Origin of the sequence: Collinsella aerofaciens (assembly GCF_020709435.1) — a bacterium.
GTDB lineage: Bacteria > Actinomycetota > Coriobacteriia > Coriobacteriales > Coriobacteriaceae > Collinsella > Collinsella aerofaciens_AU.
The window spans coordinates 57,188-114,858 of sequence record NZ_JAJFDP010000006.1; the positions used below are offsets into that span (position 1 = coordinate 57,188).

The window sequence follows — 57,671 nt, forward strand, 5'->3', positions numbered from 1 at the left end:
AGTTCCTGTTCATGGACTCTGCCGAGCTTCCTTCCGAGGAGGAGCAGTTCAACGCCTACCGTAAGGTCGCAAGCGCGCTCAAGGGCGCTCCGGTCATCATCCGCACGCTCGATGTGGGTGGCGACAAGGAGATTCCGTATCTGCACATGGTCAAGGAAGATAACCCCTTCATGGGCTTCCGCGCCGTGCGTTACTGCCTGGCCAATCCCGACCAGTACAAGGTCCAGCTCCGCGCTCTGCTGCGCGCTAGCGCCTTCGGTGACGTAAAGATCATGATCCCGCTCGTCACTTGCGTCGAGGAGGTCTTGGCTGTCAAGGAGCTTGTCGAGCAGTGCAAGGCCGAGCTGACTGAAGAGGGTCGCAAGTTCAACGAGAACATCGAGGTCGGCATCATGGTTGAGACGCCTGCCGCTTCGCTGCTCGCAGACCGTCTTGCCGAGGTCGCCGACTTCTTCTCCATCGGCACCAACGACCTGATCGGCTACACCATGTGCGCCGACCGTGGCAACGACACCATCTCCAACCTGTACCAGGTTTACTATCCCGCCGTGCTCCGCTCGCTCAAGAACATCATCGAGAGCGGCGTGAAGGCCGGCATCATGGTCGGTATGTGCGGCGAGGCCGCTGCCGATCCGCTGCTCGAGCCGCTGCTGATCAGCTGGGGCCTGGAGGAGTTCTCGATGAGTGCTCCGTCGATCCTGCGCGCCCGTAAGACCATCAGCCAGTGGACCAAGGCCGAGTGCGACGAGCTCGCCGAGAAGGCGCTCGCCTGCAACACCGCCGCCGAGGTCAAGGCACTGCTCGAGTCCGCAGCTCGCTAATTTGGTATCAGAGGTAACCGCGTGGTTGGAATGGGTCGGCCACGCGGCCCTCACATATACAGGGGGTACTGTAAATGTTCTACACGCTAACCGCTAACCCGGCTGTCGACATGACGGTTTCGAGCTCTCCGCTCGAGCCCGACGAGAACGTCCGCACCGGTTCGGCCAGCTACACGGCTAACGGCAAGGGCCTCGACGTGTCCTTCGCCTTTAAGAAGATGGGCGTCGACACCGTCGCGCTCGGCTTCTTCGCCGGCTTCACGGGCAAGTTCATCGTCGAGGAGGTCATGAACCTGGGTTGCCTCTGCCGCCCGGTCTGGACCGACGGTATCACGCGCATTAACACCTACGTCAACGATGGCCAGCACGAGTACGGCATCCTGAACCCTGGTGCTCCGATCACGCCGCAGCACCAGGAGGAGCTCTATAACATCCTGGACACCGCGGGCGATCTCGAGTGCCTGATCGTTTCCGGCTCCGTGCCTCCCAAAGCTACGCCCGACTTCCTGGCTCAGGTCATGGAGCACGCTCAGGCTCGTGGCGCCGACGTCGTCCTGGACCTGTCCTCCGACAAGCTCAAGGAGCTCGCTCACAAGAAGCCGCTGCTCATCAAGCCGAACCATCACGAGATGAAGGCCATCTTCGGCGTGCCGGTCGACACCGACGACGAGGTTCGCGTTGCTATGAAGATGGCTCACGACGCTGGCGTTCAGAACGTGCTGCTCACCCGTGGTAGCCGCGGCGACGCTTACTTCTCCAACGGCGAGGACATCTGGTACGCCAAGCGTGAGTTCAACATCAAGCTGGTTTCTTCCGTCTGCGCTGGCGACTGCACCCTCGCTGCGTTCCTGCACAAGTGGTACAGGGATCGCGACAACGTCGAGGAGGCCATGAAGCTCGCTATGGCCACCGGCGCCAACGTTGCCGAGTCCGTCGGCATCGGCGACTTCGGTCACGTCGACGAGTACAGCAAGCGCGTTGCTGTCCGCAAGCTCGATCGTCAGTAATCGAAACGCGACATATTCGTGCGCATGCGGCGCCCCGGTTTCGGCTGGGGCGCCTTTTTTGTTCCGTCATTGGAGAGAGATGTTCTGCCGTACTTCATCGCTTCCACACCGTTCACCGAGTTGTCCTAGCCTTTTACCGATGGGTGGAATATACTTTCACCAACACGTTACTTCGTGAAAGGAACATTCATGATTTACACGCTCACTGCAAATCCCGCCATTGACTACAACATCTCCTGCGACGGCCTTGCTGCCAACACCGTCACGCGTACCCGTAACGCCGTCTACACGCCCAACGGCAAGGGTCTCAACGTCTCGTTCACCCTCGATCACTACGGTGTCGACACCACGATCCTGGGCTTTTTCGCCGGCTTCTCGGGCGAGTTTATCGTTAAGGGCGCCGAGGCCCTGGGCGTGCCCGTCAAGCCCGTTTGGACCGACGGCATCACGCGCGTCAATGTGTTCCTCAATGCCGGACCCGACACCGAGTACAACATGGTCAACGCCGGTGCCGCCATCAACGAGGCCAACGAGCAGGAGATGTTTGAGCTCATCGATTCGCTTGATGACATGACCTGCCTGGTCATCAGCGGCTCGCTGCCTCCCAACACTTCCGAGGGCTTCTTGGCCGAGGTCCTGCGCCGCGTCAAGGCCAAGGGGGCCGAGTTCGTCCTCGATATCTCGAGCCATCAGCTGGCAGACCTCATTGCCATGGAGCCGCTGCTGATTAAGCCCAACGACGACGAGCTGCTCGATATCTTTGGCATTAAGGTGAGCGGTGGCGACGACGAGTCCGTCAAGGGCGCGATGGCCGAGCTGCACGCCAAGGGCGCCAAGAATGTGCTGCTGACTCTTGGCGGCGCTGGTGCGTACTTCTCTAACGGCGAGCACATCTGGTTTGCCAACCGCACCTTCGACGTCAAGCTGCTGTCGACGGTGTGCGCCGGCGATTCCTCGCTCGCTGCCTTCCTGTCCGTGTGGCACGACGCCCCCGAGCGCGTCGAGGACGCCCTGCGCCTTTCGATGGCTACCGGCGCCAACGTGGTCGAGTGCCCCGGTCTGGGTGATTTTGCCAAGGTGGACGAATATAAGAAGCACATCGAGGTTCGCCAGGTCTGCTAGTTCCGGCACCTTGTCTGAATAGTTTGATTATTTCGCATCCGTCTTAGACTAGGACGGATGCGTTTTTGTTTATCGGACTTGCGTGTGCAGTGGAGGCTGTTTCTTGCTAGACTTCTTGCAGACGCAATCGATAGCCAATTTGATAGTCGCAGGAGGCCATAGGCATGTGCAATGTTTCGCTCAACGGTACTCAACCGTCCGATGCGTCCCTGCGCGTCCTGCGCGCGCTTGAGGCGGCTGGTCTTGAGGCTTGGTACGTGGGCGGTTGGGTGCGCGACGCCCTGATGGGGTACCCCAGCCACGATGTTGATATGTGCTGTAGCGGCCTGTGGCAGGAGTCCAAAGCGGCGCTCGAGGCCGCCGGCATCGCGGTTGTGGAGTCGGGCATTAAATTTGGCGGAATCACGGCTATTTCCGATGGCGAGCGTATCGAGGTCACCACGTACCGTCTGGATGGCTTTTACACCGATGGTCGCCATCCCCAGAGTGTGGAGCGTGCCGCCTCGCTCGAGGACGATCTGGCGCGCCGCGACTTTACCGTCAATGCCATGGCCTGGCATCCCGAGCGCGGGCTTGTCGACCGCTACGATGGCCAGGGTGACTTGGAGCGCAAGCTGATTCGCGCTGTCGGCGATCCCAAGCGTCGCTTTAACGAGGACGCCCTGCGCATGCTGCGTGCGGTGCGCTTTGCCTGCCGTCTGGACTTTATGATTGAGCCCGAGACCAAGCGTGCGCTTGCCGAGTGCGCGCCGCTGCTCGAAGCCGTGGCGCGTGAGCGTGTGGGTATTGAGCTCGAGGGCATTCTTTCGACCGGTCATGGGGGAGACGCGATGCTCCGCTATCCCGAGCTCATCTGCGCCGCCGTGCCCGAGTTGGCAGCGGGTCGCGGGTTTGATCAGCGCAGTGTCTATCATGCGTTTAACGTCTACGTGCATATCGCCCGTGTGCTGACGGTGGCGGGGGAGCTCGCGCTGTGTGACGGCGTCGCGCCCTCGTCGAGCCTTATGTGGGCGGCGTTTTTGCACGATGTGTCCAAGCCCGAGTGCTTCACGGTCGATCACGCCGGCAGCGGACACTTCTACGGTCATCCCGAGCTCGGCGCCAAGAAGGCGCGCGTCATTATGGATCGCCTGGCCCTCTCGCACGACTTGGTGCGCGACGTGTGCCTGCTCATCAAATACCATGACAAGCCGCTGCGCCCCGAGCGCTCCTGCCTGCTCAATATGATGCGCGCGCTTTCGGGTGAGGGCGTCGACACGGCCCGCCTGATTGACGAGCTCATGGACCTTAAGCGTGCCGACACACTTGGCAAGGCCCCCTCGTGCTTCTATTATGTTGAGACGATTGAGGAGATGCGCGCGCTGGCGCACGAGCTGCTGAAGGCAGGGGAGCCCTATACGCTCAAGATGCTCGCCATCAACGGCGGCGACCTGATCCGTGCCGGAGTCAAGCCCGGGCCGGAACTGGGTCAGCTTCTCAACTCCGCCCTCGACGCCGTGATCGAAGACGATATTCCCAACGAGCGCGAAGCTCTTTTGGTTCATCTCAACTTGAATTAGCTACCAAGTTTACCTGCGTATTCCATAACCTGCCGACAATTTTTCGGCAATTTGGAATTTCTTCTTGCGCTGACGTTTTTTGTCCCGTAATATATTTCCTCGCAGCACGGCAGTGCAGATGTCATGTGGCCCGTTCGTCTAGCGGTTTAGGACGCCGCCCTCTCAAGGCGGAGATCACCAGTTCGAATCTGGTACGGGCTACCACGCATCTGATACCCGGACTTCCTATGGAAGGCCGGGTTTTTTTATTTTCAAACAACCGTCTGCAATTCCCGTTTGAACCAGAGCTTTGCGTTCTGCCTATGGCCCTTACGGGTACAATATCCAAGATATTTTGACTGTTAGAAGGAGTCTCATGACGGAGTCCTCTCAGCATACGTCTAAGCCCCAGGTCGAGGTTGAGGCCTCGGGCGGAGATGACAATAAGAGCGCACGCCGCGGCGCCATCTTTATCGGCGTCGTGCTGGTAGGTTATATCGTCTATCTGGTGGTAACCGGGCAGATGGGGCAGTTCTGGGCCGCTATGTCGAGCGTCCAGGCGTCATGGCTCGTTGTCGCGTGTCTTTGCATGTTCATGTACCTGTTCTTTGGCATTGTGGCCTATGCGATCGCCGTCTGGCTCGATCCCAATTCGCCCGTCGGCATCCGCGACCTGATCTCGGTCGAGGCGAGTGGCATCTTCTTTGGTAACCTGACGCCCATGATGATGGGCTCCACCCCGGCTCAAATCTATCGCCTGACCAAGGCCGGCCAAAACGTGGGCGAGGCCGGCGCCACGCAATTCACGCGTTTTATCGTGTACCAGTTTGGCCTCGTTGCCTGGGGCGCTATCCTACTGCTTGCTCGCATGCCGTTTTTTGCCGAGCGCTATGGCGACATGACGTTGCTGTGCGTCTTTAGCTTTGGTGGGCACTGCTGCATCTTGCTGGGCATCTTCGCCGTCGCGCTCATGCCTAAGACCGTCACGCGCGTCGCCCATTGCATCATCAATTGGCTTGAGCGCATTGGTGTCTCGGCCACTAAGATCGAGGGATGGCGCACGTTTGTCGATGGCGAGATCTACTCCTTCTCCGAGAAGTTCAAGCTTTCAGCCGGACATTTTTCTTCCATGCTGCTCACGGTGGTCATCACCATGCTGCAACTCGCGTTTTTCTATCTGGTGCCGTATTTCCTGATGCTTGCCTTTGGCCACCACGAGGTCGACTTTTTCTCGGTCATGGCCGCGAGCGCCTTTGTCCAGCTGCTGAGCTCTGCGGTCCCCCTGCCCGGTGGAACTGGTGGCGCTGAGGGCGGCTTTGCATTGTTCTTGGGTCATTTCTTTGGGTCGGCTTCGACCGCCGGCTATCTGCTGTGGCGCCTCATTACGTTTATTGCGCCGACCATTTTGGCCGCGCCTCTGCTGGGGCTTAAGAGCGCTCACAACGAGAGCATCCACGCACGCTGGGATCGTCTGATGCGCAAGCTCGGTCGTACGCCTCAGACGCCGTCTAAGCCCGCCAAGCCCCATCCCGTGACTGCTGTTACCGTTGATCCCAATCAGCACACTCAGAAGGCTTCTGGGGCCGTCAAGCCGGCGCGCAAGGCCTATGTACGCCAGACGGGCGACGGCATTCGCGTGTCTCCGGCTGCCCTGAACAAGAAAAAACATCCTAAGGAGCAGTAGGGCAGTCGTGCGTTCTTCATGATGCGGGGCATATTTGTGCTGCATGGGGGATAATCCTCTTACGTAGATTATCTCTCATCTGTTGATGAATGCTCGCATATCGAAGGGACACGCCCATGGCAACCAGCAAACCGCGTCTTGACCGCCGCATCGTTCGCAGCCGCAATGCCATCCTTTCCGCTTTCGAGCGCCTGCTCATGGAAAAGCCGCTGGCAGACATTACGGTGAGTGCCATCGCGCGCGAGGCCAATGTCGACCGCAAGACCTTTTACGTTCACTTTGGCACGGTTGACGGCCTGCTCGATGCCATTGCCGTCGATGTGGTGGAGATGATTGTCGACTCGGTCGAGAAAACGCTTGCTTCTATGGACGGTGACACCAGCGAGCGCGCTCTTGGCGCGGCGGCGACCTTCTTTAAAACCGTTAATGAGGCACTGTGCAACAACTTAGTGCTCAATCGTCAGCTGATCGAGAATATTCCGCTCGATGATTTCATGGCTCGTCTTCGTGCGCCGCTCGAGCACGAGATTGCCGAGCGCGATCTGCTGCCCCAAGGTCTCAAGGACGAGATGTTCGACTACTATCTAGCGTTTTTGCTGTCGGGTATTATCGGTATCTATCGCACGTGGGCGCTGTCTGACGGCTCGGTTCCTATCGAGCGCGTCTCTGAGGTCGCCAACGATCTGACTCTCAATGGTCTGTCGAGTCTGGAATCTCGCTTGGATTAGGCCTAGTTGGGCTCGTCGGCGTGGAAATTCCTGTTCCTGAGGTTCTCCGGCGCCTTGGAGACCTTGCCGGCGTAGGAGCTGTAGCCTGAGGATCCTTAAAAGAAAGTCCAGTTTATCCTTCCCACTCCAATTTTGGAATCCTCCGATGCGCCTTCGCACGCTCGCATGACCTCGATACCATGCGAGCGTGCAAACTCGACGAGCTCTGCGTTGCGGGCGTTTATGGTGCCGAAGGCGGCGGGGCACACGATAAGGCGCGCGCAGTGGACGAGGAGCTCTTTGGCGCGGGCTATGGTTTTATCCCCGATCGGCTCGAAGGCGCGCTCGGCCACGCATTCCGTCGCCAGGTCGCGCGCGAGCTCGCAGTCGATGTCCCCTTCGTGCAGAACGCCCGCGTAGAACGCCTTGCCCTGCCGGATGAGCTGGCGAAACACAGCTGACCCCGTACCTGCGCCGGCGATGACGAACGTGTGCGCATCGCCGTGTGGGCGCCCAATTTCCACGCTGCCGAAGCGCTCGTTGAAGGTGCCATGTTGAAGGCCGTAGAGCTCGCCAATCGTCTCGCGCGTGAATATGTCCTCGGGTGCGCCGGCGCGGAAGACCCGACCGTCCTTCACGCAAATCACCTTGTCGGCGCTTTTCTGCGCGAGCTCGAGTTCGTGGATGGACATGATGACAGCCACATTCTGCGATTTCGCAAGGTGGCGAAGTATTCGCAGCAGGTCGATCTGGTAGCGGATATCGAGATATGATGTGGGCTCGTCGAGCACGAGCACACGCGGATCCTGCGCGATGGCGCGTGCGAGCATGACGCGCTGGCGTTGCCCGTCGCTTATCTGCATGAAGTCGCGTTCGGCGAGCTCTTCCACATGTGCGGTTTTCATGGCCTCGTCGACCCGACTATGGTCGTCAGGCGAGAGTGTTCCCATTCGCCCGGTGTAGGGATGCCTTCCCGCCTCTACGATATCGCGGCAGGTGAGGAGTTCGGTCCGGGGGCGATCTGTCAGCATAACGGCAAGGTTCCTTGCGAACTCCGCCGTCTTCCATCGGGAAATCTCCCGCCCGTCGAGCTCGACCGCGCCGGCAAGCGGTGCCAGATGGCGTGTGATGGTTTTCAAGATGGTCGACTTGCCCGAGCCGTTCGGCCCGATGAGCGCCACGACGTCGCCCGTGCGAACCTCCAGATCGACGCCTTCGACTACGACCTTCTTGTCGTAGCCCGCCGACAGGTCACTTATGCGGAAAAGCGGCGCTCCGTCAGCCTGCGTTTCGAGCGGGGTTTCGAGGTTCGACTCCGCTCGGAGCGTTTTGGGCCGCGGCACAAATTTCCCCATCTACCTCACCCGCTTCTTCAACATGAGCGCGATAACCACCGGCGCGCCGAAGATGGCGGTGACGGCGCTGATGGAAAGCTCGACGGGGGAGAACAGCGTGCGCGCGATCAAATCGCAGCCCGCGCAGAAGATGGCGCCTCCCAAGAAGCACGCAGGAATCACGCGGATGGGCTTCGACGACTTTAGCGCCGACTTAACGAGATGCGGAACCGCGATGCCTACGAACGACACCGGACCAGCGAACGCGGTCACGCAGGCGGAGAGCATGCTCGCTAGAAGGACGAGCACCACGCGGAAGCATGAGACGTTCACGCCGACGCTTTTCGCGTAGGCTTCTCCCAGCTGGAAGGCGGAAAGGGGCTTCGATATCGCGAATACGCATGCGCTCACGGTGATCACCACGACCGCGATGACCGCGACGTCGTCCCAGCTCGAACCCGAGAAGCTACCCAAGGACCAGTTGTGCAGGTTCACGATGGACTGGTCGTCGGCGAAGGCGATGAGGAAGTTCGTCGCCGCCGAGCAGATGTATCCCACCATGACGCCCGCCACGATGAGCATGGCCATAGAGCTTATGCGCCGTGCTATGAGGAGCACGAAGCCGATGGTGATAAGCGAGCCCAGAAACGCTGCGGCCACCATGGCCGGCGAGGACATGGCCTGGTTCGCGCCCAGAAGTACGATCATCGTAAGCGCGACGACGAACTTTGCGCCCGAGGAGACGCCCAAGATGAACGGGTCGGCGATGGGGTTGTTGAAAAACGTCTGCAGCAGGAACCCGGAGAGCGAAAGTGCCCCGCCGAGAAGCACGGCTGAAAGCACGCGCGGCAGACGAATCTCCCAGATGATCTGGATTTCCATGGAATTGGCCGCGCCTCCCGAAAGGATGCCGGGGATGTGGTCTGCGGGCACGAGCACGCTCCCGATGCACAGGTTGGCCCCGACGAGCACGATGAGGGCAACAGCGAGCAGCGCCGTCACGACGCGACACCGCGCGGCGCGCCCCGATTCGTCGTATGTCATGGAAAGCCGGCTTCTCATGGCGCTAGCCGAGCTTCCTCAGATAATGGAAGTTGCTCGCGTCATCGCCGGTGAACGCCCCGTGCAGCTCGTCGATAATGTCGGCGGTGGAAGTCATCTGCTGGTACATGTCGGCGCTTGTGACCCAGACGTTGCCGTTCTTCACGGCTTTGAACTGCGACAATAGCGCGTTTTTGCCTACGAAGTCGTTCAAGGTGGCAACCGATTCGTCGATGGTGCCGTTGTAGACGATAATGTCGGCATCCTTCGCCGTCGCGTAGAAGCGCTCCATTTCGAGCGTTACTGACGAACCTGACGTCGACGCCGTCTGCGCGTCATCGAGCGCGTAGTTGCCGCCTGCAAGCTCGATCATCTGCGCCACGTAGTCGCCCGCCCGCCGCGTGACGGCGGCCCCGTTCGAGTTAATGTAGAAATACGCCACGGTTTTACCTGACGACGCGAGCCTCGACGTTTGCTCGACGCGGGCCTTCTGCTCGTTGAACAGGTGCGCGGCCTCGTCTTCCTTGTCGAACAGGACGCCGAAAAGCTTAATCCACTCGACGCGCCCGAGTGCTTCGGGCTCGCTCGACGACTGTTCGGTGAGCACGACGAGCCCGAGCTTCTGCAGCTTTTCCTTCACATCGGGCGTGTGGTTGATCATGGTGTTCTCGATGGCGAGCGTGCAGCCCGAGGCCGATATTCGCTCGTAGTCGGGCGCGCTGTACTTGCCGCCGTAGGCGATCGCCCCACTTTCGAGTGCGCTTTTGAAGCCCGCGACCGAGCAATCGTCGGCCTTCGTGCCCGACATGAGGATGTTGTCGTTCGCATCGAGCGCGTCGACCAGGCACATCGTCGCCGACGACACGAGGTACACCTTGTTGGCGGGACGCCTTATGACCGCGATGTCGGAGCTCAACCCATCAGGTACCTTTGCATCTTGCGGTACCACGAGGAAGCGCTCCCCGTTCGAAATGCAGATAAGCCGCAGGCCGCCTTCGTACTCGTCGACAGTGAAGTGCTCGGCGTATTCAAGCTGAAGCGCCCCCGTCGGCTCCCAGCCGCAGCCCAAATCGGCGTTGTGGAAGTCGGCCGCGGCGCTTGAAGCCGTTCCCGCAGGGGAGCCGCCGCTTGCATCGTTGCCCGATTTCTCCTTCATGGTGGATGAGTCGAAGTGGAGCGTGTAGTCGATGGTGTGCGGCGTCGACATGGCGACGGTCTCGGCCGACACGGCGATGTCCTCGTCGAGCGTGACGGGTATCTCGAATGTGGAGTTGCCGCCGTCGTTTACGGGCGCGTAGTCCACGCCGTTGACGGTCATTTTGTCGTAGTTCGAACTCGACCAGGTGATGGTCGCGGTGTAGGTGTCGCCATCCTTCACAATTGTGGTGGGTGAGGCGATGCTTGCGCGCCCTGACCCGCCGGAGAGCGAGACGCTCACAGTGTATTCCTGAGAGCCTGCCGTGCCACCGGTCGCGTTCGGGCTCGCACTGCACCCCGCGAAGGGAAGCGCGAACAGGGCGACGAGAACGCAGGCGATCGCGCGCACCGCGATGCTGCGACGCTTCCTGCTTTCCCCCTTGGGAAGAATCGACCGCATGGCGTTACTTCAGTGCGTCGGCGCGCAGATCGACGCCGGCGGATTCGAACACGAGCGTGCGGTCGTACCACTGCTCTTTTCTAATACTCCACGCGGCGCAGGCGGTGTCCTCGTCGAGCGCTTCAACGGGCACGTCGTAGGTGTACTTGCCTTCCGCGTTTTCCACATAGGGGATGAAGTCGGCCTCGCTCGCGGCGGCAGCCTCGTCGCCCGTGCCCATGAAGAGCTTGCCGTAGCCCGTGCCGGAAAGTGTCATCACGCAGTGCATGGAGCCGTTTTCCACGATGAGCTGGGCATCCACAATCCTGAACATGTTCGAGCTGGAATCTACGGTGATCGGATAGGTGCCGTCGGCCACCTTGTCGGCGGTGATGGGGGCAGCGCTTGCGCCCTCGGGCGCATCGGCCGCCTGCTCGGTCTTTTCCTGGGAATCGGCATCGCTTGCCTTTGCGCTGTCGATTGAATTTCCGCCGCAGCCGGCGAGCGAGAACGCGAAAAGCGCCGCCGACAGGGCGAAGGCGAGGGTTTTCTTCAACATGGAGGGGGTTCCTTTCAATCGCTTCGACCGCCCGCGCCGTGCGGTGGGCGGGCGGGATGCGAATGCAACGGGCATGCGCCGTCGGTCGGGGAAGGCGCATGCCCGTTGCACGGGGACGCGACCGGCGCCCCCGTGCGCGGCGAGTTTACAGCTTGGCGATGGCGTCGTCCACGTGCGCGACGTAGATGTCGTCGACCGCGACGTTCTGTCCCAGACCCTGGAGCAGGCACGTCACTTCGAAGCCGGCAGCCACGAACTTCGCAGCCCAGCTGTCGGGGTCGGTCTCGTCTGCCATGTCGTTGTTCGCGTGGTCGCCCGCGACCACCATGAACGGCGCGAGCACGGCCTTCTTGTAGCCTGCGGCGCTCGCGGCGGCGATAACATCCTCGCAGGTCGGTTCAGCCTCGACGGTGCCGACGAAGAACTGCGTCAAGCCCTCGTTCTTAAACACTTCCTGCATCTTGGCATAGTCGGCGTTGGAATCGGCTTCGGTGCCGTGGCCCATGAGGCACAGCGCCGTCTTGCCGTCGTCGAAGGACGCCATGTTCTCCTTAATGGCTGCGGCCACCTTCTTGTAGTCGTCGTCGGAGGTGAGCAGCGGGTCGCCGAGCGAGATTTTGTCGAACTTGTCGGCGTACTTGTCGAGCTCGTCTTTCACGTCGGTGTATTCCAGGCCACCCATGAGATGCGTCGGCTGCACGACGATTTCCTTCACGCCGTCTTCCACGCAGCGGTCGAGCGCCTCGGTCATGTTGTCGATCGTGATGCCGTCGCGCTTCTTCAGCTTGTCGATGATGATCTGCGCGGTGAAGGCACGGCGGATGTCGTAGTCCTGCCAGTACTTCTCGCGGATAGCGTCTTCGATGGCGCCGATGGTGATGTGGCGCGAGTCGTTGTAGCTCGTGCCGAAGCTCGTGACGAGGATGACCGGCTTCACGGCCTTCTCCTTTTCACTCGATTTCTCGGAACTCGCGGAGGTGTTGGAGCAGCCCGCGAGCGCGACTCCGGCGAGCGCGACGACTCCGGTTGCTGCGGCGCCCATGAAGCCGCGGCGTGACATCTGGTCGGACATGGTTTTTCCTTTCCTCGGTTTGCCGGTCCCCCGGCGACAGTTGCTTGTCGGCACAAGCGAAAGAAAAGCGCACCCCTCGGGGTTCACAAGGAGCTAACGCCACGGCGATGCCGTGAGGAAAAGGCGAAGCAGTCTGGCTTGGGGCGCGAGGCGGTTCGCCCGCGCGTCCTATACAGTAATGTCCCTTGCCCAGGATTCCCACCTGGTTCCCTCCGCAAGCCAGCGCAGGCTGTGCGGGCGCCGCGCCGGTCATTTCCTTTTATCCGATTGTCATATGCTCGTTGCCGAAACTTTTACTATGATAGTGGGCACTTGTGAACGTGTCAAAGCCAGGGCGGGCGGCATTGCGCCTCCTGCCTGCGTATTTGCGCCGATTGCCGCCGCAGACGCCGTGTTTTGCCCGCTGCGCGAAGGGCGGCGTAAACGGTTGCGATGAGAAACGGGAAGGGAAGGCTCGGATGATTCATATCGTTGGCGCAGGCTCGGGCGCCGCCGACCTTATCACGCTGCGCGGGGCGCGCCTTCTGCGCGCGGCCGACGTGGTCGTTTGGGCGGGAAGCCTTGTGAACCCCGAGCTGCTCGCTGAGTGCAAGGAATCCTGCATCGTCTACGACAGCGCGCACATGACCTTGGAGGAAGTGCTCGACGTGATGTGCGCGGCGGATGCGCGGGGCGAGGAAGTGGTGCGCCTGCACACGGGCGACCCGTGCCTGTACGGCGCCATCCAGGAGCAGATGGACGCACTCGACGCGCGCGGCGTGGACTACGAGGTGGTGCCCGGCGTGTCGAGCTTTTGCGGTGCCGCGGCGGCGCTTCGCCAGGAATACACGCTGCCGGGAATCAGCCAGTCGGTCGTGATCACGCGGCTTTCCGGACGTACCCCCATGCCCGCGGGCGAGGGCATGCGCACCATGGCGGAAAGTGGCTCGACTATGGTCATCTTCCTGAGCTCGGGTATGCTCGCCGAGCTTTCCGCCGAGCTTTTGGCCGCGGGCCGCAGCTCCGACGAGCCGGCCGCGCTCGTGTACAAGGCGACCTGGCCTGAGGAGCGCGTGGTGCGATGCACAGTGGGCACGCTCGCCGATGCGGGCGCGCGAGAGGGCATCGACCGCACGGCGCTCGTGGTGGTGGGCCGCGTGCTCGGAGCTCGCGGCGGGTTTTCGCACAACGGCGCGCAAGCAGAGTCGTACGAGCGCAGCAAGCTTTACGACCCTTCGTTTGCCACGGGGTATCGGAAGGCGAGCAGCTAGCGTGGCCTTCGAGCACTACATATATACCGGGACGACCCGCCTGCGCTGCGGCTACACCACGGGGAGCTGCGCCGCGCTCGCGGCGAAGGCGGCCTGCGAGATGCTTTTGTCACGAAAGCCCGTCGGCCGCGTGTCGATCGTCACCCCCGGCGGGCTGCCCGTCGAGGCGAACGTGGTCGACGCATGCATCGGCGAGGGGTGCGCCCAGTGCGCCGTGCGAAAGGACGCAGGCGACGATGCCGATGTGACTGACGGCGTACTCGTGTACGCGCACGTGGAACATGCGGGGTCGGGCACGGGTGCTGCGGGCAGCAAGGACGTGCCCGCGCGCGAATCGGAAGTTTCCGTCGATGGCGGCGTGGGCGTGGGGCGCGTGACATTGCCCGGGCTCGAGCAGCCGGTGGGGGCGGCCGCCATCAACGCGACGCCGCGCGCGATGATCACTTCGGCGGTGCGCGAGGTGTGCGCCGCGCACGGCTTTTCTGGAAATATTGCTGTGACGATTTCGGTACCCGAGGGTGTTGCCCTTGCCAAAAAGACCTTCAACCCGCATCTGGGGATAGAGGGCGGCATCTCCATCCTGGGCACGACGGGCATCGTCGAGCCGCGCAGCCTCGCTGCCTTGCGCGACAGCATCGAGCTCGAGATCCGGCAGCATGCGGCTATGGGGCGGCGCGGAGTCGTGCTCACGCCCGGCAACTACGGCGGGCAGTTCATCTCGGGGCATTTCCACCTAAACGGTGCGCCGGTGGTCTTCATCTCCAACTTTGTGGGCGATGCGATTGACTGCTGCGTTCGCGAGGGATTTACCAATGTCCTTCTTGTGGGACACATCGGCAAGTTGGTGAAGGTCGCGGGCGGCATCATGGACACCCATTCGCGTACCGCCGACTGCCGCGCGGAGATTCTGGCCGCCCACGCGGCCATGGCCGGCGCGGGCGCGAAGACCGTGCGCGAGATCATGTCGTCCGTCACGACCACGGCGGCGCTCGAGGTAATCGAGGCCGCCGGCGTTGGGGACGCTGCGCGCGCCTCGCTCGCTGCGGCAATTGAGGACAGGTTGCGCCGCCGCGCGGCGGGCGCATGCGACATCGCCGCGGTCGTGTTCGACGCCGAGCGCCGCGAGCTTTTCCGCACGTCGGGCGCCGATGCAGTTATCGGGAAATTGGGGGCGACGTATGAGTAAAGGCGTTCTGTACGGGGTACGCCGTGCAATCGGCTGGCCGGGGACGAAGGTGGTCATGAAGGCGCGCCGCTCGCTTGCGGACACGAAGCGCTTCCTTTGCGAGGAGGGTGCCTTCGACGGTGCCGAGCTTGTAGAGGACTGTGGGCTTCCGGGCGAGCGCGTGTACCGCTCGCTCGACGATGTGCCCGATCGGGGCAGCTACTTCTCGACGATGGTGGTGCGCTAGATGAGGGTTTCCTGCATAGCGTTCACTGAGAGGGGGTATGCGTTGGCGGTGCGCACCGCACACGCGCTTTCCGATTGCGCGCAGACAGGTGAAGACGACCCTGGCTGGGACGTTTCCGTTTCGCGCGGGTTCGGCGAGGGGAAGGCCGACCTGCGCGCATGGACGGCGCTCGCGTGGGAAGCGTCGGACGCGCTTCTGTTCGTGGGCGCGGCGGGCATCGCCGTGCGGGCGATCGCGCCGCATGTCGCCTCGAAGGCAAACGATCCCGCGGTTGTGGCGATCGACGAGGCGGGGCGCTTTGCCGTCCCGCTTTTGTCGGGGCATTTGGGCGGTGCGAACGAGCTTGCGCAAACTGTGGCACGCGCGGCAGGGGCCATCCCCGTCATCACCACGGCGACCGACGTCCGCGGCGTGTGGGCGGTGGATACGTGGGCGCGCTGTGCGGGGCTCGCCGTTTCGAATCCCGAGGCCATCAAGCGAGTGTCGGCTCGGCTGCTTTCGGGCGGGCGCGTGGCGCTCTATTCCGACATGCCGATTTCGGGACAGCCGCCTGAGGGGGTTGACATTGCGTCCGACCGCGCTCGGGCCGATATCGTCGTGTCGCCGTTCGCTGGCGCGAATGCAGGTGCGTCCGTTCGTGCGACGGAGACAACGGGCGAGGTCGTGCCCGCCGGTGAGACGGGGAAGCCGGCGGGCGTGCGGGCGCAGGCGCCTGCGCCCGAGCCGCTTCGCCTTGTCGTGCCCTGCATCGTTGCGGGCATAGGATGCCGTCGCGGTGCGTGCGCCGAAGCGATCGAGGAGGCGTTTCTTCTCGCGTGCGGGCAGGTGGGTATCTCGCCTTCGGCCGTGCGCGAGGCGGCGACGATCGACGTGAAGGCGCACGAGGAGGGTCTGCTCGCCTTCTGCTGCGCGCGCAATATCCCGCTTGCGACGTATTCCGCAGAGGAGCTGTCGCAGGTCGAAGGCAGCGTTTCGCCATCTGATTTCGTGCGCGCGACGGTGGGGGTCGACAACGTGTGCGAGCGGGCAGCGCTCGCGGAGGGGGGCAAACTTATCTTCCCGAAGCTCGCTCACGGCGGCGTGACCGTCGCGTTTTCCAAGGTAACTATTAAACTTTCGTTTAAGGAGCGGTGATGGGAAAGCTCTTCGTGGTGGGAATTGGCCCGGGCGGCCCCGACGGCATGACGATTGCGGCTCGGCGCGCGCTCGAGGCGGCCGACATCGTTGTGGGGTACACGAAATACGTGGAGCTCGCGCTCGCCGCCGTGCCCGACGCGGCGCATCTCGCGACGCCGATGATGCACGAGGTCGAACGGTGCCGCCTGGCGCTTTCGCGCGCGCAGAGCGGAGAAGCAGTGGCGCTCGTGTGCAGCGGTGACGCGGGCGTGTACGGCATGGCGAGCCCCGTGCTGGAGCTTGCGGAGGACTACCCCGATGTAGACGTGGAAGTTATCGCCGGGGCCACCGCGGCTCAGAGCGGGTCGGCGGTGCTTGGCGCCCCGCTTGCCCACGACTTCGCGGTCGTGTCGCTCTCCGACCTGCTCACGCCGTGGGAGGTCATCGAGCGCAGGCTCGCCGCCGTGGCGAGCGCCGACTTCTGCATCTGTTTGTACAACCCGCGCAGCAGAAAGCGCGCCGACAGGCTCTCGCGCGCGGCGAAGATTATGCTCGAATGGAAGGCCCCCGACACGCTCTGCGGCTGGGTACGCAACATCGGGCGCGAGGGGCAGCAGTCGGGCATGTGCAGGCTCTCCGAGCTGGGGGAGTTCGACGCCGACATGTTCACCACCGTGTTCGTCGGCAACGCGGACACGAAGCTCGTAGGCGGCCGTATGGTCACGCCGCGCGGGTATCGGGAGATTCCATGCGAAAGGTAACGATCATCGGGGCGGGGCCCGGAAACCCCGACTTGCTCTCGCGCGCGGCGCTCGACGCGATCGACATCGCCGACGTGGTCATCGGCGCTCATCGCGCGCTTGCCGGCATCGACGTGCCGCCCGACGTGGTGAGATGCGAGCTCGTGAAGACGGCGGACATCGTCGCCGCGCTCACCGATGCGGCGTCGTGGCAGCGCGCCGTGGTCGTGATGACGGGCGATGTGGGGCTGTTCAGCGGCGCGCGCCGCCTGGTGGAGGCGCTCTCCGGCGACGCGCAGGTGGACGTGCGCATCATTCCCGGCATAAGCTCAGCGTCGTATCTCGCCGCGCGCCTCGCGCGTCCATGGCAGGATTGGCGCTTCGCGAGCGCTCACGGCGTGGCGTGCGACATCGTGGCCGAGGCCGAGCGCTCAGGCGAGCTCTTCCTCGCCACGTCGGGCGGGGACGACCCCTCGCGGCTTTCGGGCGAGCTTGTGCAGGCGGGCTTCGGGGACGCGCGCGTGACGGTGGCCGAGCGCCTGTCGTACCCCAACGAGCGCATCACCTGCGCGACCGCAAGTGAAATCGCAGGTCATACGTTCGACGACTTGAACGTGATGCTTATCGAGTTCGCAGGCGGCGCCGGGTCGCCTGTGGGCTCTAGCGCAGCCTCCGAGGCGCCGGCCGGCGCGTCCGCGCCCGCGGCGGCTTCTTCCGCGGCGGACTTTGCGGGCGCATCCCGCGCCGCGAGCTCCCGCTGGCCGTACGCTTCCTCGGGCATTCCCGACGAGCTTTTCATCCGCGGCGACGTTCCCATGACCAAGCAGGAGGTGCGCGCCGTCGCGCTCGCGAAGCTGCGCCTTACCGCGACCGACACCGTGTGGGACGTCGGCGCCGGCACGGGGAGCGTGTCGATTGAGGCGGCGCTCGTCGCGCGAACGGGGTCGGTATGGGCGGTCGAGCGCAACGCGGCCGGCGTGCGGCTCATCCGAGAGAACGCGGATGCATTCGGGTGCGGCAACGTGCATGCGATCCCCGGTGTCGCCCCCGAAGCGCTCGCGAAACTGCCCGTCCCCGACGCCGTGTTCGTCGGCGGGAGCGCGGGCGAGCTTCCCTCCATCGTGGAGGCGGCGCTCGAGAAGAACTCGCAGGTTCGCCTGTGCGTGCCATGCGTCACCGTTGAGACGCTCACCGAGGCGTGCGCGCTCCTCTCGGGTTCGCGCTTTAAGGGGTTCGAGGCGTGCCAGGTGTCGGCCGCCCGCGCCGAGGCTGTAGGCTCGCACCATCTTATGAAGGCGCAAAACCCCGTGTTCCTCGTCAGCGCGCGTGGTGCAGGTGGGGAAGGCGGCGCCCGGTGAGCACGACCATCCCGCGCTTCATGGTCGCTGCGCCCTCGAGCGGGAGCGGCAAGACGGTCGTTACGTGCGCGCTCCTGCGCGCGCTTGCGCGCCGCGGCCTCGCATGCGCGGCCTTCAAATGCGGCCCCGACTACATTGACCCGCTCTTTCATCGCCGCGTCGTGGGTGCGCGCTCGGGCAACTTAGACGGCTTCTTCACCGACGCCCCGACGCTGCGCGCCCTGCTCGCACGCGGCGCTGCGGGCGCGGATGTCGCGGTGCTCGAGGGGGCCATGGGCTTCTACGACGGCATGGCGCCCGGCGTGGCCGATGCGAGCAGCTACCAGGTTGCGCGCGACACGGAAACGCCGGTCGTTTTAGTGGTGAACGGGCGCGGGGCGTCTTTATCGCTCGCCGCCGTAATCCGCGGCATCGCCGAGTTCCTGCCTTGTGCGAACGTGCGCGGCGTCGTGCTGAACAAGACGAGCGCCGCTGCCTGCGCCTACGCGAAGCCTGCGATCGAGAAGCACACGGGTGTCGCGGTTTTGGGGAATATCCCCGCCGACGATGCGTTCTCGCTCGAAAGCCGGCATTTGGGGCTTGTGACCGCCGACGAGGTCGAGCAGCTCTCCGCGCGCATCGACAAGATGGCCGAGCTGGTGGAAAAGAGCGTCGACGTCGACCGCTTGCTCGAAATAGCGGCGACGGCACCCGATATCCGCGAGGAACCTTACCGGTTGGAGCCGATCGCGGGAGCGCGGCCCATCGTCGCCGTCGCACGTGACGAGGCGTTCTCGTTCTACTACGAGGAGAACCTGCGCGCGCTCGAGGACCTGGGTTGCGAGCTGGCCTTTTTCAGCCCCCTGTGTGATAGCGAGTTGCCCCGGGGGACAAGCGCCCTCTATCTGGGAGGCGGCTACCCGGAGCTCCATGCGCGGCAGCTCTCCGAGAACGCGCCGATGCGCGAGGCGGTGCGGCGTGCGGTGGAATCCGGCATGCCGACGGTTGCCGAATGCGGTGGGTTTCTGTACCTGCAGCGCGAAATCTCCGATAGCGAGGGGCGGCGCTGGCCTGTTGCGGGCGCCCTTGAGGGCGCAAGCGAGAACGGGGGAAGGCTGTCCCATTTCGGGTACGAGGAGCTCACTTCCCAACGCTACGGGCTCTACGGGCCGCGCGGCACACGCATCCGCGCGCACGAGTTCCACTACTGGCAGTCCACCTGCCCGGGCGGCGACTTCTGGGCGCAAAAGCCCCGGCGCGACAAGGGCTGGCCGTGCATGACGACCACCCCGGCCCTGGTTGCGGGCTTCCCGCATGTGTACTATCCTGCGAACCCCGACGTTGCGCGCGCGTTCGCGTCTGCCACAGCGTCGTTCGCAGAGAGGAGACGGCATGGCTGAAGCAACCGAAACCGCGCTTGCCTGCATCCGCGAGGAAGTCGAGCGCGCGTTCTCGTCGGCGCCGGGCGCCGTGCTCCAAGCCGCGCTCTCCCGGATCGCGCCCGCAGATGAGTGTGCCCGCGCCGCCGCGTACGCCGCGTGGGATTCCATCGCGCATCCTTTGGGGGGATTGGGCGACTTTGAAGACGTCGTCGCGCGTATCGCCGCAGCTCAGGGGAGCGCCGAGGTGGCCGAGTTTCCCCGTGCGCTCGCGGTATTCTTCTCCGACAACGGGGTCGTTGCCGAGGGCGTGTCGCAAAGCGGGCAAGACGTGACGCGAGCCGTCGCGCGCAACATGTGCGAGGGGGCCACGAGCGCCTGCCGCATGGCGGCGTTCGCGGGTGCCGAGGTCGTGCCCGTCGACGTGGGTATGGCCCGGGGCATAGAAGACGCTCGCATGGTGCGCGCGAACGTGCGGCGGGGGAGCGGCAACATCGCGCACGGCTCCGCCATGTCTCGCGATGGGGCCGTGCGCGCGATCGAGGTCGGAATCGCCGTCGCGTGCGGGCTTGCCCGCGCCGGCGTGCGCCTTCTCGCCGCGGGCGAGATGGGCATCGGCAACACGACCACCTCGGCGGCGGTGGCCGCAGTGCTCATCCGAGCGGACGCGCGGAGCCTCGTCGGGCGCGGCGCGGGGCTCTCGGACACCTCGCTCGCGCGCAAGCGCGACGTGGTCGAGCGCGCTATCGACGCGAACTCGCCCGATCCCGCCGACCCGATCGACGTGCTCTCGAAGGTGGGCGGCTTCGACATCGCGGCGATGTGTGGCTTCTACCTGGGGGCCGCGGCCTCGAAGGCGCCGGCGCTCCTCGACGGGGTCATATCCTGCACGGCGGCCCTGTGCGCGGTGCGCCTGTGCCCCAACGCCTTGGGCTACCTCGTGGGCACCCACGCATCTAGCGAACCCGCAAGCCAGGAGCTCCTTCGCGAGCTCGGCATAAAGGCACCCCTCGACGCAGGCATGCACTTGGGCGAGGGCGCGGGCGCCATGGCGTATCTGCCCCTTCTGGATTCGGCGCTGCGCGTGTACCGGGATGGGAAGACGTTCACGGCGACTGGCATGGCTGCTTACGAGCATTTCGAGGCCGGGAAATGACGGTGACGTTCGTTATCGGCGCCGCCGCGAGCGGCAAGAGCGCCTATGCCGAGTCCCTGTGCCTCGGGCACGACGGCCCCCGCGTGTACCTGGCAACGATGGAGCCCTTCGGGGAAGAGGGCACCCGCCGTATCGCGCGCCATCGGGCGATGCGCGAGGGCAAGGGGTTTTCCACCCTCGAGCGCACGCGTGACGTGGGCGCCGCAGTGCCCGGGCTTCCGCGCGGCTGCACGCTTCTTTTGGAGGACGTGGGCAACCTGGTTGCGAACGAGCTCTTCGCGGAAGGCGGCTTGTCCCCACGTGACCCCGACGCTGTGGCGCGCGAGGTGCTCGGAGGCATCGAACGGCTCGCTCAGGCCGCTGCGCATACGGTGGTGGTCACCGTCGACGTGTTCGCCGATGGGATGCGCTACGATGAGGGGACCGAGGTATGGAGGCGCGCGCTCGCGCGCGTGAACGCGGGCGTGGCGGCGCTGGCCGACCGTGCAGTCGAAGTGGTATGCGGGATTCCCGTGTGGATGAAAGGCGAAGGACCTACAAGGTGAAGATAGCAGAGGCAATCGGCGCGGCGTTCGGAACGTTCTCGCGCATCCCCGTCTCGAAATCGGCCTGGACCGATTTCGGATCAACCCATGCGCTTGCCGCGTTTCCCCTGGTGGGCCTTGCGGAAGGCTTCCTCATGACGTCGTGGGGGTACGTGGCGAACCTGCTCGGCGTGCCCGCGACCATCGTCGCGGCCGTGCTCGTGGCGCTGCCTGTGGCAGTGACGGGAGGCATCCACCTAGACGGGCTCTGCGACACCTCCGACGCGCTAGCAAGTTGGGCCCCGCGCGAGCGAAAGCTCGAGATCATGCACGACCCGCGGGCGGGCGCCTTCGGGGTCATCGGTGTTGTCGTGTACCTTATTCTGCAGTTTTCCCTGTTCACCGCACTGCCGCTTACGGCGGGGACGTTCCTCGCGCTTCTGTGCTCGCTCGTGTTCTCCCGCGCGCTTTCGGGGCTCGCCGTTGAATGCTGGCCTGCCGCGCGGGCGGACGGCATGGCCGCGGGGCTTTCGCCTGCGAAGAAGCGCGCGGCGATCGTCGTGCCGCTTTGCGCTTTTGCTGCGGCTTCGGCTGCAGGGATGGTCGCGTGCGCTCAGGCCGTCGGCGCCCTTATGGCGGTGGCGGGGCTTTTGGCGCTCGCGTGGTACCGCCATGTTGCCCTGTCCCGCTTCGGCGGGGTGACGGGGGATTTGGCTGGATGGTTTCTGCAATGGGCCGAGCTCGCGATGCTTGCCATGCTGGTGGCGGGGGGCATGCTCCTATGATGCTCGTGGTAGGTGGCGCGCGTTCGGGGAAGAGGACCTTCGTGTGCGAAAGGCTCGGGTTCGCGGCGGACGATTTCGTCGACGCGGCGCAGCTTGCGGAGGGCGGCGTGCCCGCGGCTTTTGCCGGCCGCGTCGCGTACCGTGCTGAGGAACTCGTACGCGCGCTCGACGCTGACCGGGCGCTCGAGCGGCTGATCGGCTTCGACGCAGTGATTCTGTCCTTGGTGGGCTCGGGGGTCGTCCCCATGCGTGCGGAAGACGCCCAATGGCGCGAGCGTGCGGGGCGCCTGGGATGCGCGCTCGCTGCGCGCGCCGACGTCGTCGTGCGCATGACGTGCGGGATTCCCCAGGTCATCAAAGGAAACCTTGCCGATGCGCCTCGAGGGACGCAGGGCGCGGTCGCGCCTTTGGAAGTCGTCTTCGTGCGCCATGGTGCCACAGCGGGCACGGAAGACCGTCGCTACAGCGGGGCGGGCACTGACGAGCCCCTGTCGAGCGCGGGCGAGCGCGCTTTGCGCAACCTCGCGTGCGATCGTGACGTGTACCGTGTTATCACGAGCGGCATGGCTCGCGCCGACCAGACGGCGCGCATCCTCTTCCCGAACGCGGAGCTTATGGCGTGCCCCGGTCTGCGCGAGATGGATTTCGGCGACTTCGAGGGGCGAAGCGCCGCTGAGCTTAAAGAGGATGCGCGCTACCGCGCCTGGGTAGACTCCTGGTGCGAGACGCGCTGCCCGCATGGCGAGGGCAAGAGCGATTTCACCCGCCGCGTCGTCGCGGCGTTTCGGGAGGCGTGCGAATCGGGGTGTGCCCAGGGGAGTGGGCGCGCCGTCTTCGTCGTTCACGCGGGTACCGTGAAAGCGCTGCTTTCCGAGCTTGCTGTCCCGAAAATGGAATACTTCGACGTGCATACCGAGCCGGGCGGCGCATGGGCCGCCACCTGGGATGGGCGCTGCCTTCGCGACGTTCGCCCCGCTTCGGGGGGCGATGCCCGGTGATGACGATTCTTGCCGTCGCCGCCGGGTTCGCGGCCGACCTTGCCTTCGGCGACCCGCGCTGGCTTCCCCATCCCGTCGTCGCCATGGGGCGCGCGATCACGTGGGCCGAAGGCCGCCTGCGGGGCGCATTCCCGCAAACGTCCGCGGGCACGCGCGCCGCAGGGCTTGTGCTCGCCGTGGCGCTTCCGCTTGCGTGTGGGCTTTTGACCTGGGGAATCCTGCATCTTTGCGGCATGGTTCACCCCGGCTTGCGCTTCGTGGCCGAGGCATGGGCGAGCTATCAGATTCTCGCGGCATGCGAGCTACGCCGCCAGAGCCTGGCCGTGGCCAGCGCGTTCTCGAAGGGCGGCCTTGTCGCGGCGCGCGAAGCCGTCGGGCTCATCGTGGGACGCGATACGTCTGTTCTCGACGAGCAGGGCGTCGCGCGCGCCGCTGTGGAAACGGTGGCGGAGAACGCGAGCGACGGCGTCATTGCGCCGCTTTTATACCTTTTGATCGGAGGTGCACCCTTGGGCATGGCGTACAAGGCGGTGAACACGCTCGACAGCATGGTGGGCTACAAAAACGAGCGCTACATCGACTTCGGCTGCGCCTCGGCGCGCCTCGACGATGCAGTGAACTGGATTCCCTCGCGCTTATCGGCTCTGCTCATGATCGCCGTGTGCCCGATTGTTGGGCTCGACGCGCGCGGGGCGGCGCGCATCTGGCGCCGCGACAGGCGTCGCCATGCGAGCCCCAACTCGGCGCAGACCGAGTCAGCGTGCGCGGGCGCGCTCGGGCTGCGCCTGGCGGGACCCGCGGTGTATTTCGGCAAGCTCGTTGAGAAACCGACGATAGGCGACGCGTCCCGCGAAATCGAGTGGGGCGACATCGCCCGGGCGACAAGGCTCATGCTCGCCGCGTCCGTATGCGCGCTCGTCGTCTTCGGTGCCGCGCGTGCGGCGGTCGTGGTCGCCGTGGGGGCGATGGCATGAGGGAAGACCATGCCGCGCCCCGGGCTGCCGGGGGAATCCTGCGCGCCCGTGCGCATGGGGGTAGCACGCAATCGCTCGGCATCGCTTGCGAAGGGGACGCCTCCGACCTCATTGACTTCTCGGTGAACGTGAATCCGGCAGGTCCCTCGCCGCGCGCCGTCGCCGCAGCTTGCAAGGCGCTTTCTCGAATCGACGCCTACCCCGATAGGGAAAGTCTCGCCCTCGTTCGCGCCCTAGCGCGCGCCCAGGGCATTCCCGAAGATACTATCGTCTGCGGCGCGGGCGCGTCCGACATCATCTGGCGGCTCGCCGCGGCGGTGCGCCCGAAACGTATCGTCGTGTGCGCGCCGACGTTCTCTGAATATGCGGAGGCGGCATCGTACTACGGCGCATGCGTGCAGGAGTTCCCGCTCTCCGAAGCGGACGACTTCGACGTGCCCGCCTCCTTCGCCAGCGCGATCGAGGGGCCGGGAGACGTGGCGTGCCTCTGCAATCCGAACAACCCGACGGGGCGCCTCGTCGACCCCCGCGTGATCGATGCCGCGGCTTGCCGCTGCGAGCAGGTGGGTGCGCTGCTCGTCGTGGACGAGTGCTTCCTCGGATTTGCGCCCGACGCCCGCGAAAGGAGCGTGGCCGCACGCGCCGCGTGTTCGCGCCATGTGGCCGTGCTCTCCGCGTTCACCAAGCTCTACGGAATGGCGGGGTTGCGGTTGGGATATCTGATCAGCGGAAACGCCCAACTCATCGAGGGGATTCGCCGGGCGGGGCAGGCGTGGCCCGTCTCCTCGGTCGCCGAGGCCGCGGGCATCGCCGCCCTGGAAGACGTTGAATACGTCTCGCGCACGCGCGATGTATTGGCGGGCGAGCGAGCGTGGCTTTCCCACGAGCTCTCCTCGCTCGGGCTTTCCGTCGTGCCGTCGGATGCGAACTTCCTTTTAGTCCGCACGCCGGCGAAAGACATCCCCGAGCGCCTGTATAAACAGGGGGTTTTGGTCCGCACGTGCGACTCGTTTTCGGTACTGTCCCGTTACTGGTGTCGCGTCGCGGTGCGCACGCGCAAGGAGAACGCCCGGCTTGCGATGGCGTTCAGCCGCGTGCTTCGGGCGGAAGGCGCATCGGGCGAAGGCGAACCCGACGAATGGGGCGGCGCTTCTTGCAGCGACGCTATGGCGGGCGCGGATGGCCGAGGCTCGGCGAAGGAGGTCGATACCCGTGGGTAGGGCGAAGCCCTTCATGATTCAGGGCACCATGTCGAACGCGGGGAAGAGCCTGCTTGCGGCGGGGCTGTGCCGTGTGCTTTCGCAGGACGGCCTGCGTGTGGCTCCCTTCAAGAGCCAGAACATGGCGCTCAACAGCGGTGTCACGTCCGACGGCCTCGAGATGGGGCGCGCCCAGATCATGCAGGCCGAGGCGTGCGGCATCGCGCCCGACGTGCGCATGAACCCCATCCTGCTCAAGCCCGAAAGCGACCACCGAAGCCAGCTTATCGTGGCCGGCAAGGCGCAGGGAGCCTTTGCTGCGAGGGACTACTTCGCGCGAAAGAAGGCGCTCATGCCGCAGATTTTGGAGGCGTTCGATTCGCTCGCGGAGGAAAACGACGTCATCGTCATCGAGGGCGCCGGCAGCCCCGTCGAAATCAACCTTGCCGAAAACGACATCGTCAACATGGGGCTCGCGCGCGCCGTGTCCTCCCCCGTGCTGCTCGCGGGCGACATCGACCCAGGCGGGGTGTTTGCCCAGCTCTACGGCACGGTCGCGCTCCTTGCGCCCGAGGACCGCGCGCTTTTGCGGGGGCTTGTGGTGAACAAGTTCCGCGGCGATGCGGAAATCCTGCGCCCGGGTTTGGCCCCGCTCGAGAAGATGTGCGGGGTTCCCGTCGTGGGGGTCGTGCCGTATCTTACGCTCGACCTGGACGACGAGGACTCGCTTGCGCCGCGCCTATCTGCCCGCGAGGCGCGCGGCGTCATCGACGTCGCCGTCGTGCGCCTTCCGCATCTGTCGAACTTCACCGACTTCGACCCGCTTTCGCGCGTGCCCGGCGTGGGCGTGCGCTACGTTTCCTCGACGACCGATCTGGGCCGACCCGACCTGGTGGTGCTCCCCGGCTCGAAGACCACGCTCGACGACGCGCGCTGGCTTGCGGCTAGCGGCATCGGAGCCTGTGTACGCGCGCTTTCGGGCGCGGGCACGCCGGTGCTCGGCATATGCGGAGGCTACCAGCTTTTGGGAGACGAGCTTTCCGATCCGCACGGCAGGGAAGGCGCTGGCACCGCGCGCGGGCTCGGGCTCATCCCTGCAAGTACGGTGTTCAAGGAGGAAAAGCGCCTCGCCCAGTCGGAGCTGCGCATCACGGGCGCCCAAGGCGCGTTCTCGGTGTGGAACGGCATGACGGCGCGCGGGTACGAGATTCACGACGGCGAAACGACCGTTTCCTGCGCCCATGCGGGCACGATTGGCGGCAAACCAGAAGGCGCGGCCTGCGGAAACGTGTTCGGAACCTATCTCCACGGCCTGTTCGACGAACCGGGGGTGGCGCTCGCCCTCGCGCGCTCGCTCGCGCGCATGCGCGGCCTGCCCGAGAGCGTCGTGGGTGCTGCGGGCGCGGCGTCCGCGGCCGATCACCGTGCGCGCGAGTTCGACCGCCTGGCCGACGTCGTGCGCGGAGCGCTCGACATGGAGTATGTCTACCGCATTATCGAGGAGGGCGTATGATCCACGTGTATCATGGCGACGGCAAAGGCAAGACCACGGCGGCGATGGGCCTCGCCCTTCGCATGCTCGCCGCAGGCCGCCGCGTCGTCGTCGTGCAGTTCCTGAAAGACGGCGAAAGCGGGGAGGCGCGCCTGCTCGCCGAGCATTTCGGCGTGCCCGTGTTCGCGGGGAAGGTGTCGGACAAGTTTACCTGGTCGATGTCGTCGGAAGAACTTGCCGCTACGTGCGAGCTGCACGATGGGAACCTCGCTTCCGCGCTTGCCGAGCTCGAGGGCGCGCAGGAGGGGCTGCTCGTGCTCGACGAGGCGCTCGATGCGCTTTCGAAGGGGCTTGTCGACGAGGCGCTCGTGGACCGCGCGCTCGATATGTCCGCGCGCGGCGTCGAAGTAGCGCTCACCGGGCGCGCGCCTTCCCGCAAGATCGTGGAGAAGGCCGACTACATAACCGAGATGCGGTGCGAGAAACACCCCTACGCTCAGGGGATATGTGCAAGGGAAGGAGTGGAGTACTAGATGGATTCCAAGGAGATGGCGCCCGGCGACATCGAGCGGCGCAGCTTCGAGATCATCACCGAAGAGCTCGGCGGCCGCACGTTCCCGCCGCTCGAAGAGCCCGTCGTGAAGCGCGTCATCCACACCACTGCCGACTTCTCGTACGCCGATTCCCTCGTGTTCACCCATGATGCCGCGCACTGTGCGCTCGACGCACTGCGCGCAGGGGCCACGGTGCTCACCGACACGAACATGGCGCTCGCAGGCATAAGCAAGCCCGCGCTCGCGAAGATCGGCTGCAAGGCCGTGTGCTACATGGCCGACCCTGATGTCGCCGCGGCTGCGCGCGCCGCGGGCACGACTCGCGCCGTTGCGAGCATGGAAAAAGCTTGCGGCATCGAGGGTCCGCTCATCGTGGCCGTCGGCAACGCTCCCACAGCTCTTCTGCGCCTCGCCGAGCTCATGGACGCGGGGAAGATCGCGCCTGCGCTCGTCGTTGGGGTGCCGGTCGGGTTTGTGAACGTGGTCGAGGCGAAAGAGGAGCTACTCGCGCGACGCGTGCCGGCCATCGTCGCGAGGGGTCGCAAGGGCGGTTCGACCGTGGCGGCCGCCATTATGAACGCGCTGCTCTACCAGATCACGCGCCCAGGCGGCCCGAAGTGACGGCGCCCGCATCCGCGCCGGCGCTGCGCATCTTCGCCGGCACCACCGAGGGCCGCCTCCTGTGCGAATGGGCGAGCGGGGCGGGCATCCCCGCCCGTGCCTACGCGGCAACCGAGTACGGAGGTGAGCTTTTGGGCGAGCTTCCGGGCATCGAGGTGCATGCGGGCAGGCTCGACGAGGCCGACATGGAGCGCGAGCTTTCCGGCGCGCGCATCGTCGTCGACGCTACGCATCCCTTTGCTACGCTCGCAAGCGGCAACATCCGGGCCGCTTCGCTCGCCGTGGGTGCACGATGCCTGCGCCTTGCGCGCCCGGTCGAGGCGCTGCCCAAGGGCGTCGTTTCGGTCGCGTCGATCGCCTGCGCGGCGCGCTTTCTCTCCGAGAACCCGGGTCGCGCGCTTCTCACGACGGGGAGCAAGGAGCTTGCTCCCTACACGCGCGTCGCCGATTTCGCGGAGCGCTTCTTCGTGCGTGTGCTCCCGCTGCCCGGTGCTATAACGAAGTGCATCGACGCGGGGTTTTCGCCATCGCACGTCATCGGCATGCAGGGGCCCTTCACCCGCGAGCTCAACGAGGCGATGCTTCGGCAGGTGGGCGCACAGTGGCTTGTGACCAAGGACTCGGGAACCGTAGGTGGCACGGCCGAGAAGATCGCTTCCGCGCGCGACGTGGGAGCGCGCTGTATCGTGGTCGCCCGTCCCGCCGAGGGAGACGGGGCCCTTTCGCTTCGGGAAGTGGAAGACGCGCTCTTACGGGAGTTCGCGCGCTAGGCGCTCGCCGCGCCTGCGTGCCCTCCCGCCCGCGAGGAGGAGCGCCCCGAGTAAGCTCGACCCGTACAAGCCCGTCATCCGCCAAAAGCTCGAGGACGACGCGCGGAACTGGCGCAAGCAGCCCTTCAATAAGTTGCGGTGAAATAGTGTTTGTTTTTGCTGCTAGATAGCACATTCAGTCCCTAATTCACCGCAACTTGTTGATGGTTGCTTACTGGTAGCGTAGGCACTCCACCGGGTCGAGCTTTGCCGCGCGGCGAGCGGGGTAGAAGCCAAAGATTACGCCGATGCCGACGGAGACGGCGAAGGCCAGCAGCACCGTGGCGATTGAAAAGCTCGGTGTGATTTGCCCGCTGGCTCCGAGCTCGCCAAGAATCCCGGATCCGGAGGCAAACATCGCGAGGCCCCAGGCTAGCAGATAGCCTATCAGGACACCCAACAGTCCGCCGGTGACGCACAGCGCCGAAGACTCGGCCAAAAACTGCGCGGTGATATCGCGACGACTGGCGCCCAGAGCACGGCGAATACCGATCTCGCGGATGCGCTCAGTCACGTTGGTGAGCATCATATTCATAATGCCGATACCGCCGACAAGCAGCGAGATGCTGGCGACAGCGCCCATGATGAGCGAGAATGCGCCCATAAAGGAGTTGAGTGCATCGATGGCGCTTTTCATGGATGTCGCCGATACACTGTCGTACTCATCCTCCTCCTCGATGTCCTTCATCGCGCGCACCTTGGACTCGATGGTCTTACAAAGCTCATCCATGTCCGTGCCCTCGGCGGCAAGTGCCGTCACGCTGGGGAATGAAGGATTCTCGTCGCCAAACAGTCCGGAGATAGTTTCGCGTGGCATATACAGCGTGAGCGAGCCCATGGAGTCGCTGCCGCCATCAATCACGCCTACAATCTGCACCTCGCCGTTGGACACCTTGATGGTTTTCCCCAGCGCATCCTGTTCGTTGCCGTAAAGCTGATCGGCGCCGTTGCGGCTGATGAGCGCCACGCGCGAGCCTGATTGGGACTCGGCCTGGGAATAGGTGCGCCCCGCAACGAGCTTGCTGGCCCCCACGGCGTCGAGCATGTCGCTATCGACACCCTGTGCCATGACGGTATAGCTTTTATCGCCGGTCTTATACTCGGTATACGCGCTGTCGACAATGCCGATCTGCTCTATCTGCGGCACCAGTTTTTGAAGCTTCTCGATGTCCGACTCGGTGAGTTCTTGCGACGAATAGATTTGCACCATGCGTGCCGCATTGAGGCCCAGACTGTTGACCAGGCTGTTTTGGATACCGCCGATGAGCGAAGTCATGGCGATAACCGAGGCGATGCCGATGACAATGCCCAGGATGGTGAGCAGGCTGCGCCCCTTGTTGGCTTCGAGCGAGTGAAGGGCTTCCTGGATGAGATCGCGGGCGCTCATGCCACCACTCCTTTCGGCGGGTTGGTGGAGGCGGAAATCATGGGCAGGCTATCTACGGCGCTGCGCAGGGTCCGCGGTGCATGTGGAATATACGCGCCGTCGTGAATGCGACCGTCGCGGATGGTCATGGCACGGTCGGCCTCGGCGGCGATGCTGGGGTCGTGTGTGATAAGCACGATGGTTTTGCCGCGCTCCTGAAGTCTATGGAAGGTCTCCATCACAAGCGCTCCGGTGGCGGAGTCAAGGTTTCCCGTCGGCTCGTCGGCCAGAATGATGGGCGGGTCATTGACGAGGGCGCGTGCGATGGCGACACGCTGCATCTGGCCGCCCGAGAGCTCGGATATGCGGTGGTCCCAGTGGTCGACGGGCAGCGTGACGGCCTGCAGCGCGTGCACGGCGCGCATTTCGCGCTGGCTACGGGGCACATTGGTGTAGGCCAGCGGCAGCATGACGTTTTCGATAACCGACAGGCGCGGCAGCAGGTTGAAGCTCTGAAAGACAAAGCCAATGCTCAGGGCGCGAACTTCGGTGAGCTCGTCATCATCGAGCTCGGCCACGTTGACCCCTTGCAGGTAGTAGTCGCCTGCCGTTGGCTTATCCAGGCAGCCTAGGATGTTCATGAGCGTTGATTTGCCCGAACCCGAGGGGCCAGTGATAGCGACGAATTCGCCGGGATTTACCGCCAGGCTCACGTTGTGCAGGATGTGGGCGCAACCCGCCTCGCTCTCAAAGATGCGGTGCACGTTGCGGATGTCGATAACGGGACGCATTACATGTCCTCATCGGCAGACATACTGCCCGAATCCGCGCTGTAGCCGCCGTCAGCCGTTGCGTCCGCTCCGGTGTCCATGACGAGGGTGTCACCATCGCGCAGCTTGGTAACCGGCACGTTGGGGTTGATCTCGTTGCCCTGGTCGTCGCGCTTGACCTGTGTCTTGCCGACTACGGTTTCGTTGTCTTTTTGCGTCACGACGGTCACCTTGACGCGGCGGGTTTGCTTGCCCTCGTCATCGGTTGCCACGTTGACGTAATAGTGTTCGCCGTCTTCGGTCATGAGCGCCATCGTCGGCACCATCACCACGTCGTCGAGCTGCTCGGTCACCACCGATACCTCGGCCGTCATGCCCGGCTTCAGGCGCGCGTCGGGCGCCTCTATGAGAATGTCGACGTTAAAGGTTACGCTGCCGCCGCCACCGTTGGCGGCGTCGGAGTTTGCCACCGAGGCGATGGCCGTGACCGTTCCCTGGCTTACGATATCGGGAAACGCGGGATACGTGACGTTGGCACTCTGCCCAACGGCGATCTTGGCGATGTCCTTTTCGCCCACCTGCACGGTCACCTTCATCTTAGATAGGTCGGCGATCTGCATGCACTGCTTGCCGCCGCTCGTATCGCTTTCGCCCATGATCATGCCGCCTGTTACCGTGGCGCCCACCTTGGCGTTGAGCTCCACGATACTGCCCGAGCTCGGGGCCGTGACCGTACGACTGGCCGCCTTGGCGTTCGCCTGATCGAGGTTTGCCTGGGCCGATGCGAGGCTGCGCTGCGCGGCCGATACGGCGTTCGTGTCCGCCGATGCGGCGGAGACGCCAGCCGCTGCGGAAGCTCCATCGACGTCCGTCGTTGGGGTGGCCTGAGCGGCAGCTGCGGCTTTCTTCGCATTAGCGAGGTCTTCTTGAGCGGCAGCAACTGCACGCTGCGCCTCGGCAACGTTGCGATCGAGCTCGTCGTTTTTAATGGTCATAAGCACGTCGCCCTCGTTGACGGATTGGCCCGCCTGCACGTTGATCGAATCGACCGTACCGTCGACAGAAGGGGAGACCACTGAGGACGAAATGGGTTTGAGCTGGCCTTTCGCCTCGACCGTTGTGGTAAACGTGCCCTCGGTCACCATGTCGGTCACCGGCCCGTTGTTGCCTGCGGGCCGTGCGTTGATGGCTAAGGTCACGACAACGGCGATGAGCACAATGGCGGCCACGACGCCGGCCGCAATGCCGCGTCGGATGAGCTTTTTGCGTCGACGTTCGGCACGTTTTGCCTTGAGCTTGGCATATGCCTCTTCATCGGAAATCTCGGTCGCATCGTTCGCGCGTCCGCTCTGCTTATCGGCATGTACGTTTGTAATCAGAGGAATCGTTTCGGTGACATCTTCGAGCGTGTGCTCGGTATCATCCGGGCCCGGGGTGGTCGTGGGGACATTCGGCATAGCGTCTCCTTTATAGAAAGTACCTCGATAAGTATATGCGCCCACCGGTTGGGGTGGGCGCATAGAACGGTTTCTTTCGGAACTGTTAGATTGGTCGCAGCGGTTCCACGTTGTAGGAATGCGCGCGTTGCACTACGAGTGGACAACCACGCATAGGCCGACTTTGATGCAGTCGGACTCGGCGTTATCGAAGCTCTTGTCGTTTTGCCAGGTGGCATCATGGAAGCCGATCATGTTGCCCTCAAACGGCATCCAGTAGCTCACCGGACTCTCGTATTTGGGCTTGCCGGTCTCGGGGTCCTTGGCTCCGATCAGGGTGCTGCCGCCGTCGTTGCTGTTGATCTGCCAGACGCCCTCGGGCGTGGCGTCCTCGCCCGGCTTGCCCGAGATAAAGTTGGCCTCCCAAACGATATTTCCGCTCTCGTCATAGTAGCGCGCGTGCTGTTCGGACAAGTCGACGTCGATATACGCCTTCCAGTCGGGCTCTCCCTTTGCGGTAAAGGTTTCGGCCTTCTGGGAGTACTTGATCTCGATTTCGCCGGTCTGCTTGTTGTTAATGGCGTCCTCGACCTGCTTGGCGAGCGAGCTGCTGTCGATGGACCAACCAAAGTCGCCGCCTTCGACGGCGCACTGCTTGCCATCGGCGCGCGTCCACCAGCGAGTGGAGCCCACGGTATTAAAGCCGTTGGCGAGTTCGGCTGCCCAGTTGCTGATCTGCGACGTATCGAGCGTTGGGTTGGCGGGATCGGCAAAGCTGATCCACTGCAATACGGAGCTGCCATCAACCTTGCCGGCATCCTCGCCGTTGAGCTTGAGGGTCACGTTGACGCCCAGGAAGTTGTTGGCGGCATCGCATGCGGCCTGAATCTGATCATCGGTCAGCGTTCCATTGAGCGGCTCATAGGCATCGTTGCCGAGCTTGGAAAGATCTACGGACTCGGCCAGCGAGGCAAGCTCGAGCTCGGCATACTTAATGACATGCTCGCGGTTGAGTTTTTCGTTGGAGCGCGCCTTCTCGACGGTAAACTTGCCGGCCTGCTCGTCATAGGAGCTATTTGCCTCGAACGTGCCCGAACGGCCCTCGTTAAACTCGTTGATGGCGGCGCCCAGATCCTTCTCAAACTTCTTTTGGTCAAAGGTGTCGGAGAGCATGGACAGGTCGACGTCTTGATCAAGATCGACTTCGTTGGAGGTAGCGGTTGTTTTGGTCTTGCCGCTTAAGGATTCCACAAGGCGGACCGGCCAAATAAAGGCTTCGTTGTGGTTGATGATCTCTTTTGCGGCAGCTTCGCCATCGACGATGGGTTCATCGGACTCGGGCTGATAGGTCCAGCTAAAGTCATCGCCTGTCACGGCGAGCTTATAGTGCTTCCATGCCGAATTGACCTTGGTGGCGGCAGACGAAGCGTTGGAGAACGAGACGTCGACGCCGGCGATGGTGGTGTTGGGGTAGGCTACCTGCGAAAATGCTACGACGCCTACGATATAGACAATGACGATTAGGCCCAGGACGACAAATAACGTCGTCTTTTTGCCCGACTTATTGTTCTCGGCGGGTTTGCGCGCGGGGCCGCGATCGCCTCGAGCGTGCGTGGGGGGCTGCTTGGGCGCATTGCCGTTTGCCTGGCGCTGCTGACGTTGTTGACGCTGCTGTCGCTGTTGGTTCGGGTGTTGGGAAGCGTTTGCTGCACTACGCTGCTGACCGTGGCTCGGCGCGATAGGACGCGGCGACTGAACGCCGCCGGTGTGCCTGCTCGGCTGCTGCGGATCGGGAATCAGTTGAGTTCGATCGTTTTGCGACATCGTATGCATATCCTTCGATTTTCGCCTTGCGGTTCATCGTGTTTTTACTGGGCTTGCATTATAGCGATTGCCCTGCTGTTTGTGGTACGGAAACGGTGGCATTCAAAAGAGGTGGGACATTTGTCCCACCTTTGAGTCGTTCTTTGCCGCTATCCGCACACACCGCATTTTGCACAGGCCGAAAGTGCGGCCGGAGCCTGCGCGATGCCGCCCTTTGCCGTCTCGCGCAGCGTGGCCGGCAACGCGTGACCCACCGAGAGCATGACATGTGCCATCTGGTCAAACGGCACCAGGCTCTTAATGCCTGCGAGGGCGAGTTGTGCCGAGCTAAAGGCCGCTGCCACGCCGATGGCGTTGCGGTTTTGGCAGGGCACCTCCACGAGGCCACCGACGGGGTCACAAACGAGGCCCAGCAGGTTACTTAGCGCGATGGAACTGGCGTCAAGCGCCTGCTCGGGCGTGCCGCCGAGCATCTGTACCAGCGCGGCGGCTGCCATGGCGGCGGCGCTTCCGACCTCGGCTTGGCAGCCGCCCTCGGCGCCGGCAACGCAGGCGCTTGTGGTGAGGTTGAGGCCGATGGCGGCTGCGCAGTATAGCGCGTCCATGACCTGCTCGTCGTCGAGCTGCAGGCGATCGGCGAGCGCCAGCACGCAGCCGGGCACAACACCCGCGGAGCCGGCCGTGGGGGCGGCGACGATCACGCCCATCGTGGCGGAGCGCTCGAGCACGGCCATGGCGCGGGCCACGGCATCGGTCTGAACGGGGCCCATCAGGCTGGCACTCAAATCGTTGCGGCCGGTGGCTTCGACGAGCTTGGCCTCGCCGCCGATTAGCCCACCGAGCGAGCGCTGCGGATTGGCGAGGGGGGCCGTGGTCTCCTCGCGCATGACGTCGAGCACGCGGCGCATGGCGGCGACGGCGTGGGCCTCGCCGGTCAGACGCGCCTCACGAACGGCCATGACGGCGCCGATGCTGAGCCCCATTTCCTCGCACGCATCGAGCAGCTGCTCGCCGTCGTCGAAGATTTCCTTGGCCGAGACGCCGGGAGAGAGCGACGAGGCAGAACCGGGGAGCTCGATAAAGGTCGCGTAATCGACATTGTCGAGCTTGCGCAGCATGGGGACGACGGTGTCGTCGGGCGCGCCGTCGGTCTCAAAGACGGAGTAGGCCTGGCCGCCCACTTCGGTGCGGTAGGTGCGGCAGAAGGCGATGTTTACGTGGGCGTAGGCGAGCAGGTTGGTGAGCGCGGCGAGCACGCCGGGGACGTCCTTGTGCGCCACGAAGAGCGTGGAATACATGCCCGAGATGTCGACGCCGACGCCGTTAATGCGGCTGATGCGCATCTTGCCGCCGCCCAGGCTCTCGCCGCGGACCTGTGCCGTGGCGCCCGTGTCGTCGACCATTTCGATGTCGACGGTGTTGGGGTGGATGGAGGCGTCGTCGCCCTTGATGTCAAAGTGATATTCGAGGCCCTGCTCGCGCGCGAGGTCGAAGGCCTGCTTGATGTTCTCGTCATCGGTGTCGAGGCCCAGTATGCCCGCGACGAGCGCACGGTCTGTGCCGTGGCCGCGGTAGGTGTGGGCGAAGGAGTTCCACAGGCCAAAGGTGACTTTGGTGATGCGGCCTTCCAGCAGGCTGGCGGCAACTTGGGCGCAGCGCAGGGCGCCGGCGGTGTGCGATGAGCTGGGGCCGACCATGACGGGGCCCAAGATCTCGAATGCCGAGGTCGTAGCTAGTGTTTGCGGCTTGCCTGCCATGGGTGCTCCTGTTCTATCCCGTCGTTCCGAGGACTTTGGTATTTGGTCGCCTGCTCTACAGTCCTGGCTCGCACGGAGGCCACATTAAGTGGCCTCCGGCTCGTGCGGAACTCGCGACCGACCAAATACCAAAGCCCTCGGAACTAAGGATACATGGTAGAGGCGCGTGTGCTGCAAAATTCATTAGCTGGTGACGCAGCGTAGGCTCATATCGAAGCATCTTCACCACCGGATTAATAAAAAAGAAGCACCGCTTGGGGGCGGTGCTTCTTTTGAAAGCGCATGCGTGTTGTGACCTTAGCGGCTCTTAATTACAGGCCGCAGGCTGCTTTGAGTTCTTCGACTCGGTCGGTCTTCTCCCAGGTGAAGTCGGCGTCTTCTCGGCCAAAGTGACCGTAGGCTGCCGTCTTTTCGTAGATGGGGCGACGCAGATCTAGGTCGCGGATGATTGCGCCCGGGCGCAGGTCGAAGGTCTTCTCTACGGCCTCGACGATCTTGTCCTCGGCAACATTCGCGGTACCGAAGGTGTCGACCATGATTGAGAGGGGCTTGGAAACGCCGATGGCGTAGGCAAGTTCGACTTCGCAGCGGTCGGCAAGGCCGGCGGCGACCACGTTCTTGGCGACCCAGCGCGCTGCATACGCGGCGGAGCGGTCAACCTTGGTGCAGTCCTTGCCGCTAAAGGCACCGCCGCCGTGACGGCCGTAGCCGCCGTAGGTGTCTACGATGATCTTGCGGCCGGTGAGGCCCGTGTCGCCCATGGGGCCGCCCACGACAAAGCGACCGGTGGGGTTCACGTAGATGTCTGCGTTGTCCCACGGCATGTTCTCGGCGTCCATGACCGGGGTGATGACGTGCTCGATGAGGTCGGCCTTGATCTTGCCCATGTCCTCGATCTCGGCGGCGTGCTGCGTGGAGATGACGATGGTCGTTACCTCGACGGGCTTGCCGTCTTCGTAGCGCACGGTGACCTGGGTCTTGCCGTCGGGACGCAGATAGGCGAGGGTACCGTCGTGACGCACGGCGGCCAGGCGCTCAGCCAGACGGCTTGCCAGGTAGTGCGGCATGGGCATGAGGGTCTTGGTCTCGTTGGAGGCATAACCGAACATCATGCCCTGGTCGCCGGCACCGATCAGGTCGATCGGGTCGGTGGTAGCGCCGGTCTGGGTCTCGAAGGACTCGTCGACGCCCTGGGCGATATCGGGCGACTGCTCGTGGATGAGGCTCATAACGCCGCAGGTGTCGCAGTCAAAACCGAATTTGGCACGGTTGTAGCCAATGCGGCGGATAACGCCGCGGGCGATTTCCTGCACGTCGACGTAGGCCTGGGTGCGGATCTCGCCGGCGACGATGACGGTGCCGGTGGTCACGAGGGTCTCGCAAGCGCAGCGGACGTTCTCCACGTTGGCAGGCACGCCGTTGGGGGCGATGTAGCCCTGCTCCTGGAGCTCTATTTCTTTGGCGAGGATTGCGTCGAGGACGGCGTCGCTGATCTGGTCAGCGATCTTATCGGGATGACCTTCGGTCACCGACTCCGACGTAAATACGAAGGACCCGTGTTGGGGTGGGATGGAACGAAGTTCTTCTGACATGATTGTCCTTTCAAAAACGTGTCCCGGCGACCGTTACCATTCCGCCAGGCTCTCTATGCAAGGGCTCATCATAGCGCGTAAATCAAACATTCACACCCTTTCCGCACCTACTCATTGGGGACAGACTTAAATGACCAGCCTTACCTAAATGCCAACAGGTTGCCAAAGACTGGTCATTTAAGTCTGTCCCCAATGAGTGGGTCGGTGCCCTTTGTGCGGAGGTCGCATTGTTGCTTTATACTGGTGCGGTTAGACATCCATCCTGCAATCGAGGAGATATCCATGGCATCAGACGTTCGCGTCCGCTTTGCACCCTCACCGACGGGCAAGCTGCACATCGGCGGCGCCCGCACCGCTATCTATAACTGGGCTTTCGCCCGCTCAAACGGCGGCACGTTCATCCTGCGCATCGACGACACCGACCCCACCCGCTCCACCGACGAGAACACGCAGATCATTCTGCGCGCCATGCGTTGGCTTGGCCTGGACTGGGACGAGGGTCCCGAGGTGGGCGGCGACTATGGCCCCTACGCCCAGACCGAGCGCCTGGACCTGTACAAGCAGGCCGCCCAGAAGCTTTGGGACGAGGGCAAGGCCTATCCTTGCTTCTGCACCAAGGAGCAGCTCGAAGCCGACCGCAAGGCCGCGCAGGAGCGCAAGGACCCCTTCCAGGGCTATCAGCGTCGCTGCCGCGATCTTGATCCCGAGGAGGCCCGTCGCCGCATCGAGGCCGGCGAGCCCTACGTCCTGCGCATCAAGGTGCCCGAGGACCGCGGCGACGTCGTCATCCACGACGCTGTCCACGGCGAGGTGACCTTCGATGCCAAGGAGCTCGACGACTTTGTTATCTTCCGCTCCGACGGCACGCCCACGTACAACTTCGCGACCGTCGTCGACGACGCCATGATGAAGATCACCCACGTCATCCGCGGCGACGATCACCTGTCCAACACCCCGCGCCAGGTCATGGTCTACGAGGCCCTCGGCGCGCCCGTGCCCACGTTCGCCCACATCTCCATGATTCTGGGCGCCGACGGTAAGAAGCTCTCCAAGCGCCACGGCGCCACCTCGGTGGAGGAGTACCGCGACGCCGGTTATCTGTCCGACGCCTTCGTCAACTACCTGGCGTTGCTCGGCTGGTCGCTCGACGGCGAGACTACGATCATTCCGCGTGATGTCCTGGCCAGCAAGTTTTCGCTCGACCGCATCTCCAAGAACCCGGCGACCTTCGACCCCAAGAAGCTCGACTGGGTCAATGCCGAGTACATCAACGGCATGTCCGACGCCCAGTTTGCCGACGAGATCATGGTCCCCGAGCTGCACGAGGCGGGCCTCATCGAGGGCAACGTCGAGTACGGCGAGGACTGGATCGACGCGCTTGCCGCTATCGTCAAGCCGCGCACTAAGATGCCGACCGACGCCGTGACCGTCGCCGCTCCCATCTTTGCCACGGCCGAGACGCTCGAGTATGACGAGAAGTCCGTTAACAAGGGCCTAGCCAAGGAAGGCATGGGTGCCATCCTGGACGCCGCCAAGGCCGCGCTCGAGGGTGTCACCGAGTGGACCGCCGCGAACATCGACGCCGCGCTTGAGCCGCTGCCCGAGCAGATGGACCTTAAGAAGCGCGTGGTGTTCCAGGCCGTGCGCGTCGCCGTCTGCGGCAACATGGTGAGCCCTCCACTGGGCGAGACCATGGCGCTCGTCGGCCGCGACGACTGCCTGGCGCGCATCGACCGCGCCCGCACGATGGCGCTGTAGCAGCCGTGTAAACGCATGTATCCGAGCCCCGCTCACCACGAGTGGGGCTCTTGTTTCTAAAGACGTATGGGATGGGAGGTACAGAGACCATGGCCGAGCAACTGTCACTGTTTGGTTCGCCGGAACCGGAGGAGACTCCGGCCAAGCCTGAGTTCGCACCTGAACCCGTCGCCGCCTATGCGAGCGTAGTCCTCGACATTCCCACCCGTGCGCTGTCCGAGCCGTTTGCTTACGGCATTCCCCGGTCCCTTGCCAACGAGGCGCAGATCGGATCCACGGTCCTGGTCCACTTTGGTAACCGTGCCGCCGCGGGCTATATCGTCGACATTGCGCCTGAGCTGGACGACCTGCAGGGCAACAGCGCTCTCGATCCCGCGCGCATCAAGCCTATCGAGGCTATCCTCAGCAAACCGCTCTTTACCGCCGAGGCTGCCCGTATCGCACGCTGGATGAGCCGCGAGTATGTCGCGACGCTTTCCGAGTGCCTGCGCCTGTTCTTGCCCCCGGGCGTCAGCCCGCGTGTGGTCAAGGGCGACGACGGCGTGTGGACAGTTGTGCGCCCCGCCGTCAAGCCTATCCAAAACCGCTGGGTCATGCTCACGCCCGAGGGTTTCGACTATACGCCGCCCAGGACTGCTGTCCGCCAGCGTCAGCTCATCGAGGCGCTCCAGTGCGGGCCGGTCACGACGCGCGACCTCAACCTTCTCTACAACAGTATGTCGGCGACCATTAAGGCGCTCGAAAAACGCGGCGTCGTGGTGGTGGAAGAGCGGCGTGCGTGGCGCGGCTGCATCGAGCAGACCACGCTGTCCTCAGCAAACGGTAAGGCGCCGGTCTCCCTTACCAACGGCCAGCAACAGGCACTCGCGCAGATTGAGCGCGCCCGTCTGGACGCCCACGGAGACGTGGTCCTTGTCGACGGCGTCACCGGCTCCGGCAAAACCGAGGTTTACCTTTCGGCGATTGAGCGCGTGCTGGCGGCCGGCCGTTCGGCCTGCGTGCTGGTGCCCGAGATCTCGCTGACGGCCCAGACCGTCGGCCGCTTCCGCTCGCGCTTTGGCGAGACGGTAGCCGTGTTCCATTCGCGTCTTTCTGCTGGCGAGCGCCTGGACCAGTGGGATATGGTCGCCAGCGGTGCGGCCCGCGTTGTCGTCGGCGCGCGTTCGGCGCTCTTTTGCCCGCTCAGCGACCTGGGTCTCATCATCATCGACGAGGAGCACGAGACCAGCTATAAGCAGGGCTCTAGTCCGCGCTACCATGCGCGCGAGGTCGCGGCCGAGATGGCGCGGCGCTACCGCTGCCCGCTCGTGTTGGGCTCCGCCACGCCTTCTGCTGAGGCCCTCGATCGCTGCCGCCGTGGCACGTATAACGGTGCCACCTGGACGCGCGTCGAGATGCCCGAGCGCCCGGGACACGCAGTCCTGCCGACGGTTCGGATCGCCGACCTGCGCCGTGAGTTCTCGCACGGCAGCCGTTCCATGTTCTCAAAACCGCTGATGGAGGGCCTAGAGCGTGTGGTCGAGCGCCGCGAGAAGGCCGTGCTGCTGCATAACCGCCGTGGCTTTGCGCCGTTTCTGATGTGCCGCGAGTGCGGATGCGTCCCCACCTGCAATCACTGCTCCACCGCGCTTACGTATCACGAGCGCACGCACACGCTGCAGTGTCACACATGCGGTTCGTCTTGGCGCGTGCAGCCGTATCCCGCGCCCACGAGCCGTTGCCCCAAATGTGGCAGTCGCTACCTGGCAAAAATGGGTCTGGGCACTCAGCAGATCGAGGACGCACTGCACCAGATGTTTCCCGAGGATGTCGCCATTATTCGCATGGATGCCGATTCCACGCGCGGCAAGGATGCGCACAAAAAGCTGCTCGAGCAGTTCGATGCGGCGGATTGCGCCGTGTTGCTGGGCACCCAAATGATCGCAAAAGGTCTCGATTTTCCTGAGGTCACGCTCGTGGGCGTGGTCAATGCCGACTTCGCCCTCAAGCTGCCGGACTTCCGCGCAGGGGAGCGCGCCTACGACCTGCTGGAACAGGTGGCGGGCCGTGCCGGTCGCGGCGATCGTCCCGGCGAGGTGATCATCCAGACCTACCTGCCCGATGACCCGGTAATTCGCGCCGTCGCTGAGCACGACCGTTCGATCTTTACCGACTACGACCTGGACCAGCGCCGCGACGCGCTGTACCCGCCGTTTGTTCGCTTGGTCAACATCTTGGTGTGGTCGGCGAACCGAGACGACGCGCAGGACTACATCGGGCGCATTGCAAAGCTTCTTAAGCGCCGCTGGCATGCCGCCGCGCCCGACTTTTTGCGGGCGGGCAGCGCGGTACCGCAGGTGCTGGGCCCGGCTTCGTGTGTAATCGAGAGAGCCAAGGACCGTTACCGCTTCCATCTGCTTGTGAAGTCGCCCGTGGGGTACCATGTCTCTGATGATATCGACGCCTGCCTCAAAGAGGTGGGCTCCGTGCGTGGCGTGAGCGTGAGCGTTGACGTCGACGCCTATGATTTGATGTAACAACCCGAAAGGATGGCCATGGAAGCCAACGGAATCGTACTGTCGCCCGACCCTCGTCTGCGCCAGGAGTGTGCCGTCATCGAGGAAATCACCCCGGCGATTGAGGCGCTTGCCGAGAAGATGAAGAAGATGATGTTCGAGAACGGCGGTTGCGGCCTGGCTGCCCCGCAGATCGGCGAGCTCATTCAGCTTGTCACCATCGACTGCGACTACAGCGACAAGAACGACTACGATCCGTACGTGCTCATCAATCCCGTCATTGTTGAGCAGAGCGACCATCTGGTGCCCTTTAGCGAGGGTTGCCTTTCCATTCCTGGCATTAGCTGCGAGATCGAGCGTCCCGATCATGTCGTCGTCGAGGCGTACGACCTGGATGCCAACCTGATTCGCTACGAGGCCTCGGGCGATCTGTTCTGCGTGTGCCTGCAGCACGAAATCGACCATCTGCACGGCAACACTATGTTTGAGCGACTGAAGCCGATGCAGAGGATCAAGGCCGTCAAGGAGTACCAGGACGCCCTGGCCCGCGGCGCTCGACCGGGCGAGACGGAGTAGGTCCCACCGTCCCCTTCCGCCGCAGGGCTTAGGTTTTGCTCCATGCTCAAACAGTCCTGCTTGCACGAAGAGCGCATTAAGTGCTCTTCGGCTCGTGCGGAACTGCGCGTGGAGCAATAACCTAAGCCCTGCGTCGGAAGGGGACTGCGTTTTCGTGCTCCTCTTCGCCCGGGTGCCGTCGGGCCAGGGAAGGGCGTCTTCGCTGATAGATGCTTTGTTGGAAGAGCTGCTTTTATTGCGGCTCTTTCTTTGGTTTTGGGTATATTTGTTCTTGTTGAATTGTTATTGCGGATGGGCTGGGTACTTGGCTTTCCGCTGTTATTTGTAGCCGTCTCGGCTTTGGTTGAGAGGAGACGATCTTTATGCGTATTGTGTTTATGGGTACGCCCGATTTTGCTGTGCCTTCGCTGACTTCGCTTGTTGAGGCTGGCAATGAAATTGTGCTGGTTATTACTCGTCCTGATGCTGTTCGTGGGCGTGGTAAGAAGCTTGAACCGTCTCCTGTTAAGGCCAAGGCGCTTGAGCTGGGGTTGCCGGTTGTTGAGGCTAATCGTATGACGCCGGAGGTTGTTGAGGCGCTTCAGGCTGCCCAGGCTGACATTTTCTGTGTGGCTGCTTATGGTTGCATTTTGCCTGATGAGATGCTGCATATGGCGCCGCTCGGTATTGTGAATGTTCATGCGTCTTTGCTGCCTCGTTGGCGTGGGGCTGCTCCTATTCAGCGTGCGATTCTCGCTGGTGACGAGGTTGCTGGCGTTTCTATCATGCGCATTGGGCATGGCGTGGATACTGGTGCTTATTGTACTCAGGCTTCCACGTCGGTTGCCGGTAAACATGCTGAGGCGCTGACCATGGAGCTTGGTGAGCTTGGCGGCAAACTGCTTGCCGATACACTTCCTTCACTTGCCGATGGTTCGGCGGTTTGGACCGAGCAGGATGAGGCGCTCGTTACCCATGCTGCCAAGATTTCCAAGCAGGAGATGCGTCTAGATCCGCAAATGACGGCGCTTGATTGCGTGCGTCATGTGCTGGCCTCATCCGATACCGCGCCTGCTCGTTGCATGATTGCCGGTAAGACGGTTCGTGTGCTCGATGCTGCGCCGGCTGATGTGTCGCTTGGCGAGGGCGCCGTTGACGTTAAGAACAAGCGTGTTTACCTTGGTCTTTCCGATGGCCCGGTTGAGTTGCTCGAGGTTAAGCCCGATGGCAAGCGTGCTATGGCCGCTTCCGCTTGGGCTGCCGGCCTGCAGGGTGCCGATCTTATCTGGGGTGTTTTGTCATGAGCAAGCTGTCTCCCGCGCGCAAACTTGCGCTCGATGTGCTAATGGAGGCCGATCGCCGCGGTATGTATGCGCGCGACGTGCTGTCCTCTCGCGCATCTGCCAAGGCTATTGACCAGCGCGATTCCGCTTTTGCCGCTCGTTTGGCACTGGGCGTTGCGGCTACCCAGGGTATTTTGGACGAGCTGCTCGATCAGTTTCTCGATAAGCCTAAAAAGGTTGCGCCGCGTGTTCGCATGGCACTTCGTATCTCGGCCTTCGAGATGCTCTATCTGCATACGCCTGGCCGCGTTGCGGTGAGTCAGGGCGTTGAGCTGGTGCGCAGCGGAGCTAAGTCTGCCGCCGGTTTGGCCAATGCCGTGCTCCATAAGGTCGCGGACAACGTTGAGAACTTTGCCACTGCGTCCGATGTAGATGAGTCTGAGCGACGCTTGGTTCGTCTGTCGCGCCTGATGGGTCTGCCGCGTTGGCTTTGCGCTCGTATTATGGCCTCGTTCGATACCCCAGAGGGTGCGCTCAACTTTGCTGGCAATCTGGCCCCCGCGCCGCTGGCCCTGCATGAGAACGCCTTTGCGACCAAGCCCGATCCGTATATCTCGCAGCTCGTCGCGCCTGTCTTCCCGGGCTGCCATGCCCCGGTTGATGCCCAGGTTACCGTTGCTTCGGGTGTGTTTGAGCGTGCTGCCGCGGTGGCATCTGATCTCAACGCGCAGCTTATCGCCACGGCTGCCACGCGCCCTGGAAGCTGCCTTGAGATTGGTGCCGGTCGCGGCACCAAGACCTATGTGATGATGTGCCAGGCCAAGCGTGCGGGCTATGAGCGTCAGCATACGGCGCTCGATCTGCATGATCGCAAGTGTGATCTGAATCTCGCTCGCCTGCATAAGGCCGGTATTCAGGGTGTTCGTACGGTTTCGGGTGATGCCTGCGAGCTTGATGAGGTGCTCACATCGTTTGATGCCATGCTTGGCGAGCCGGTTAAGTTCGACACGGTTTTTATCGATGCGCCGTGCTCGGGCACCGGCACCATGCGCCGTCATCCCGAGATCCCTTGGCGACTGACCGAAAAGGACGTGACGGTTGAGCTGCCCAAACTGCAACTGACGATGCTCAAGGAAGCTGCCGCGCGCGTGGCTGCCGGCGGCGAGCTCATCTATGCGACGTGCTCGGTCTTCGACGAGGAGAACACACAGGTGGTGAACGCGCTCCTTGCTTCTCCCGAGGGTGCCGGCTTTAGCGTGGCGCCGCTTTCCGAAGCACAGATTCTGCAACTCCCCGAATTCGATCAGGCCAAGAAGCTCGTTTCCGTACGCCAGAACGATCGAGGCCTCTTCCAAAGCGTTCCCGTAAACGCCGACTCCTACGACGGCCACTTCTGCGCCAGACTGGTCCACAAGTAACGACTAAGTTGCGGTGAAATAGGGATTGAAAAGCCGCTTCTGTCCGCCAAACAGTCCTTATTTCACCGCAACTCACAAGGAAACCTGGGTAGCTAAAGAGTCAGCCCTACGATCGGTGCCGGTCGCGGGGCTGCTTGGTTTCTAGTGGCTATGCGGGCAATTGGCGCAGCAGCCGCTCGTGGCGTTGGTGCTGGAGCCGCCGCTTCGTTGATCGGTGTTGTAGAAACCGCTGCCCTCAAATTTAATGCCGCTGGCCGAGAACGTCTTGGCCGCCGGGGCACCGCAGCTGGGGCACACGACCTCGGGAGTCTCGGACATGGGATGCTCAACCTCAAACACGTTGCCGCAGCTCGAGCACTTGTAATCGTAGCGCGCCATAATACTTCCTTTTCAGCACAAAGCGGGCAGATTACTCTGCCCGCATAAATTCAAACGTATGTAACTGTACCCTATATCGGGGGTTTTATCACGCTTCGCCCCAGAATCTATGGTTGTTGCGCAGGAGCTGTGCGGTTTTGTTCTCGGCGGCTGCAATGTCCGCCTCGTCAGCCTGCCAGGTCCAGTTGCCCGTGGCCACGCCCGGAACGTTCATGCGCGCGTCGTCGCCAAGCCCCAGGACATCCTGCAGTGGCATCATCACCAGGGGAGCATCGCTTGCCAGCGCGTCGCTCATCAGCTTGGCCGCCACCTCAACACCGCTCGGCTCATCGCCGCCCGCAAAGGAGCGCGTGCACCAACCGGCGAGCGTCGAGGTGTCGTGCGTCGAGGTATACAGGATCTTGCCGGGCGTGGGGGTAATCCCGTTGCGGACGTCGTAATCGCTAAACTCCAGCACGTCCATGCCGGGGAAGCCGCAGGTCGAAGCCATGGCGCGAACGCCGGGCGTCAGGTAGCCCAGGTCCTCGGCAATAAAGTTGAGCGGACCCAGCTCGTCGTAGGCGGTCTGGAACAGGTCTTTGCCCGGGCCTGCCAGCCAACGCCCGTCGGCACAGGCCTTGCCCGCGGGAATGCTGAAGTAGCTGTGGAAGCCCAGGAAGTGGTCCAGGCGTACACGGTCGTACAGTGAGAACGCACGGCGCAGGCGATCCATCCACCAGCGGTAGCCAGTCTCCCTCATATGGTCCCAGCGGAACGTCGGGTTGCCCCACACCTGGCCCTCGGGCGCAAAGTTGTCGGGCGGCGCGCCGGAAATCTCAATCGCCTTGCCGGTATCGGACAGCCAGAAGTTCTCGGGCTCGCTCCACGCGTCGGCCGAATCGTCCGAGACATACATCGGAATATCGCCGATAACCTCGATGCCCTTCTTGTGCGCGTAGTTCATGAGCTCGCACCAGGCCAGGTCAAAGCGGTACTGCATGTACGCCTGTAGCTCGGCCTCGTCACAGAAGCGCTTGTCATCGATCAGATGCTCGTTGTAGCGTGCGACATCGGTCGGCCAATCGTGGCGCGACTCGCCCTCAAAGTACTTCTTGACGGCCATATAGACGCAGTACTTCTCGAGCCAATCGGCATTGCGATGTTTAAACGCGGTGTAGAGCGGATCGGCATCCTCGCCACCGCGAGCCTTCCAGGTCTCAAAGTCGGCGGCCAGTTCCTCGTAGCTTTCGGGCAGCAGGTCGATATTGCCCGCAAAGGCCGAAGGGCCAGCGTAGGGGGAGCGGAAGAAGTCCGTCGGGTTGACGGGCAGGACCTGCCAGTAGCGCATGCCCATGGCGGCCAGATGGTCGATAAAGCGACGCGTGGGCGCGCCAATCGTGCCGGGCTTACCGTCGTCGGTCGGCACCGAGGTGATGTGGCATACGACGCCCGCGCCGTGATCGAGCGGCTCCTGCAGGCGCTGCTCGGCGTGGTGGTAGATGATCGACGAACCCAGCGGATACAGGTCAAGCGTGACCGTACCGTTGTGGATCTCGCACTCGTGACCGCTAATGACATCGCTCGCACATTCGCCGAGCGCCGGGATTGTCACGCGATGCGAATTGCGCAGGCTGCGGTTGATGATGACGGTCGCGGACTCGCCGTCCTTGCCCGTACGGTTGTAAGCCAGCACCTCGTCGTTGAGCGCGAACGCCTTGATCTCGCCGTCGATCATAAAAGGCAGCGCACGGCGCACGGCAGATGCGTTCTTGACGATCGCGAGCGTGTCGAAGTCGTGCAGGTCTTCCTTGGTCGGCAGGGTGCGACGGTTGCCCGGGTCGGTAAGGCCCTCCAAGCCGTACTCATCGCCGTAGTAAATCGAAGGCACGCCGGGGAAGGTCATCTGCATGAGCGTTGCAAGCCAAAAGCGGCTCTTGGCCAGGCCCATCGAGTTCTCGTCCAGGCGCCACTTGCTGCGCTCGCACTCGGGCAGCTGCGACTCGTCGGGGCCGCCGCCGAGCACCGAGATAATGCGCGGACGGTCGTGGCTCGACAACAGGTTGAGCGCGCAGGACAGAGCCTCGCGCGGATAATTCTCGCGCAGGGTCTCGATATCCTCGGCTGCCTGGTAGGCGTTCTTGTAGCCCATCAAAAAGCCGATGACCATGTCGCGGAAGGGGTAATCCATAGCAGAGTCCAGCTCGGAGCCCTGCAGGTAGCGGCGCAGATGGCCATAGCTAATCTTGTTGGAAGCGTCTTCCCAGACTTCGCCGAGCAACAGTGCATCGGGCTTTTCGGCAAGTACGGCCTTCTTGATCTGGGCCAGGAAGTCGTCGGAAAGCTCGTCAGCGACGTCCAGGCGCCAACCATGGGCACCGGCGCGCAGCCATTTGCGGATCACGCCGTCCTTGCCCAGGAGCCTCTCGCGCACCAGCTCGGACTTTTCGTTGATGGCTGGCATGTTGCCAACGCCCCACCAGCAGTCGTACGAGCCGTCCTCATGGAAGGTAAACGCATCGCGCCACGGCGAATCCTCGCTCTGCCAGGCACCCACGCCCGGGTAGTTGCCGTAGCGGTTGAAATAGATGGAGTCGTCGCCCGTGTGGTTGAAGACGCCGTCCAGAATAATGGAAATGCCCAGCTTCTCGGCTGCCTGGCACAGCTCGGTAAAGTCTTGTTCTGTGCCCAGAATCGGGTCGATCTTGGTGTAATCGGCGGTGTCGTAGCGATGGTTGCTTGCGGCCTCAAAGATGGGGTTGAGGTAGATGGCCGTAAAGCCCAGCTCGGCGATGCGGGGCAGGTCTTCCTGGATACCCTTAAGCGAGCCGCCGTAGAAGTCCCAGGTCTTGATAGAGCCGTCCTCGGCGCGCTCGTACATGGGCGGCTCGTTCCAGTCCTCGACCATGCGGCGCTGAATGCCCTTGCGCGGTTTTTCGAGTTGGGCCATTGTACGTTCGCGCCAATGCTCATCGCGCGCGTAGCGATCGGGGAAGATCTGGTACACCATGCCGCGCTCGTACCAGGTGGGACGGTTCTCGCGGTGCTTGTAGACGGTAATCTGGAAGGACGGTACCTCGGCGTAGTCGTAGGTTACGCCCTCGCCGCCAGTGCGGCCCTGCGGCGCGCCCAAGCGAACCTCGGGCTGGCCCTCGATATTGCATATAAGGCTGTACCACACAAGACACGGTTCGGTGCATTTGAGCTCGCCGGTAAAAATGCCATCGCCCTCGTGCTCCATCGGAATCAGGGTCTCGCCGACGCCATCGACCCAGGTGCGCAGGGTGAGCGTTGCCTGGTTGGGATCGGCGTCCTCCAAAATCACCGAGAGTGCAACGGAAGTTCCAGTGGTCACAGCGCCAAAGGGGTTGCGAAACTGCGGCAGGCGGCTGTTGTGAATCAATCTCATAGTACGGTCCAGTTCTATACATTCATGGCCAACGGGTCGTGGACTTAACGCACAGTTCTTAAGTATATCGTTGTACTTTAGTTGTCTAAACCACAGCCGTTCACTATCGGCGAACGGTTGTCCTAGAAAATCGTTTTACCAAATCTATAGAACAAGGGGGCGTCGCGGTTAACGACACCCCCTTGTATGGTGATGTTTGGGTTTTGGATCGTCCGGATTAGCGACGCTTGCGGGTGGCGGTTGCCTTGCGGACGGACGTCTTCTTGGACGGGGCCTTTTCCTCGGCCGGAGCGGCGGGGGAGACCGGAGTCACCTTGGCGGGCTCGGGCTTTGCCTCAACCTTGGCCTCGGCCTTCGGGGCGGCCTTGAACTCGGGCTTGGCTTCTGCCTTGAGGGCAGCGGCCTTGGTCGTGGTCTTCTTGGCCGTCGTCGTGGCGCGCTTGCGCGTGGTGGTCTTGGCAGCGGGCTTGGGCTCGGCGCCTGTCTCCTCAACCTTGGCAGTCGGCTTTGCAGCGGCCTTGGGGGCAGCCTTCGTTGCAGCGGCCTTGGTGGTCGTTGTCTTCGAAGCCGTGGTCTTCTTGGCAGCGGTGGTCTTAGCGGCGGTCGTCTTCTTGGCTGCGGTCTTAGCCGGTGCCTTGGCGGCCAGCTTAGCCTCGGTGGCAGGAGCCTCAGCCGTGGCCTCGGCCTTTACCTCGTGAGCGACCTCAACTTCGGTGGCCTTCTTGGCGGCAGCGGTCGTGCGCTTGCGCGTTGTCGTAGCCTTGGCAGCGGTCGTCTTGGTGCCAGCAGTCTTGGTCGCCGAAGCGGTCTTGGTAGCAGCAGCCTTGGTCGTCGTAGCCTTCTTAGCCGTCGTCTTACGCGTCGTGGTCTTCTTGGCGGCAGGCTTGGCCTCAGCCTTGGGCTCCTCAACGGCAGCAGGCGCCTCAACAACCGGCTCAGCCTTGGGCTCCGGCTCGGCCGCAACCTCGGTCTCAGGCGCAGCAGCCTCAACCGCCGCCGGCCTCTCGATCTCCGGATGCATAAAGAAGTACAGGTCCAGATACTTATCGGCCGAGCGCGTCCAGCTAAAGTCCTGGCTCATAGCCTGCGTGACCAGCTGGTTCCAGGCATCGCGGTTGTCCCAGAACAGGCGTGCCGCGCGGAACACGGCGTCGCCCATCTCGTCGCCGTTAAAGTTGCTAAACGAGAAGCCCGTGCCCTCGCCGGTAAACTCGTTGTACGGGATCACAGTGTCCTTCAGGCCACCGGTCTCGCGCACGATGGGCAGGGTGCCGTAGCGCATGGCGATGATCTGCGACAGGCCGCAGGGCTCAAACTTCGAAGGCATCAGGAACATGTCGGCAGCGGCGTACATACGCTGCGACAGCGCCGGGTCAAACTCGATGCGCGCGGCCATGGTGCCGGGGTATTTGTCCTGGAAGTAGCGCAGACCGTCCTCGTAGTCGCGGTCGCCGGTGCCCAGTACCGCCACCTGTACGCCGCCGGCCAGAATGCGGTCAAGCGCGTACATGACCAGGTCCATGCCCTTCTGACGCGTCAGACGCGTGACCATCACCATGAGCGGACGATCGTCGCGAACCTCGAGCCCCAGCTCTTCCTGCAGCTTGGCCTTGCAGACGGCCTTGCCAGAGCGGTCCTCCACGGTATAGTTCGCGGCAATGCGCTTGTCGGTCGCCGGGTCAAAGCCCGCGACGTCAATGCCATTCAAAATGCCCTGCAGCGCGTAAGAACGCTCGCGCAGCACGCCGTCCAGGCCCTCGCCAAACTCGGGCGTCTGAATCTCGTTTGCATAGGTGGGGCTTACCGTGGTGATGGCGTCGGCATAGCGCAGCGCGCCCAGCATGTAGTTGACGCTGCAGGCGTCGCAACGCAGCTGCGAGGCGGCCGCGGGAATATGCGCCACACCCAGGATGTCCTCCATCACGGTGTCGCTAAACTGGCCCTGGAACGCTACATTGTGGATCGAGAACACGGTCTTGACGCGGTCGTACAGCGGCAGGCCCTGGTAGAACTCGCGCAAAAACACGGGCGCCAGCGCGGTCTGCCAGTCGTTGCAGTGCAGGATGTCACACTCAAAGCCCTCGGGCAGGTGCTGCAGGCTCTCGGTGATGGCCTTGGAGAAGAACGCAAAACGCTCGCCGTCGTCAAAAAAGCCATACGGATAGTCACGTGCAAAGTAGCGCTCGTTGTCGATGAACATATAGGTGACGCCGTCGCGCTCGAGCTTCTCGAGTCCGCAGTACTCGTTGCGCCATCCTAGGCTCACGTAAAAGTCGGAGAAGTGCTCCATCTGCGCCTTGTACTCGTCCTTGATGGTGGCGTACTTGGGCACCATCACGATGACCTCGGCGCCGGCGCGCACGAGTGCCGCAGGCAGCGAGCCCGCCACGTCGCCCAGGCCACCGGTTTTAACAAACGGTGCGCACTCGGCCGAGGCAAACACGATCTGCATCTTTTTGCTGGAATCAGCCATATTGTCTCCCATATTGCAATTCGAGAATAGCCGCCTGGCGCTAACCGGGCGGCTATTCTACATGTTACGAGCGATGTTGCGGTGCCAACGTTAACGTACGATGGTGGTATCGGAAGTTAACGGAGCCTTGCCCAGCACCAGGATGTTCTCGGGCGTGCCGCGAAGCTCGGTGTTGGTGGGAACCACGTTGTTCTTGTCCAAAATGGCATTCTCAACGCGGGCGCCGCTCTTGATGATGCAGCTCTGGTTGATGATCGAGTTGGTCACCGAGGCGCCTTCTTCAACCACAACACCGCGCGACAGGATCGAGTTGCGCACGGTGCCCTTGATGATGCAGCCGGCCGAGATGATCGAGTTGCAGGCGTGGCTGCCGGTCGCGTAGCGCGAAGGCGGCACGTCGTGAGCCTTGGTCAGGATCGGGCGCTCGGGGTCAAAGAGCTGGTCGGCCACGGTCTGGTCGAGCAGGTCCAAGCTGCGGCGATACAGCGACTTCTCGCTAAACACGCCCACGACCTCGCCCTTGTACTCGTAGCTGCACACGTCGATGTTGCCAAAGTCGCCCTGGAGTGCCTCGAGCAGGTCCAGATAATCGGCGGCCTGGTAGTGGTCGATGATCTCGAGCAGCGTCTCGCGGTTGACGATGCAGCAGTCCATAGAGGCGTTGTCGCCATACACGACGCCGGCGCTCACGCCCGTCAGGCGGCCGTTCTCGTTGATCTGCAGCTTGGTCTCGTCATCGACATTGCGCGTGGCCTTGCAGTACACCACGGTCATCTGGGCGCCGGAGTTCTCGTGCGCCTCGATGATGGTGTTGAGGTCCATGTTAAAGATGATGTTGGTGCCCATCATCACGACGTAGGGCTTGTCCGAGCGCTGGAACAGCGTCTTGTTGGAGATGATGTCGCGCAGCAAGAAGCGCATGCCGCCTTTGGTGGTGCCATACGCGTTGCCGGGCACCATGAACAGGCCGCCCTTCTTTCGGTCCAGGCCCCAGTCCTTGCCCGAGCCCACGTGGTCGATCAGCGAGCGGTAGTTGCCCGGCATGACGACGCCGACGGTCTTAATGCCGGCATTCATCATGTTGGACAGCGGGAAGTCGATCAGGCGGTAGCGGCCCAAAAACGGAACGGACGCGATGGGGCGGTCCTTGAGCAGCACGCTGCCGTAGGTCGAAGAGTAGTTAGCGGTGATATAACCGATGGCCTTGCGATTGATCATCGGATCATTCCCCCTTCCCGATAACGACGTCATTTCCAACGACGGCCGTATCCTTGGTGGTATCGACAGAGCCGAGCTTCACGCCCTCTTCGACCGTGGAGTTCTCGCCCAAAATAGCGCGGCAGATGTGTGCGCCGCTCTTAACGTGCGCGCCCGGCAGCAGCACGGAGTCCTCGACCACGGCGCGCTCCTCGATGATGACATCGGTCGAAAGGATCGAGTGGCGAGCGGTGCCGTAGATCTTGCAGCCGTTGGAGACCAGGCAGTCGTCCAGGCGACCGTCCGGGCCAATGTAGTGCGGCGGTCGCGTGGTGATGTTGGACATGATGGGGAAGTGCTTGTCAAACAGATCGAACTCGGGGTTGTTGCCCAGCAGGTCCATCGAGGTCTCGTGGAAGCTGGCGATGGTGCCGACGTCCTTCCAAAAGCCGTGGAACTCGTAGCTGTACAGGCGCTTGCCCTCGCCGAGCAGCTTGGGGATGATGTCCTTGCCAAAGTCGTGGCTCGAGCGCTGGTCCAGAGCGTCCTCCTCGAGCGCCTCGATCAGCACGTCGGCCGAGAAGATGTAGATGCCCATGGACGCGAGGTTCGAATCGGGCTTATCGGGCTTCTCGGTGAACTTGGTGATGCGGCCGTCCTCGGGGTCGGTGGTCAGGATGCCAAAGCGGCTGGCCTCCTCCCACGGAACGGGCATAACGCTCACCGTGAGGTCGGCGTTGTTCTCAATGTGCGTCTTGAGCATCTTGCGGTAGTCCATGCGATACAGGTGATCGCCGGAAAGAATCAGGACGTACTTGGGGTCGTTGGCCTTGATGTAGTCGAGGTTCTGCGTAATGGCGTCGGCCGTGCCCGCATACCAAGCGCCACCGGTCTGCGTCTCGTACGGCGGCAGGATCGACACGCCGCCGTCGCGGCTGTCCAGATCCCACGCCTCGCCGGAGCCCACGTAGGCATGCAGCAGGTAGGGACGGTACTGCGTCAGAACGCCCACCGTGTCGATGCCTGAGTTGGAGCAGTTGGACAGCGAAAAGTCGATAATGCGGAACTTACCACCAAAGCTAACCGCCGGCTTAGCGATCTTTTGGGTGAGTGCCCCCAATCGGCTGCCCTGTCCTCCTGCGAGGAGCATCGCGATGCATTCTTTCTTACTCATCGATTTCTCCTTCTGTCATCGATGTTTCTAACCCATTAGCGGCGGGCACGGCACCTGGTCGCGCCCGCCGAATAATGCCGTGCGGCAAAGGGAGCTCGCGGCCTTTACGCGTGCCAGATCTCGTCGCGGTACTCGCGAATGGTGCGGTCGCTCGAGAACCAGCCCGAAGAGGCGGTGTTGAGCAGCGCCTTGCGGTTCCAGGTCTCCTGGTCGCCGTAGCTGCCCGTGAGCTTCTCCCATGCATCCACGTAGCTGCGGAAATCGGCCATGACCAGGTCGGGGTCGTTGTTGTTCATGAGCTCGTTGTAGATGCTCTCGAAGTTGCCCGAAAGACCCGCAAACGTGTTGTCCTTGAGCTCGTCCATCACGCGGCCCAGACGCTCGCGGTCGCCATTGAGGGTATCCCACGCAAAGTAGCTGTTGGATGCCCAGAGCTGCTCGACCTCGGGAGCGGTCAGGCCAAAGATGGCCTCGTTCTCGCGGCCGGCCAGGTCGGCGATCTCGATGTTAGCGCCGTCGAGGGTGCCCAGCGTAATGGCGCCGTTCATCATGAGCTTCATGTTGGACGTGCCAGAGGCCTCCTTGCCGGCGGTCGAAATCTGCTCAGAGATCTCGGCGGCGGGGTAGATGAGCTGGGCGTTGCTCACGCGGAAGTTGGGGATAAAGCAGACCTTCATGACCTCGTTGACGCGCGGGTCGTTGTTGATGACCTCGGCGACGGAGTTGATGAGGCGGATGGTCTCCTTGGCAAAGGTATAGCTCGAGGCCGCCTTGCCACTAAAGATGAAGGTCGTCGGCGTCACATGGAAGTTGGGGTCGGCGATGCGACGGTTGTAAATGTCCATCACCTTCATGATGTTCATGAGCTGGCGCTTGTAGGCGTGGAAGCGCTTCACCTGAACATCGAAGACGGTGTTGGGGTCGATAACCAGACCGGTCTCGGCCTTAACGTAGGCAGCCAGACGCTCCTTGTTGGCGCGCTTGGAGGCGCCCACGGCCTTCAGGAACTCGGCGTCGTCCTTAAACTCCTTGAGCTTCTCCAACTCAAAGGCGTCCTTGAGCCAGCCATCGCCAATGGCCTCGGTCACGAGCTTGGCATAGGTGGGGTTGGCCTCGGCAAAGAAGCGACGGTGCGAGATGCCGTTGGTCTTGTTGTTAAACTTCTCGGGCGTCAGGGCATAGAAGTCTTTGAGCACGATGTTCTTGATGATGTCGGAGTGGATCTTTGCCACGCCGTTGACGCTGTGGCTGCAGATCACGGACAGGTTGGCCATGCGAATCTCGCCGTCCCACAGGATGGCGGTCTGACGCAGACGTTCCTGCCAGCCCTCCTGCGTGGTGTCGAACGACTCGTGCCAACGACGGCTGATCTCGTCGATGATCTGGTACACGCGGGGGAGGAGCTTGGAGAACGTGCCGATGGGCCACTTCTCCAGAGCCTCGGGCAGGATGGTGTGGTTGGTGTAGCTCACGACCTGTGTCACGATGTTCCAGGCGTCGTCCCACTCGAGCTTCTTCTCGTCGATGAGGATGCGCATGAGCTCGGGGCCGCACATGGCGGGGTGGGTATCGTTGGTATGGATAGCCACAAACTGCGGCAGCAGCTCCCAGTTCGCGCCGTGCTCCTTCTCAAAGGTGTCGAGCAGGCTGTAGATGCCGGCCGATACAAACAGGTACTCCTGCTTCAGGCGCAGCAGACGGCCGTGCTCGCCGGCGTCGTTGGGGTATAGGATGGCGCTGATGGCCTCGGCCTCGGCGCGCTCGGCGTCAGCAAGGGCATAGTCGCCGCGGTTGAAGGCCTCCAGATCGAAGTGCTCCTCGACCGGCTCGGCGGCCCAGACGCGCAGCTTGTTGACGGTCTCGCCGGCATAGCCCACGACAGGGATGTCGTAGGGAACAGCCAGGATATCCTGCGTGTCCACCGTGCGGTAGAACGTGCGGCCGTCCTCCTCAAAGCCCTCAACACGACCGCCAAACTTGATGGTCACGGCCTTGTCCTGACGACGCACCTCCCAGGGATAGCCGTGCGTGAGCCACTCGTCGGTAGCCTCGACCTGGCTGCCGTTAACGATCTCTTGCTTAAACAGGCCGTAGCGGTAGCGCATGCCGTTGCCGTAGCCGGCAATGCCCTCGGCTGCCATGGAATCCAGGAAGCATGCGGCCAGACGGCCCAGGCCACCGTTGCCCAGAGCCGGATCGGGCTCCTGGTTCTCGATGACGGACAGATCGAAGCCCATGTCGTTGAGCGCCTCGGCGACCATGTCGCGCACGCCAAAGTTGAGCAGGTAGTTGTCGAGCAGGCGGCCGATCAAAAACTCGATCGAGAAGTAGTACACGCGCTTCTTGCCCTCGGCGGTGGCGCGGGCGTCGCTCTTGGTGGCAACGGTGCGCGCCTTCTCGGCCACGAGCTTGGCCAGGGCGTTAAAGCGGTCGAGGTCGCTGGCGGCCTCGACGCTCTTGCCGCTGATGCTCATGACGGCATCGCGATAGAGCTCGGTAAACTCCTGCTTGTTGTCGAAGATCTTATTCATACGTTCCTTTCCCCCGGGGATATCTCCCGGAACGGTTATGACTTTTATCCTACGCCCCAGAGGGGCGGGTAATTACAGCGGTAACGGCTTTGTTACGCTTTCTTGGCAGGATCCTTAACGGCAGCTGCCTTGGCCTTGGAAGCAGCCTTCTTGGCCGTGGTGGACTTGGCCGAAGCCTTGGCGGCGGGCTTGGCAGCCTTCGCCTTAGCCGGAGCCTTCTTAGCAGCTGCGGCCTTGGGCTTCACCGAGGACATGCGCTTGCGCGTCGCCTTCTTGGGCTCCTCGACCACGGGCGGCTTATAGCTGCTGGGACCGCGGCGCTTAAGCACCACGCCTGCAAGGCCGGGCACCTTAATCTCGATGGAGTCCATCTGCCCGTTCCAGGGATAGGGCTCGCTCGAGCAGGTGTAGGGCTCCTCACCGGCATAGCCGCTGCCGCCAAACTCGGGACGGTCGGAATCGAAGATGACCTCCCAGTCACCCTCGCGCGGCACGCCCACGCGGAAGCTCTCGTAGCTCGCCGGGTCAAAGTTGATCAGAATCACCAGGTCGTTATCGACGTCCTCGCCCTGGCGCACAAAGCTCACGATGGACTGCTTGGAGTTGTCCGCGTCGATCCAGGTAAAGCCGTCGTCGGTGTAGCCGCGCTCGTATAGGGCGGGCTCGGCGGTGTACAGATGGTTGAGCGCCTTGATAAACGCCTGATGATGACGGTGAGTCTCGTACTCCTCGGTCAGGAACCACTGGATGGACTCGTAGTAGCGCCACTCGATAAACTGGCCGATCTCGTTGCCCATAAAGTTGAGCTTTGCACCGGGGTGCGTCATTTGGTAGAAAGCTAGCGTGCGCAGGCCGGCAAACTGGCGCCACCAGTCGCCCGGCATGCGGCCGATCAGCGAGCACTTGCCGTGCACGACCTCGTCGTGGCTGAGCGGGCAAATGAAGTTCTCGGTAAAGGCGTACATGATGGAGAACGTGAGCAGGCCGTGGTTGCCGGGACGCCACGGAAAATCGGTCTGCATGTAGTGCAGGGTGTCGTTCATCCAGCCCATGTCCCACTTGTAGTGGAAGCCTAGGCCGCCGTCCTGCGGCGGATAGGTCACGAGCGGCCACGCGGTGGACTCCTCGGCCATCATCATCACGTCGGGGTAGTGCGCCTCCACGGCGCAGTTGACCTGACGGATAAACGCGCTGGCGTCCAGGTCCTCCTCGGTACCGTACTTGTTGAACTTCTTTTGGCCGGGATCGTCGATGCCAAAGTTGAGGTACAGCATGCTGGACACGCCGTCCATGCGAATGCCGTCCACGTGGAAGTTCTCGAGCCAGTACAGCACGTTGGAGACCAAGAAGGAGCGTACCTCGCCGCGGGCGAAGTCAAACTTGTGCGTGCCCCAGTTAGGGTGAATCTCGTGCTCAAACAGCATGTGACCGTTAAAAGTGGCAAGGCCGTGGGAGTCGGCGCAAAAACCGCC

46 protein-coding genes and 1 tRNA gene (2 of these 47 running past the window's edge) are annotated in these 57,671 nt (G+C 63.1%); 29 read left to right on the plus strand and 18 right to left on the minus strand.

All coding sequences use genetic code 11. The annotated features are described in order from the left end of the window. The 7 genes from ptsP to LK493_RS05315 all read left to right on the plus strand — a co-directional run. A protein-coding gene (gene ptsP / locus LK493_RS05285) for a phosphoenolpyruvate--protein phosphotransferase (RefSeq protein ID WP_035138206.1) crosses the window boundary here: on the plus strand, window positions 1–821 show its 3' portion. It extends 883 nt beyond the left edge of the window; 821 of the gene's 1,704 nt are visible here — the last part of the coding sequence; its start codon lies off the left edge, out of view; the stop codon is at window positions 819–821. 74 nt (window positions 822–895) lie between these two features. Next, complete coding sequence (locus LK493_RS05290) at window positions 896–1,828, plus strand: 1-phosphofructokinase family hexose kinase (RefSeq protein ID WP_006233969.1); 933 nt, start codon at window positions 896–898, stop codon at window positions 1,826–1,828. A gap of 189 nt (window positions 1,829–2,017) precedes the next feature. Further along, window positions 2,018–2,950 carry a 1-phosphofructokinase family hexose kinase gene (locus LK493_RS05295; protein WP_227790362.1) on the plus strand — a complete coding sequence of 311 codons (933 nt, stop codon included), beginning with the start codon at window positions 2,018–2,020 and terminating at the stop codon, window positions 2,948–2,950. Between the two features lie 164 nt (window positions 2,951–3,114). Further along, window positions 3,115–4,509: a CCA tRNA nucleotidyltransferase gene (locus LK493_RS05300; protein ID WP_035138209.1), complete on the plus strand. Its 1,395-nt coding sequence runs from the start codon at window positions 3,115–3,117 to the stop codon at window positions 4,507–4,509. 127 nt (window positions 4,510–4,636) lie between these two features. Beyond that, window positions 4,637–4,713: transfer RNA gene (locus LK493_RS05305), tRNA-Glu, on the plus strand. Window positions 4,714–4,864: 151 nt separating this feature from the next. Beyond that, complete coding sequence (locus tag LK493_RS05310; protein WP_227790363.1) at window positions 4,865–6,172, plus strand: lysylphosphatidylglycerol synthase transmembrane domain-containing protein; 1,308 nt, start codon at window positions 4,865–4,867, stop codon at window positions 6,170–6,172. 116 nt (window positions 6,173–6,288) lie between these two features. Next, a complete protein-coding gene (locus tag LK493_RS05315) occupies window positions 6,289–6,900 on the plus strand; it encodes a TetR/AcrR family transcriptional regulator (protein ID WP_055309485.1) in 612 nt (203 codons plus the stop codon). 95 nt (window positions 6,901–6,995) lie between these two features. Here the strand turns inward: LK493_RS05315 and LK493_RS05320 are convergent, their stop codons facing one another. The 5 genes from LK493_RS05320 to LK493_RS05340 form a co-directional block, all read right to left on the minus strand. After that, complete coding sequence (locus tag LK493_RS05320) at window positions 6,996–8,234, minus strand: ABC transporter ATP-binding protein (RefSeq protein ID WP_227790364.1); 1,239 nt, start codon at window positions 8,232–8,234, stop codon at window positions 6,996–6,998. After that, a complete protein-coding gene (locus tag LK493_RS05325) occupies window positions 8,235–9,257 on the minus strand; it encodes a FecCD family ABC transporter permease (RefSeq protein WP_055309484.1) in 1,023 nt (340 codons plus the stop codon). It lies immediately after the preceding gene. 22 nt (window positions 9,258–9,279) lie between these two features. Beyond that, on the minus strand, window positions 9,280–10,851 hold the full coding sequence (locus LK493_RS05330; RefSeq protein WP_227790365.1) for an ABC transporter substrate-binding protein: 1,572 nt from the start codon (window positions 10,849–10,851) through the stop codon (window positions 9,280–9,282). Between the two features lie 4 nt (window positions 10,852–10,855). Next, on the minus strand, window positions 10,856–11,389 hold the full coding sequence (locus tag LK493_RS05335; protein ID WP_035138217.1) for a hypothetical protein: 534 nt from the start codon (window positions 11,387–11,389) through the stop codon (window positions 10,856–10,858). A 145-nt stretch (window positions 11,390–11,534) separates the two neighbouring features. Continuing rightward, window positions 11,535–12,461, minus strand: coding sequence for a sirohydrochlorin cobaltochelatase (locus tag LK493_RS05340; RefSeq protein WP_227790366.1), 927 nt, complete (start codon window positions 12,459–12,461; stop codon window positions 11,535–11,537). A 458-nt stretch (window positions 12,462–12,919) separates the two neighbouring features. Here LK493_RS05340 and cobM point away from each other — a divergent pair, with 458 nt between their 5' ends. From cobM to cobK, 17 genes are read left to right on the plus strand one after another with little or no spacing between them, the layout of a single operon-like run. Then, window positions 12,920–13,711 (plus strand): precorrin-4 C(11)-methyltransferase, encoded by a 792-nt coding sequence (cobM, locus tag LK493_RS05345; protein WP_161161413.1) that lies wholly within the window; start codon window positions 12,920–12,922, stop codon window positions 13,709–13,711. Between the two features lies 1 nt (window position 13,712). Further along, window positions 13,713–14,897, plus strand: a complete 1,185-nt coding sequence (cbiD, locus tag LK493_RS05350; protein WP_225093541.1) for a cobalt-precorrin-5B (C(1))-methyltransferase CbiD — start codon at window positions 13,713–13,715, stop codon at window positions 14,895–14,897. Then, the gene (locus LK493_RS05355) at window positions 14,890–15,123 is read left to right on the plus strand and encodes an SAM-dependent methyltransferase (RefSeq protein WP_187359579.1); all 234 of its coding nucleotides are present in this window, start codon (window positions 14,890–14,892) and stop codon (window positions 15,121–15,123) included. The genes cbiD and LK493_RS05355 overlap by 8 nt, the downstream gene beginning before the upstream one ends. 48 nt (window positions 15,124–15,171) lie before the next feature. Further along, a complete protein-coding gene (locus LK493_RS05360; protein ID WP_227790401.1) occupies window positions 15,172–16,257 on the plus strand; it encodes a cobalt-precorrin 5A hydrolase in 1,086 nt (361 codons plus the stop codon). Continuing rightward, window positions 16,257–17,000, plus strand: a complete 744-nt coding sequence (gene cobJ / locus LK493_RS05365) for a precorrin-3B C(17)-methyltransferase (RefSeq protein ID WP_227790367.1) — start codon at window positions 16,257–16,259, stop codon at window positions 16,998–17,000. The genes LK493_RS05360 and cobJ overlap by 1 nt, the downstream gene beginning before the upstream one ends. Continuing rightward, window positions 16,988–18,337, plus strand: a complete 1,350-nt coding sequence (gene cbiE / locus LK493_RS05370) for a precorrin-6y C5,15-methyltransferase (decarboxylating) subunit CbiE (RefSeq protein ID WP_227790368.1) — start codon at window positions 16,988–16,990, stop codon at window positions 18,335–18,337. The genes cobJ and cbiE overlap by 13 nt, the downstream gene beginning before the upstream one ends. Then, complete coding sequence (locus LK493_RS05375) at window positions 18,334–19,716, plus strand: cobyrinate a,c-diamide synthase (protein ID WP_227790369.1); 1,383 nt, start codon at window positions 18,334–18,336, stop codon at window positions 19,714–19,716. Before cbiE ends, LK493_RS05375 begins: the two co-directional genes overlap by 4 nt. Then, on the plus strand, window positions 19,709–20,851 hold the full coding sequence (cobT, locus tag LK493_RS05380) for a nicotinate-nucleotide--dimethylbenzimidazole phosphoribosyltransferase (protein ID WP_227790370.1): 1,143 nt from the start codon (window positions 19,709–19,711) through the stop codon (window positions 20,849–20,851). Before LK493_RS05375 ends, cobT begins: the two co-directional genes overlap by 8 nt. After that, entirely contained in the window at window positions 20,848–21,396 is a 549-nt protein-coding gene (locus tag LK493_RS05385; RefSeq protein WP_227790371.1) for a bifunctional adenosylcobinamide kinase/adenosylcobinamide-phosphate guanylyltransferase, read from the plus strand. Before cobT ends, LK493_RS05385 begins: the two co-directional genes overlap by 4 nt. Beyond that, window positions 21,393–22,160, plus strand: coding sequence for an adenosylcobinamide-GDP ribazoletransferase (locus tag LK493_RS05390; protein ID WP_227790372.1), 768 nt, complete (start codon window positions 21,393–21,395; stop codon window positions 22,158–22,160). Before LK493_RS05385 ends, LK493_RS05390 begins: the two co-directional genes overlap by 4 nt. Continuing rightward, on the plus strand, window positions 22,157–23,158 hold the full coding sequence (locus LK493_RS05395) for a histidine phosphatase family protein (RefSeq protein WP_227790373.1): 1,002 nt from the start codon (window positions 22,157–22,159) through the stop codon (window positions 23,156–23,158). The genes LK493_RS05390 and LK493_RS05395 overlap by 4 nt, the downstream gene beginning before the upstream one ends. Next, entirely contained in the window at window positions 23,158–24,132 is a 975-nt protein-coding gene (gene cbiB / locus LK493_RS05400; RefSeq protein ID WP_227790402.1) for an adenosylcobinamide-phosphate synthase CbiB, read from the plus strand. Before LK493_RS05395 ends, cbiB begins: the two co-directional genes overlap by 1 nt. After that, window positions 24,129–25,352, plus strand: coding sequence for a pyridoxal phosphate-dependent aminotransferase (locus LK493_RS05405; protein ID WP_227790374.1), 1,224 nt, complete (start codon window positions 24,129–24,131; stop codon window positions 25,350–25,352). Before cbiB ends, LK493_RS05405 begins: the two co-directional genes overlap by 4 nt. Continuing rightward, a complete protein-coding gene (locus LK493_RS05410) occupies window positions 25,345–26,844 on the plus strand; it encodes a cobyric acid synthase (protein ID WP_227790375.1) in 1,500 nt (499 codons plus the stop codon). Before LK493_RS05405 ends, LK493_RS05410 begins: the two co-directional genes overlap by 8 nt. Next, complete coding sequence (locus tag LK493_RS05415) at window positions 26,841–27,356, plus strand: cob(I)yrinic acid a,c-diamide adenosyltransferase (RefSeq protein WP_227790376.1); 516 nt, start codon at window positions 26,841–26,843, stop codon at window positions 27,354–27,356. The genes LK493_RS05410 and LK493_RS05415 overlap by 4 nt, the downstream gene beginning before the upstream one ends. Further along, on the plus strand, window positions 27,357–27,998 hold the full coding sequence (locus tag LK493_RS05420) for a precorrin-8X methylmutase (RefSeq protein ID WP_227790377.1): 642 nt from the start codon (window positions 27,357–27,359) through the stop codon (window positions 27,996–27,998). Then, the gene (gene cobK, locus LK493_RS05425) at window positions 27,995–28,768 is read left to right on the plus strand and encodes a precorrin-6A reductase (RefSeq protein ID WP_227790378.1); all 774 of its coding nucleotides are present in this window, start codon (window positions 27,995–27,997) and stop codon (window positions 28,766–28,768) included. The genes LK493_RS05420 and cobK overlap by 4 nt, the downstream gene beginning before the upstream one ends. 211 nt (window positions 28,769–28,979) lie before the next feature. Here cobK and LK493_RS05430 read toward each other — a convergent pair whose 3' ends face one another. From LK493_RS05430 to metK, 6 genes are all read right to left on the minus strand, one after another. Further along, entirely contained in the window at window positions 28,980–30,194 is a 1,215-nt protein-coding gene (locus LK493_RS05430; protein ID WP_227790379.1) for an ABC transporter permease, read from the minus strand. Further along, a complete protein-coding gene (locus LK493_RS05435) occupies window positions 30,191–30,964 on the minus strand; it encodes an ABC transporter ATP-binding protein (RefSeq protein WP_227790380.1) in 774 nt (257 codons plus the stop codon). Before LK493_RS05435 ends, LK493_RS05430 begins: the two co-directional genes overlap by 4 nt. Next, window positions 30,964–32,400 (minus strand): efflux RND transporter periplasmic adaptor subunit, encoded by a 1,437-nt coding sequence (locus LK493_RS05440; protein ID WP_227790381.1) that lies wholly within the window; start codon window positions 32,398–32,400, stop codon window positions 30,964–30,966. The genes LK493_RS05435 and LK493_RS05440 overlap by 1 nt, the downstream gene beginning before the upstream one ends. Window positions 32,401–32,532: 132 nt before the next feature. Further along, on the minus strand, window positions 32,533–34,203 hold the full coding sequence (locus LK493_RS05445) for a L,D-transpeptidase (protein ID WP_227790382.1): 1,671 nt from the start codon (window positions 34,201–34,203) through the stop codon (window positions 32,533–32,535). A 149-nt stretch (window positions 34,204–34,352) separates the two neighbouring features. Next, the gene (sdaAA, locus tag LK493_RS05450) at window positions 34,353–35,960 is read right to left on the minus strand and encodes an L-serine ammonia-lyase, iron-sulfur-dependent, subunit alpha (protein WP_227790383.1); all 1,608 of its coding nucleotides are present in this window, start codon (window positions 35,958–35,960) and stop codon (window positions 34,353–34,355) included. A gap of 311 nt (window positions 35,961–36,271) precedes the next feature. After that, window positions 36,272–37,552: a methionine adenosyltransferase gene (metK, locus tag LK493_RS05455; RefSeq protein ID WP_006233933.1), complete on the minus strand. Its 1,281-nt coding sequence runs from the start codon at window positions 37,550–37,552 to the stop codon at window positions 36,272–36,274. Between the two features lie 282 nt (window positions 37,553–37,834). On the opposite strand from metK, the gene gltX reads away from it, so the two are divergent. From gltX to LK493_RS05480, 5 genes are all read left to right on the plus strand, one after another. Continuing rightward, the gene (gltX, locus tag LK493_RS05460; protein ID WP_227790384.1) at window positions 37,835–39,310 is read left to right on the plus strand and encodes a glutamate--tRNA ligase; all 1,476 of its coding nucleotides are present in this window, start codon (window positions 37,835–37,837) and stop codon (window positions 39,308–39,310) included. Window positions 39,311–39,381: 71 nt separating this feature from the next. After that, entirely contained in the window at window positions 39,382–41,826 is a 2,445-nt protein-coding gene (priA, locus tag LK493_RS05465) for a replication restart helicase PriA (protein ID WP_227790385.1), read from the plus strand. 18 nt (window positions 41,827–41,844) lie between these two features. After that, window positions 41,845–42,381 (plus strand): peptide deformylase, encoded by a 537-nt coding sequence (def, locus tag LK493_RS05470; RefSeq protein ID WP_035138252.1) that lies wholly within the window; start codon window positions 41,845–41,847, stop codon window positions 42,379–42,381. Between the two features lie 362 nt (window positions 42,382–42,743). Next, window positions 42,744–43,664, plus strand: a complete 921-nt coding sequence (gene fmt, locus LK493_RS05475; protein ID WP_227790386.1) for a methionyl-tRNA formyltransferase — start codon at window positions 42,744–42,746, stop codon at window positions 43,662–43,664. Next, on the plus strand, window positions 43,661–45,061 hold the full coding sequence (locus LK493_RS05480) for an RsmB/NOP family class I SAM-dependent RNA methyltransferase (RefSeq protein WP_227790387.1): 1,401 nt from the start codon (window positions 43,661–43,663) through the stop codon (window positions 45,059–45,061). Before fmt ends, LK493_RS05480 begins: the two co-directional genes overlap by 4 nt. 141 nt (window positions 45,062–45,202) lie before the next feature. Here the strand turns inward: LK493_RS05480 and LK493_RS05485 are convergent, their stop codons facing one another. From LK493_RS05485 to glgB, 7 genes are all read right to left on the minus strand, one after another. Next, window positions 45,203–45,439 (minus strand): FmdB family zinc ribbon protein, encoded by a 237-nt coding sequence (locus tag LK493_RS05485; RefSeq protein ID WP_006233925.1) that lies wholly within the window; start codon window positions 45,437–45,439, stop codon window positions 45,203–45,205. Between the two features lie 88 nt (window positions 45,440–45,527). Continuing rightward, a complete protein-coding gene (locus tag LK493_RS05490) occupies window positions 45,528–48,824 on the minus strand; it encodes a 4-alpha-glucanotransferase (protein ID WP_227790388.1) in 3,297 nt (1,098 codons plus the stop codon). Window positions 48,825–49,041: 217 nt separating this feature from the next. Continuing rightward, window positions 49,042–51,297: a glycogen synthase GlgA gene (gene glgA, locus LK493_RS05495; RefSeq protein WP_227790389.1), complete on the minus strand. Its 2,256-nt coding sequence runs from the start codon at window positions 51,295–51,297 to the stop codon at window positions 49,042–49,044. A gap of 90 nt (window positions 51,298–51,387) precedes the next feature. After that, window positions 51,388–52,515, minus strand: a complete 1,128-nt coding sequence (glgD, locus tag LK493_RS05500) for a glucose-1-phosphate adenylyltransferase subunit GlgD (protein WP_227790390.1) — start codon at window positions 52,513–52,515, stop codon at window positions 51,388–51,390. A gap of 4 nt (window positions 52,516–52,519) precedes the next feature. Next, window positions 52,520–53,668, minus strand: coding sequence for a glucose-1-phosphate adenylyltransferase (locus LK493_RS05505; RefSeq protein WP_006233920.1), 1,149 nt, complete (start codon window positions 53,666–53,668; stop codon window positions 52,520–52,522). 104 nt (window positions 53,669–53,772) lie between these two features. Next, complete coding sequence (locus LK493_RS05510; protein WP_227790391.1) at window positions 53,773–56,199, minus strand: glycogen/starch/alpha-glucan phosphorylase; 2,427 nt, start codon at window positions 56,197–56,199, stop codon at window positions 53,773–53,775. A gap of 92 nt (window positions 56,200–56,291) precedes the next feature. Next, window positions 56,292–57,671, minus strand: the 3' portion of a protein-coding gene (glgB, locus tag LK493_RS05515) for a 1,4-alpha-glucan branching protein GlgB (protein ID WP_227790403.1). The gene runs 867 nt beyond the window's last position; 1,380 of the gene's 2,247 nt are visible here — the last part of the coding sequence; the start codon falls outside the window, past its right edge; it ends in the stop codon at window positions 56,292–56,294.

What these genes read in the sequence shown, in the direction of transcription:
- LK493_RS05335 (WP_035138217.1), bottom strand. Translation starts at nt 11,389, where the DNA reads ATGTTGAAGAAAACCCTCGCCTTCGCCCTGTCGGCGGCGCTTTTCGCG.
- LK493_RS05490 (WP_227790388.1), bottom strand. Translation starts at nt 48,824, where the DNA reads ATGAGATTGATTCACAACAGCCGCCTGCCGCAGTTTCGCAACCCCTTT.
- LK493_RS05505 (WP_006233920.1), bottom strand. Translation starts at nt 53,668, where the DNA reads ATGAGTAAGAAAGAATGCATCGCGATGCTCCTCGCAGGAGGACAGGGC.
- LK493_RS05485 (WP_006233925.1), bottom strand. Translation starts at nt 45,439, where the DNA reads ATGGCGCGCTACGATTACAAGTGCTCGAGCTGCGGCAACGTGTTTGAG.
- cobJ (WP_227790367.1), top strand. Translation starts at nt 16,257, where the DNA reads ATGGGAAAGCTCTTCGTGGTGGGAATTGGCCCGGGCGGCCCCGACGGC.
- LK493_RS05415 (WP_227790376.1), top strand. Translation starts at nt 26,841, where the DNA reads ATGATCCACGTGTATCATGGCGACGGCAAAGGCAAGACCACGGCGGCG.
- LK493_RS05355 (WP_187359579.1), top strand. Translation starts at nt 14,890, where the DNA reads ATGAGTAAAGGCGTTCTGTACGGGGTACGCCGTGCAATCGGCTGGCCG.
- glgA (WP_227790389.1), bottom strand. Translation starts at nt 51,297, where the DNA reads ATGGCTGATTCCAGCAAAAAGATGCAGATCGTGTTTGCCTCGGCCGAG.
- LK493_RS05320 (WP_227790364.1), bottom strand. Translation starts at nt 8,234, where the DNA reads ATGGGGAAATTTGTGCCGCGGCCCAAAACGCTCCGAGCGGAGTCGAAC.
- LK493_RS05315 (WP_055309485.1), top strand. Translation starts at nt 6,289, where the DNA reads ATGGCAACCAGCAAACCGCGTCTTGACCGCCGCATCGTTCGCAGCCGC.
- gltX (WP_227790384.1), top strand. Translation starts at nt 37,835, where the DNA reads ATGGCATCAGACGTTCGCGTCCGCTTTGCACCCTCACCGACGGGCAAG.
- LK493_RS05310 (WP_227790363.1), top strand. Translation starts at nt 4,865, where the DNA reads ATGACGGAGTCCTCTCAGCATACGTCTAAGCCCCAGGTCGAGGTTGAG.
- LK493_RS05395 (WP_227790373.1), top strand. Translation starts at nt 22,157, where the DNA reads ATGATGCTCGTGGTAGGTGGCGCGCGTTCGGGGAAGAGGACCTTCGTG.
- LK493_RS05300 (WP_035138209.1), top strand. Translation starts at nt 3,115, where the DNA reads ATGTGCAATGTTTCGCTCAACGGTACTCAACCGTCCGATGCGTCCCTG.
- LK493_RS05445 (WP_227790382.1), bottom strand. Translation starts at nt 34,203, where the DNA reads ATGTCGCAAAACGATCGAACTCAACTGATTCCCGATCCGCAGCAGCCG.
- glgD (WP_227790390.1), bottom strand. Translation starts at nt 52,515, where the DNA reads ATGATCAATCGCAAGGCCATCGGTTATATCACCGCTAACTACTCTTCG.
- def (WP_035138252.1), top strand. Translation starts at nt 41,845, where the DNA reads ATGGAAGCCAACGGAATCGTACTGTCGCCCGACCCTCGTCTGCGCCAG.
- LK493_RS05420 (WP_227790377.1), top strand. Translation starts at nt 27,357, where the DNA reads ATGGATTCCAAGGAGATGGCGCCCGGCGACATCGAGCGGCGCAGCTTC.
- LK493_RS05330 (WP_227790365.1), bottom strand. Translation starts at nt 10,851, where the DNA reads ATGCGGTCGATTCTTCCCAAGGGGGAAAGCAGGAAGCGTCGCAGCATC.
- cobT (WP_227790370.1), top strand. Translation starts at nt 19,709, where the DNA reads ATGGCTGAAGCAACCGAAACCGCGCTTGCCTGCATCCGCGAGGAAGTC.
- fmt (WP_227790386.1), top strand. Translation starts at nt 42,744, where the DNA reads ATGCGTATTGTGTTTATGGGTACGCCCGATTTTGCTGTGCCTTCGCTG.
- sdaAA (WP_227790383.1), bottom strand. Translation starts at nt 35,960, where the DNA reads ATGGCAGGCAAGCCGCAAACACTAGCTACGACCTCGGCATTCGAGATC.
- LK493_RS05290 (WP_006233969.1), top strand. Translation starts at nt 896, where the DNA reads ATGTTCTACACGCTAACCGCTAACCCGGCTGTCGACATGACGGTTTCG.
- LK493_RS05430 (WP_227790379.1), bottom strand. Translation starts at nt 30,194, where the DNA reads ATGAGCGCCCGCGATCTCATCCAGGAAGCCCTTCACTCGCTCGAAGCC.
- LK493_RS05440 (WP_227790381.1), bottom strand. Translation starts at nt 32,400, where the DNA reads ATGCCGAATGTCCCCACGACCACCCCGGGCCCGGATGATACCGAGCAC.
- LK493_RS05385 (WP_227790371.1), top strand. Translation starts at nt 20,848, where the DNA reads ATGACGGTGACGTTCGTTATCGGCGCCGCCGCGAGCGGCAAGAGCGCC.
- LK493_RS05510 (WP_227790391.1), bottom strand. Translation starts at nt 56,199, where the DNA reads ATGAATAAGATCTTCGACAACAAGCAGGAGTTTACCGAGCTCTATCGC.
- cbiE (WP_227790368.1), top strand. Translation starts at nt 16,988, where the DNA reads ATGCGAAAGGTAACGATCATCGGGGCGGGGCCCGGAAACCCCGACTTG.
- LK493_RS05405 (WP_227790374.1), top strand. Translation starts at nt 24,129, where the DNA reads ATGAGGGAAGACCATGCCGCGCCCCGGGCTGCCGGGGGAATCCTGCGC.
- LK493_RS05295 (WP_227790362.1), top strand. Translation starts at nt 2,018, where the DNA reads ATGATTTACACGCTCACTGCAAATCCCGCCATTGACTACAACATCTCC.
- cbiB (WP_227790402.1), top strand. Translation starts at nt 23,158, where the DNA reads ATGACGATTCTTGCCGTCGCCGCCGGGTTCGCGGCCGACCTTGCCTTC.
- cobM (WP_161161413.1), top strand. Translation starts at nt 12,920, where the DNA reads ATGATTCATATCGTTGGCGCAGGCTCGGGCGCCGCCGACCTTATCACG.
- LK493_RS05435 (WP_227790380.1), bottom strand. Translation starts at nt 30,964, where the DNA reads ATGCGTCCCGTTATCGACATCCGCAACGTGCACCGCATCTTTGAGAGC.
- priA (WP_227790385.1), top strand. Translation starts at nt 39,382, where the DNA reads ATGGGAGGTACAGAGACCATGGCCGAGCAACTGTCACTGTTTGGTTCG.
- LK493_RS05480 (WP_227790387.1), top strand. Translation starts at nt 43,661, where the DNA reads ATGAGCAAGCTGTCTCCCGCGCGCAAACTTGCGCTCGATGTGCTAATG.
- metK (WP_006233933.1), bottom strand. Translation starts at nt 37,552, where the DNA reads ATGTCAGAAGAACTTCGTTCCATCCCACCCCAACACGGGTCCTTCGTA.
- LK493_RS05325 (WP_055309484.1), bottom strand. Translation starts at nt 9,257, where the DNA reads ATGACATACGACGAATCGGGGCGCGCCGCGCGGTGTCGCGTCGTGACG.
- LK493_RS05340 (WP_227790366.1), bottom strand. Translation starts at nt 12,461, where the DNA reads ATGTCCGACCAGATGTCACGCCGCGGCTTCATGGGCGCCGCAGCAACC.